This is a genomic window from Hymenobacter sp. BT730, assembly GCF_030542105.1.
Lineage (GTDB): Bacteria > Bacteroidota > Bacteroidia > Cytophagales > Hymenobacteraceae > Hymenobacter.
The window spans coordinates 170832-228502 of sequence record NZ_JAUOFB010000004.1 but is presented as its reverse complement, the minus strand read 5'-3'; the positions used below and the strand labels follow the sequence as shown (position 1 = coordinate 228502).

Annotated in this window: 44 protein-coding genes and 1 pseudogene (2 of these 45 cut by a window edge); 18 read left to right on the top strand and 27 right to left on the bottom strand. The window is 51.7% G+C overall.

Annotated features, from left to right (window positions below; all coding sequences use genetic code 11):
- Both porU2 and Q4G72_RS13630 read right to left on the bottom strand, forming a co-directional pair.
- Positions 1-1544, bottom strand: the beginning of a protein-coding gene (gene porU2 / locus Q4G72_RS13635) for a putative type IX secretion system sortase PorU2 (RefSeq protein WP_303311984.1). It extends 3535 nt beyond the left edge of the window; 1544 of the gene's 5079 nt are visible here — the first part of the coding sequence; it begins with the start codon at positions 1542-1544; its stop codon lies beyond the left edge, outside the window.
- Between the two features lie 54 nt (positions 1545-1598).
- Entirely contained in the window at positions 1599-2705 is a 1107-nt protein-coding gene (locus tag Q4G72_RS13630) for a putative type IX sorting system protein PorV2 (protein WP_303311983.1), read from the bottom strand.
- A 331-nt stretch (positions 2706-3036) separates the two neighbouring features.
- Between Q4G72_RS13630 and Q4G72_RS13625 the strand changes: the two genes are divergently transcribed.
- Positions 3037-3384 carry a PadR family transcriptional regulator gene (locus Q4G72_RS13625; protein WP_303311982.1) on the top strand — a complete coding sequence of 116 codons (348 nt, stop codon included), beginning with the start codon at positions 3037-3039 and terminating at the stop codon, positions 3382-3384.
- Between the two features lie 44 nt (positions 3385-3428).
- Positions 3429-6002 (top strand): GIN domain-containing protein, encoded by a 2574-nt coding sequence (locus Q4G72_RS13620; protein ID WP_303311981.1) that lies wholly within the window; start codon positions 3429-3431, stop codon positions 6000-6002.
- 162 nt (positions 6003-6164) lie between these two features.
- Here Q4G72_RS13620 and Q4G72_RS13615 read toward each other — a convergent pair whose 3' ends face one another.
- From Q4G72_RS13615 to mce, 3 genes are all read right to left on the bottom strand, one after another.
- On the bottom strand, positions 6165-7595 hold the full coding sequence (locus Q4G72_RS13615) for a CCA tRNA nucleotidyltransferase (protein WP_303311980.1): 1431 nt from the start codon (positions 7593-7595) through the stop codon (positions 6165-6167).
- A gap of 75 nt (positions 7596-7670) precedes the next feature.
- Positions 7671-8249 carry an L-threonylcarbamoyladenylate synthase gene (locus Q4G72_RS13610; RefSeq protein WP_303311979.1) on the bottom strand — a complete coding sequence of 193 codons (579 nt, stop codon included), beginning with the start codon at positions 8247-8249 and terminating at the stop codon, positions 7671-7673.
- A 78-nt stretch (positions 8250-8327) separates the two neighbouring features.
- Entirely contained in the window at positions 8328-8750 is a 423-nt protein-coding gene (gene mce / locus Q4G72_RS13605) for a methylmalonyl-CoA epimerase (protein ID WP_303311978.1), read from the bottom strand.
- 133 nt (positions 8751-8883) lie between these two features.
- On the opposite strand from mce, the gene Q4G72_RS13600 reads away from it, so the two are divergent.
- From Q4G72_RS13600 to Q4G72_RS13585, 4 genes are all read left to right on the top strand, one after another.
- Positions 8884-10098: an IscS subfamily cysteine desulfurase gene (locus tag Q4G72_RS13600; protein ID WP_303311977.1), complete on the top strand. Its 1215-nt coding sequence runs from the start codon at positions 8884-8886 to the stop codon at positions 10096-10098.
- 104 nt (positions 10099-10202) lie between these two features.
- On the top strand, positions 10203-10619 hold the full coding sequence (gene iscU, locus Q4G72_RS13595; protein WP_303311976.1) for a Fe-S cluster assembly scaffold IscU: 417 nt from the start codon (positions 10203-10205) through the stop codon (positions 10617-10619).
- A gap of 100 nt (positions 10620-10719) precedes the next feature.
- Positions 10720-11127, top strand: coding sequence for a hypothetical protein (locus tag Q4G72_RS13590; RefSeq protein WP_303311975.1), 408 nt, complete (start codon positions 10720-10722; stop codon positions 11125-11127).
- An 83-nt stretch (positions 11128-11210) separates the two neighbouring features.
- The gene (locus Q4G72_RS13585) at positions 11211-11537 is read left to right on the top strand and encodes a HesB/IscA family protein (RefSeq protein ID WP_054412179.1); all 327 of its coding nucleotides are present in this window, start codon (positions 11211-11213) and stop codon (positions 11535-11537) included.
- A 75-nt stretch (positions 11538-11612) separates the two neighbouring features.
- Here Q4G72_RS13585 and Q4G72_RS13580 read toward each other — a convergent pair whose 3' ends face one another.
- The 5 genes and pseudogenes from Q4G72_RS13580 to Q4G72_RS13565 all read right to left on the bottom strand — a co-directional run bounded on the left by Q4G72_RS13580 (position 11613) and on the right by Q4G72_RS13565 (position 26759).
- On the bottom strand, positions 11613-18155 hold the full coding sequence (locus Q4G72_RS13580; RefSeq protein ID WP_303312007.1) for a choice-of-anchor D domain-containing protein: 6543 nt from the start codon (positions 18153-18155) through the stop codon (positions 11613-11615).
- Between the two features lie 519 nt (positions 18156-18674).
- Positions 18675-20279, bottom strand: a complete 1605-nt coding sequence (locus tag Q4G72_RS13575) for a protein adenylyltransferase SelO (protein WP_303311974.1) — start codon at positions 20277-20279, stop codon at positions 18675-18677.
- 360 nt (positions 20280-20639) lie between these two features.
- On the bottom strand, positions 20640-23657 hold the full coding sequence (locus Q4G72_RS13570; RefSeq protein WP_303311973.1) for a T9SS type A sorting domain-containing protein: 3018 nt from the start codon (positions 23655-23657) through the stop codon (positions 20640-20642).
- Between the two features lie 477 nt (positions 23658-24134).
- Positions 24135-24608, bottom strand: a pseudogene (locus Q4G72_RS17905) (lamin tail domain-containing protein); the annotation flags it as partial.
- Between the two features lie 180 nt (positions 24609-24788).
- Positions 24789-26759: a T9SS type A sorting domain-containing protein gene (locus tag Q4G72_RS13565; protein ID WP_303311972.1), complete on the bottom strand. Its 1971-nt coding sequence runs from the start codon at positions 26757-26759 to the stop codon at positions 24789-24791.
- Between the two features lie 514 nt (positions 26760-27273).
- Here Q4G72_RS13565 and Q4G72_RS13560 point away from each other — a divergent pair.
- Positions 27274-27720: a hypothetical protein gene (locus tag Q4G72_RS13560; RefSeq protein WP_303311971.1), complete on the top strand. Its 447-nt coding sequence runs from the start codon at positions 27274-27276 to the stop codon at positions 27718-27720.
- A gap of 492 nt (positions 27721-28212) precedes the next feature.
- Here Q4G72_RS13560 and Q4G72_RS13555 read toward each other — a convergent pair whose 3' ends face one another.
- From Q4G72_RS13555 to Q4G72_RS13520, 8 genes are all read right to left on the bottom strand, one after another.
- Positions 28213-29718, bottom strand: a complete 1506-nt coding sequence (locus tag Q4G72_RS13555; RefSeq protein WP_303311970.1) for a carboxypeptidase-like regulatory domain-containing protein — start codon at positions 29716-29718, stop codon at positions 28213-28215.
- A gap of 51 nt (positions 29719-29769) precedes the next feature.
- A complete protein-coding gene (gene csgH / locus Q4G72_RS13550) occupies positions 29770-30180 on the bottom strand; it encodes a curli-like amyloid fiber formation chaperone CsgH (RefSeq protein ID WP_303311969.1) in 411 nt (136 codons plus the stop codon).
- 82 nt (positions 30181-30262) lie between these two features.
- Positions 30263-30838, bottom strand: coding sequence for a hypothetical protein (locus tag Q4G72_RS13545; protein ID WP_303311968.1), 576 nt, complete (start codon positions 30836-30838; stop codon positions 30263-30265).
- A gap of 365 nt (positions 30839-31203) precedes the next feature.
- A complete protein-coding gene (locus Q4G72_RS13540; protein WP_303311967.1) occupies positions 31204-32094 on the bottom strand; it encodes a hypothetical protein in 891 nt (296 codons plus the stop codon).
- A 146-nt stretch (positions 32095-32240) separates the two neighbouring features.
- A complete protein-coding gene (locus tag Q4G72_RS13535; protein WP_303311966.1) occupies positions 32241-33680 on the bottom strand; it encodes a CsgG/HfaB family protein in 1440 nt (479 codons plus the stop codon).
- A 21-nt stretch (positions 33681-33701) separates the two neighbouring features.
- Positions 33702-34133: a curli production assembly/transport component CsgF gene (locus tag Q4G72_RS13530; RefSeq protein ID WP_303311965.1), complete on the bottom strand. Its 432-nt coding sequence runs from the start codon at positions 34131-34133 to the stop codon at positions 33702-33704.
- Between the two features lie 33 nt (positions 34134-34166).
- Entirely contained in the window at positions 34167-34715 is a 549-nt protein-coding gene (locus Q4G72_RS13525; RefSeq protein ID WP_303311964.1) for a CsgE family curli-type amyloid fiber assembly protein, read from the bottom strand.
- 331 nt (positions 34716-35046) lie between these two features.
- A complete protein-coding gene (locus tag Q4G72_RS13520; RefSeq protein ID WP_303311963.1) occupies positions 35047-35892 on the bottom strand; it encodes a cyanophycinase in 846 nt (281 codons plus the stop codon).
- A gap of 468 nt (positions 35893-36360) precedes the next feature.
- Between Q4G72_RS13520 and Q4G72_RS13515 the strand changes: the two genes are divergently transcribed.
- From Q4G72_RS13515 to Q4G72_RS13500, 4 genes are all read left to right on the top strand, one after another.
- The gene (locus tag Q4G72_RS13515) at positions 36361-37623 is read left to right on the top strand and encodes a hypothetical protein (RefSeq protein ID WP_303311962.1); all 1263 of its coding nucleotides are present in this window, start codon (positions 36361-36363) and stop codon (positions 37621-37623) included.
- Positions 37624-38005: 382 nt separating this feature from the next.
- Positions 38006-39202, top strand: coding sequence for an acetyltransferase domain-containing protein (locus tag Q4G72_RS13510; protein ID WP_303311961.1), 1197 nt, complete (start codon positions 38006-38008; stop codon positions 39200-39202).
- Positions 39203-39262: 60 nt separating this feature from the next.
- Complete coding sequence (locus Q4G72_RS13505) at positions 39263-40108, top strand: alpha/beta hydrolase (RefSeq protein WP_303311960.1); 846 nt, start codon at positions 39263-39265, stop codon at positions 40106-40108.
- A 347-nt stretch (positions 40109-40455) separates the two neighbouring features.
- Complete coding sequence (locus tag Q4G72_RS13500; RefSeq protein WP_303311959.1) at positions 40456-41007, top strand: GAF domain-containing protein; 552 nt, start codon at positions 40456-40458, stop codon at positions 41005-41007.
- 131 nt (positions 41008-41138) lie between these two features.
- Here Q4G72_RS13500 and Q4G72_RS13495 read toward each other — a convergent pair whose 3' ends face one another.
- Together Q4G72_RS13495 and murI are read right to left on the bottom strand one after the other, a co-directional pair.
- Positions 41139-41555 carry a hypothetical protein gene (locus tag Q4G72_RS13495; RefSeq protein ID WP_303311958.1) on the bottom strand — a complete coding sequence of 139 codons (417 nt, stop codon included), beginning with the start codon at positions 41553-41555 and terminating at the stop codon, positions 41139-41141.
- A 604-nt stretch (positions 41556-42159) separates the two neighbouring features.
- Positions 42160-42990, bottom strand: a complete 831-nt coding sequence (gene murI, locus Q4G72_RS13490; protein WP_303311957.1) for a glutamate racemase — start codon at positions 42988-42990, stop codon at positions 42160-42162.
- Between the two features lie 114 nt (positions 42991-43104).
- On the opposite strand from murI, the gene Q4G72_RS13485 reads away from it, so the two are divergent.
- Positions 43105-43338 (top strand): hypothetical protein, encoded by a 234-nt coding sequence (locus tag Q4G72_RS13485; protein WP_303311956.1) that lies wholly within the window; start codon positions 43105-43107, stop codon positions 43336-43338.
- 76 nt (positions 43339-43414) lie between these two features.
- Positions 43415-45322 carry an ABC-F family ATP-binding cassette domain-containing protein gene (locus tag Q4G72_RS13480; RefSeq protein WP_303311955.1) on the top strand — a complete coding sequence of 636 codons (1908 nt, stop codon included), beginning with the start codon at positions 43415-43417 and terminating at the stop codon, positions 45320-45322.
- An 87-nt stretch (positions 45323-45409) separates the two neighbouring features.
- Here the strand turns inward: Q4G72_RS13480 and Q4G72_RS13475 are convergent, their stop codons facing one another.
- Both Q4G72_RS13475 and Q4G72_RS13470 read right to left on the bottom strand, forming a co-directional pair.
- A complete protein-coding gene (locus Q4G72_RS13475; RefSeq protein ID WP_303311954.1) occupies positions 45410-45763 on the bottom strand; it encodes a DUF952 domain-containing protein in 354 nt (117 codons plus the stop codon).
- A gap of 4 nt (positions 45764-45767) precedes the next feature.
- Complete coding sequence (locus Q4G72_RS13470; protein WP_303311953.1) at positions 45768-46178, bottom strand: hypothetical protein; 411 nt, start codon at positions 46176-46178, stop codon at positions 45768-45770.
- 177 nt (positions 46179-46355) lie between these two features.
- Between Q4G72_RS13470 and hppD the strand changes: the two genes are divergently transcribed.
- From hppD to Q4G72_RS13445, 5 genes are all read left to right on the top strand, one after another.
- Entirely contained in the window at positions 46356-47489 is a 1134-nt protein-coding gene (hppD, locus tag Q4G72_RS13465) for a 4-hydroxyphenylpyruvate dioxygenase (protein ID WP_303311952.1), read from the top strand.
- A 179-nt stretch (positions 47490-47668) separates the two neighbouring features.
- A complete protein-coding gene (locus tag Q4G72_RS13460) occupies positions 47669-49405 on the top strand; it encodes a phospho-sugar mutase (protein ID WP_303311951.1) in 1737 nt (578 codons plus the stop codon).
- Positions 49406-49512: 107 nt separating this feature from the next.
- A complete protein-coding gene (locus Q4G72_RS13455; RefSeq protein WP_303311950.1) occupies positions 49513-50640 on the top strand; it encodes a hypothetical protein in 1128 nt (375 codons plus the stop codon).
- Between the two features lie 111 nt (positions 50641-50751).
- Positions 50752-51258, top strand: coding sequence for a hypothetical protein (locus Q4G72_RS13450; RefSeq protein ID WP_303311949.1), 507 nt, complete (start codon positions 50752-50754; stop codon positions 51256-51258).
- Between the two features lie 259 nt (positions 51259-51517).
- Positions 51518-52006, top strand: coding sequence for a hypothetical protein (locus Q4G72_RS13445; protein WP_303311948.1), 489 nt, complete (start codon positions 51518-51520; stop codon positions 52004-52006).
- Between the two features lie 54 nt (positions 52007-52060).
- Here Q4G72_RS13445 and Q4G72_RS13440 read toward each other — a convergent pair whose 3' ends face one another.
- From Q4G72_RS13440 to Q4G72_RS13420, 5 genes are all read right to left on the bottom strand, one after another.
- Complete coding sequence (locus Q4G72_RS13440; RefSeq protein WP_303311947.1) at positions 52061-53743, bottom strand: ABC1 kinase family protein; 1683 nt, start codon at positions 53741-53743, stop codon at positions 52061-52063.
- Positions 53744-53868: 125 nt separating this feature from the next.
- Positions 53869-54372, bottom strand: a complete 504-nt coding sequence (locus tag Q4G72_RS13435) for a phasin family protein (RefSeq protein ID WP_303311946.1) — start codon at positions 54370-54372, stop codon at positions 53869-53871.
- 219 nt (positions 54373-54591) lie between these two features.
- On the bottom strand, positions 54592-55587 hold the full coding sequence (locus Q4G72_RS13430; RefSeq protein ID WP_303311945.1) for an alpha/beta hydrolase: 996 nt from the start codon (positions 55585-55587) through the stop codon (positions 54592-54594).
- A 138-nt stretch (positions 55588-55725) separates the two neighbouring features.
- The gene (locus Q4G72_RS13425) at positions 55726-56892 is read right to left on the bottom strand and encodes a lysophospholipid acyltransferase family protein (RefSeq protein ID WP_303311944.1); all 1167 of its coding nucleotides are present in this window, start codon (positions 56890-56892) and stop codon (positions 55726-55728) included.
- Positions 56893-56952: 60 nt separating this feature from the next.
- Positions 56953-57671, bottom strand: partial view of an aspartyl protease family protein gene (locus Q4G72_RS13420; protein WP_303311943.1) — the 3' portion only. 565 nt of this gene lie beyond the right edge of the window; only the last 719 of its 1284 coding nucleotides appear in the window; its start codon lies off the right edge, out of view; its stop codon occupies positions 56953-56955.

Here is a 57671-nt window from a genome sequence, read left to right as displayed (position 1 = left end):
GCTTCTCCCTGCCTGTACAGGCCTGTATTAGGCCCTTTTTCGCCCGGCAACAATCCTCTTCCCAATAAGAGCATATAGCGGGAAGTATTAGGAGCGCCCGCAATTAGCCACTGAGCGATGTGACGAATAGCCAAGGGTGAGGTTTCTCCGTAGTGGAATTGGTCGTAGAGTTGTTGGCTGGTCACTACCAGTGTATCATACTTACCACCGGCAGCTGACGCACGATACTCAGCATATGCCCGCACCGGGTTACTAACTCCGTCTACCGACTGCATCAACACCGAATTACTGATAATCAGGAAGCCTACTTTAGCAGGGTCAATGGAGCGAAAATCAATCTTACGAGCCGGGGCAGGCACCAGCGCTTTTGCGGCATCAGCCACCAACAGGCTCCGCGTTTGCCCATTAGCAGCAGGGAACACAAATCCACGTTTACTCCCACTTATATCCTGCCCCTCAATGCGTTCTACCGCATACGGGTTCGTAATGTCATAACCATGTGTAGTAGCCGGTATACTATCTAGCGTATAATATGCTGAGCCCGTTAAAGTGGAGTCGTTTTGAAAGGTAATGGAGCGGGTAGTTGCCCAACGTGGAAGCTGAGGGTACTTTACCTTGAAATAAGCTATTCGAAACCGGTCATTAGGGTCCGTTGCGGAAGAATGTATCGCAAACAGAATATTCAATTTACCCTTCGTATCAACATCCGAGGTTAGAATTGAAAAGGCGGCATTTTTAGTTGAAAACCCAGAATAGAGTAATGAGCCTAACAAACGAGTGGTACCGGGGAGAGGTGGCACCACCGAAATATCTGTAGTATGCGCGTAATTGGAAGCCCCTACTAATGCTACACTAACCAGTGGATTGGGGCCGCTTCTAACAATATTTCTAATACTATCCAGGGGGACAACTTCTTTTGTGTATTTGGAATTGAAGTCTCCTGAAATATAAGCTTCCCCTTCTTCTGCCCAGGAAGCGAAGGCCAGCAACTCATTATCTCCTGCCTGGTATTGATTGGTAATAAGCATGCGTCTGCTCTGCCACCAATAAGCATGCGGATTTGTGCCCGCCTGGTTCGACTCGGCCATGCGCTTACCTGCTGCGCCGGTTTTCCAGGTCAGGAAATAAGCAGCTGTATCGGTGAATAGGCTATATAGCTGGTGTGGCTGATCTTTGGCCTTGAGGTACATGCCCCGGTCAAGCTGGCCATCATTCCGCTGCCCGTAAAACTCCAGATAAGTAGTCTGATCCAGGGAGGAATTATTTCCGCCTACATAGAGGGCCACTTCCTTACCACGCCTGAAAAGTTGGAAATCCTGGGGGTTTACACCAGAAATGCCCGCTTTGGTCAGATATTGATAATCGAGATGATAGATACCATCTCGCACCACCTTTATTTTATAATACGGTTGGCCGGCAACAATCCACTCGTTGCCGTAGGGCCCCGACTGAGCCGCCAATGGCAAGCCAGACAATAACAAAACCAGCAGAGCACACCACTGCAGGCCGTTACGCCATTTCGTTAACATGTATCGGTGATTCATATAGCAAATGATGAAATCCTTGACAAAAGACACTGAGGTTACTACTGCTCCAGCTTATTGAAATCCGTAGCCCAGTGAAACAATAATGGAATTGGTTTGGGAGCGTTGGCCCACTTTTTCTACTGCCAGACGGGACAAAGCAACATCCAGCCGCAGACCGCTGGTAGTGAAGCCTACACCCAGGCTGGGCTGAGCGCGCCATTCTTCTTTTCCCGTGCCTACAGCTTCTATTTTCTGAAAGTTGCTGACGCCGCCCCGCAGGAAGGCCACATTATGGTAGCCGATTTCCAGACCCAGATGCGGATCAATGCTAACCAGGCTGGTGCTAATGGGGGTATTGCGTTTTCCATCTGTTGTCAACTCCAGGTCGGTGGCCACCAGCGCTGTAAACTGCCCTGGCAATTTGATAGACCGGGCAGCGCCAAATACAAAGCGCGGCAGCGTAACTTCTGCGCTGCTTTTGGGAATGGCCAAGGTATCCTGGGTGCTACTCTGAAACTTCTCGCTGTTAATAGACCACGCCGTAACTGTGGTGGTGATATCCCGGGCCATAAGGCCAAACTGCCAGTTACCCCGCCGCAGCTGGGCACCAGCATCAACCCCAAAACCCCAGGCTGTGGCAAAGCTGCCCACATTGCGGTAAATAATTTTCCCATTTGCTCCTACCTGCAGGCCCTCTATCTTATCCAGCTTGCGGGCATAAGAAAGCAGCAGCGCGTAATCGGCCACGGAGAAGTAATTAATCCGATTATAGTCAATCTGGCCATACTCATTCACCAGTGCGCGGGTATCGGCAATATCATCTACCCCCAGGCGAATGATGCTGGCCCCAATAGCACTGCGCTCATCTAGTGGCATAGAAAAGGCGGCATAGTCATTTTTAACAATGCCGGAAAAAAGCTCCGAGTGCATTAGCACAGCATCGTATTTGGTTTTCTGCGCCAGCAGACCAGCTGGGTTCCAATAACCCGCTGTGGCATCCTGTGCCAGACTGACCTGGGTATTGCCCATAGAAAGTGCGCGGCCGCCCACCCCGATGTTCAGAAATTCATTGGCATACTTAGGGGTACGGTCTTCACCCTGCGCCAAAGCCGTTGAAACCGAGGCCCATCCAAGGCCACTATAAATCAGAAACCGAGCAAAACGGGAGAAGTCGGGCATATAGGAAGAGGCAGGAAGGGGTAGAATTCGTTGCACAACGCAAATATCCGGCGAATAGTGCGAGTAAACTATCAGAATTAAAATGGGCTTAAACGGCCGCTATTTCCAGGTTTCGGCAAGAAGTTGAAAGGCCTCAAAAACAGGTATACCTTCCAAAAACACAAGCTTATGGAACCTGTGCATAGTACTAATATAGGAGAAACTGGACTTATTCCAATAAAAAATTAATAAAAGAGGTTTTTATCAAAAATATTTCAACAGGTACCTTGCGTTGCATAGTACCTTTTACTATCTTTGTCTCATTCTTCATCCACTACCACGCGTCAGCCCTATGAAAGTAGAGAACACCCAAGTGCAGATGCGGAAGGGAATTCTGGAGTTCTGCATCCTGGAAATCATTGCCCGGGGCGAGGTCTACGCCTCCGACATGCTCGAAGAGCTGACGGCGGCCCGCATGATTGTGGTAGAGGGCACCCTCTACCCACTGCTCACTCGCCTGAAAAATGCCGGTTTGCTGGACTATACCTGGAAAGAATCCACTTCCGGTCCGCCCCGCAAGTACTACACGCTCACGCCCACCGGGCAGGACTTCCTGCACCAGCTGCGCCTGACGTGGGAGGAAATCGAGGATTCTATCCAGATTATCCGCACCCACCCTTCCACCTCCGCCGCCGAGTAACGGCCGGCAGTTTCTGACCAGTATTTTCTGAACCGCAGCACCAGATGAAAAAGAACATCAGTATTAACCTGCAGGGCCTGATCTTCCATATTGAGGAAGATGGCTACGAAGTACTCGGCCGCTACCTGGCCGAAGTACGAGCGCACTTCTCGGGCTACCCCGGGCACGATGAAATCGTGTCGGACATTGAGGGACGTATTGCCGAGCTTTTCGCCGCCCGCCTATCCTCCACCAAGCAGGTAATTACGCTGGGGGATGTAGAAGAAATGACCGCCAAAATGGGCCGCGTCAGTGAGTTTCAGACGGCTGAAGAGCTGGACGAGGACGAGCTGCACGATGCCGTAGTGAATGGCCGCATGCCCGAGGCCGGTGCGGCCGCTTCAGCCACCGCCACCGAGACCCGCCGCTTGTACCGCGACATGGCAAACCGCAAAATTGCGGGGGTAGCCGCCGGTATTGCCCGCTATTTCAATATTGAGGCGCTGTGGGTACGCTTGGGTTTCCTAATCTGCCTGATTGCCTTGCCCCTCCTGTTCGACAACATCGGTCTGGACAGACTGCAGGAGCAACTGGCTAGCTGGACGTTGATTGCATACGTGATTCTCTGGATAGCGCTTCCCAAGCGCTACGACATCCCCACGGAGTCGCAGCAGGATCCAACGTTCAAAAAACTCTACCGCGACACTGACAATGGCAAAGTAGGTGGGGTTTCAGCCGGTCTGGCTGCCTATTTTAAGTACGATGTAGTGCTTTTTCGCCTGTTGTTCGTGCTGGGCATCTTTGCCGGGTTTGGTATTCCGCTCTACATCATTCTCTGGATATTGCTGCCGGAGGCCAAAACGGCCTCCGACAGACTCCGGATGCGTGGCGACGCAGTTACCTTGTCAGGTATCGATAGCAACCTGCGTAACCAGGCCGTAGAAGGTGGCACAACTGCCTCTAACCGCCCGGTAGGCACCTTTCTGGAAGAGCTCTTTCGCAACCTGAGTCCGCTGTTGAGCGTGCTCGGCTCCATTATCCGGATTTTCGTGGCCGTGATGCTTATTATTTTCGGCTTTTTCCTGCTGCTGGCAACGCTGATAGGATTGGGTGCCGGCGTAGGTATTCTCACCTCCGAGCAGTTTCAACTGGATGGAGTACCGGCCTACACGGTATTTGGCGAGCTGCCTTGGTGGTTTTTGCTGAGTGCTTTTCTCACCAGCTTTATACCTGCCCTGGCTATGCTGCTCACAGGTGTGGGGCTGCTATTGCGCCGTACCGTACTTCGCCGCTCGGCTGCCCTTACGCTGTTGGGTTTATGGATGCTGGGCGTAGTAGGCTGCGTAATTGGTGGTATTCAAATCAGCCGCAACTATCAGGAAGAAGGCCAGAATACCCAGGAGCAGGTCTTCCCTACGCTTACTAAAAATCCGGTTAAGCTGGACCTGCACTACCTCGACCGGGGTAGCTGGGCGGGCTCCGTGCTGGTAGCCGCCGATAGCGGCGCAGCTGTGAGTGTAATGCGTGAAGTAACGGCCAAAGGGCCCTCTGAAGAGGAGGCCGCCCGGGTCGCCGCCAGCAGCATCATATATCGGATGCGGGCCACTAACGATTCTACGCTCATCTTTGACAATCATTTCCGTTATGCTCCGGGTGCTCACCTGCGCGACCAGAGTCTAATGCTGACTCTGCGCCTGCCCCGCGACCGGCAGTACCGCATGACCCGGGCTTTTGCCGACTGGCTGGGTAGTGAGTTCTTCGTGAACTCCACTATTCCTCAGGATGTGGAGCGCTACACCTTCCGCATGCGCGGCAACCAGCTGGAATGCATCAACTGCCCGGCCAGCGCCCTGGAAAACAATGATGCGGACGATGACGACAATAACGATGAAGACGACTTCAATGTGAACATCGACTCTGATGGTGACGATGACATCAACATTGAACTCGGCAGGCTGGACTTCCCTACGGATCTTGATGCCTATGAAGGTGGCCGCCGCACGTTTAACAATCAAGGGTTCAGCTCCATAGAGGTAGGCGGTGCTTACCGCGTGTATGTACGCCGCGGCGATACGTACCAGGTAGAAGCCGCCGGCTCTGAGCGCGACCTGCGCAACCTGCGCGTAGAAACCACCGGCGACCGGCTCACTATTCATTCCCGCCGCGATGGTCTGTTTGGCCTTTCCAATATGAAAGAGCCGGTACTAATTCGCGTACAACTGCCCACGCTTCGTCACATCGAGTTAAGTGGAGCCTGCCGGGGTGATATAGCCGGCTTCTCAGGGCAGGCACTGCAGGTAGAGCAAAGCGGGGCCAGCACGGCCAAGTTAAATGTGAACGTACCCCGCCTGGAGCTAGAGCTGAATGGCGCCTGCAAAACCGCGGCACGTGGCGAAGCCCGGGAGCTGCGAGTAGAAGGCTCAGGCGTATGTCAGATTGAAGCCCTCAACCTCCGCTCCAATCAGGCTACGGTAGACGTATCCGGCGCCAGCAATGCCCGGGTGCGTGTAACTGAGCGGCTGAAGGCTGAAGCAACTGGTTCCAGCCACGTATACTATACCGGCAACCCCAGCAGTGTTGAAAAAGATGAATCGGGTGGCTCCCATGTACGGGCCATCAACCAGTCTCAGGATGAATAACTTCTTGAAACCTTAACACTGGTATTCTCGAACTACCATGTATTAGCCGGAGCTTTGCCGTGCTTTACAGAACTTTACTGACCTACTAAAAATTAATAGAGCGGCCGGGCAACCCTTGGGCCCCGGCCGCTCTCTATAGATAGGATGAGAGTGAGAAAGGGTCTATTTGGTGAGTGAATGATGACCCTGAGGAAGCCCCTTCGCCTTGCCGAGCTGCAACAGGAAGGCGAAGGCTTCCTCAAACTCATTCCTGATCTGGCCCTCCAGAATAGCTTCCAGTACCGCCTCCTTTAGTTCGCCCACGGCGCGGGAAGGCTTCAGATGAAACGTCTGCATAATGATTTCGCCCGTGATGACGGGCTTGAAATTGCGCAGATGGTCTTTCTCCTCTACTTCTTTCAGCTTTTCCTCCACCCGCTCGAAGTTGCGCAGATACCGCGCCACGCGCTGGTGGTCTTTGCTGGTTATATCCGCCTTGCACAGCTGCATCAGCCGGTCAATATCGTCGCCGGTTTCGAAGAGCAGGCGGCGCACTGCCGAGTCGGTTACGGTTTCCTTTACCAGCGCAATGGGCCGCAGGTGCAGGCGCACCAGCTTTTGCACCTGGCGCATCTCCTCGCCCAAGGGCAGCTTTAGCTCCGTGAAAATGTGGGGCACCCAGCGGGCACCTTTGTCTTCGTGGCCATGAAACGTCCAGCCCACTTTGGGGTCGTAGCGTTTGGTGGCGGGTTTGGCAATATCGTGCAGAATGGCGGCCCAGCGCAGCCATAGGTCGCCGCCGGTGGCTACCACGTTGTCCAGCACCTGCAGGGTGTGGTAGAAATTATCCTTGTGAGCGTGCTGGCCTACTTTCTCCACGCCGTGCAGCTGCGCCATGCGGGGGAAAATCAGCGGCAGCAGCCCGCTATGAAACAGCAGCTTAAACCCGTAGCTGGGCTTAGGCGTCATGATAATCTTGTTCAGCTCATCCGTAATCCGCTCCTGCGACACGATGCGGATGCGCTCCTTATTGCGCGCAATGGCATCGAAGGTTTCCGGCTCAATATCAAAATCGAGCTGGGTAGCAAAGCGCACGGCGCGCATCATGCGCAGCGGGTCATCAGAGAAAGTAATGTCGGGGTCTAGGGGTGTGCGAATGATTTTCCGCTTCAGGTCCCCCATGCCGTCGTAGCGGTCTATCAGGGTGCCAAAGTCCTGGGGGTTTAGGCTCAGGCCGAGGGCATTGATAGTAAAGTCGCGGCGGGCCAGATCTTCCTCCAGTGTGCCGGCTTCCACTTCCGGCTTGCGCGACTCCGCGCGGTAGCTTTCCCGGCGGGCCCCAACAAACTCGATTTCCACCTCCGGTGTGGGCAGCATGGCCGTGCCAAAGTTGCGGAACACCGTAACGCGGGGCTGAGAAGGCAGGCGGCGGCCTACTTCCTGTGCCAGCCGGATACCGTCTCCCACACAAACCACATCTACGTCCTTGCTGGGGCGCTCCAAGGCCAGGTCGCGCACAAAGCCCCCGATGACGTAGGCTGGGTAGCCCAGCTCGCCGGCGGCTTGCGCTATCGTCTGGAATAAAGGAAGATCAGGAAGCTGGGGAGTTTTCATGGGGCAGCAGCGGAACGCGGAGAAGCTACAAAGGTAACAACTCCCGGCCGGGCCATTTGTGCTTTCTACTGCCGGTTAGTCGCGCAGCACTTCCAAAGAGCCATCAGGCTGCACGCGCACCACGCGGGAGGGAGCGGCAGCAGTAGAATCGTCCTGCCGCCAGTTCACCACATAATCTACCCCTTTTATCACCTCCTGCTCTATTTCGGCGAAGGTAGCGGGCGTAGGCTTGCCGCTAATGTTGGCCGAGGTAGAAACCACCCCATGCCCCAGCCGGCGCACAATTTTATGGCTGAACTCATCATCTTTTACTACCCGCAGGCCAATAGTGCCGTCGGAGGCCACCAGGTTTTTGGCTACCGTTGGGCTGGCCGGCACTACGTAGGTGGTGGGTTTATCCTGCTGTTTGATAAGCTCTGAGAGGTTGGGTGGTACCACGGCAGCATACTTGGCAAACATCTGCTCGTCGGCTACCAGCACAATGCTGGGCTTATCCAAGGCCCGCTGCTTTAGCGAATACAATTTGTCGACCGCAGGGGGTACCTCGGCGTCGCAGCCCAGGCCCCACACAGTATCGGTGGGGTACAAAATAACCTGCTGCAGTAACAGCGCATCTACTGCTGATTCTACTTCCTGAAGAAAAAACTTGCTCATGGCGGGGAGATTAAGAGCGCACACCGAAGCGTACCAACACTATTATATATATATATATAAGGACAGATGAGATAGAAGTTACACGCGCGGCGCTTCACCTGCTATTTCCTGACACAGCTCTACCAATACGCCGGCGGCGCTTTTCGGGTGCACAAAACATACTAGCTTATTATCGGCACCCCGCTTGGGTTCTTCATTCAGCAGCGTAAAACCTTCGGCCCGCAGCCGCGCCATCTCGGCATAAATGTCTTGTACCTCAAACGCTACGTGGTGGATGCCCTCCCCTTTCTTGCTGAGGTATTTGGTGATGGCACTTTCCGGGGTGGTGCCAGCCAAGAGCTCAATTTTGGAGCCGCCCACCCGGAAGAAGACGGTGTCTACCCCTTCGCTGGCTACATGCTCCTGCTTATAGGGTGGCGTGCCCAGTAAGGCAGTATATAAGGTCGTAGCTGCGGTCAGGTCCTGCACGGCCAGGCCCAGGTGTTCCAGGTTAGTGAACATACTAGTAATTGTGTGGAAGAAGCGGGTACAGCTTGTTTGGAATATGTCTACTTTTGTGCAGCAAAGTAAAACCTGTTTGCCGGTTTCCGTGTTCTACCGGCGAATCATTCTCCGCTGACAACCTATTTAGGCCATGCTTAAATTACCCATTTACCTCGATAATAACGCCACTACTCCCATGGATCCGCGGGTGCTGGAGGCTATGTTGCCCTACATGACTGAAATGTTTGGCAACGCGGCTTCCCGTAACCACGCATTCGGCTGGCAGGCAGAGGAAGCGGTAGATTATTCTCGGGAGCAAATTGCCAAGCTCATCAACTGCGACCCAAAGGAAATCATCTTTACCTCGGGCGCTACCGAATCCGATAACCTGGGTATCAAAGGCGTTTATGAAATGTATGCCCAGCGTGGCAACCATATCATTACCGCTACCACTGAGCATAAAGCAGTTCTGGACACGTGCAAGCACCTGGAAAAGCAGGGTGCCCGTGTTACCTACCTGCCAGTTAACTCCGAAGGCCTTATCAGCCTGCAGGAACTGGAAGCGGCCATGACGCCCCAGACTATTCTGGTGTGCATTATGTACGCCAACAATGAAACCGGCACTATTCAGCCCGTACGTGAAATTGCCGCCATTGCCCACAAGCACGGTGCCCTGTTCATGACGGATGCTACGCAGGCCGTAGGTAAAATTCCGGTAGATGTTTTGGCCGATGGCATTGACCTGATGGCCTTTTCCGCTCACAAAATGTACGGCCCCAAGGGTGTAGGTGCACTGTACGTGCGTCGCAAAAACCCACGGGTAAAAGTTACCGCCCAGATGGACGGTGGCGGCCACGAGCGCGGCATGCGCTCTGGCACCCTGAACGTGCCCGGTATTGTAGGCCTCGGCAAAGCCGCTGAGCTGTGCCGCCTGGACATGGAGAGCGACAATGCGCGTATTTCCACCATGCGCGACCGGCTGGAAAAAGAGCTGCTTACGCTGGAAGAAAGCTACGTGAATGGCTCGCGCGAGCACCGCTTACCGCACACCACCAACATCAGCTTTAAATACGTAGAAGGCGAAGGCCTGATGATGGGCGTGAAAGACTTGGCGGTTTCGTCAGGCTCGGCCTGTACGTCGGCTTCCCTGGAGCCCAGCTACGTGCTGAAGGCCCAGGGCCTGAGCGACGACCTGGCGCACTCTTCCCTCCGCTTTGGACTGAGCCGCTTTACCACCGATGAGCAGGTTGATTATGCCATTGGCCACGTGAAAGAAGCCGTGACCAAGCTCCGCGAAATGTCTCCGCTGTGGGAGATGTTCAAGGAAGGCATCGACCTCGATAAAATTGAGTGGGCTGAACATTAAGAAACCTCAGTTGCCCTTTCCGAGTCGCCAGTATCCGGAATCATTTCAGCAACCATAATTTTACTGGCAACCCGCAACTGACAATCAGTAACTGAAAAAAAGCCATGGCTTACTCCGATAAAGTTATCGACCATTACAGCAACCCACGCAACGTAGGTACGCTGGACAAAAGCAAAAAGAACGTAGGTACCGGCCTGGTAGGCGCTCCTGAGTGCGGCGACGTTATGCGTCTGCAGATTGAGGTAGACGAAACCACCAACACCATTACCGACGCTAAATTCAAGACGTTCGGCTGTGGCTCGGCTATTGCTTCTTCCTCCCTGGCCACCGAGTGGCTAAAAGGCAAGACCGTTGACGAGGCCCTGGCTATCGACAACATGGAAATTGTGGAAGAGTTGGCCCTGCCACCCGTAAAAATCCACTGCTCGGTACTGGCTGAAGATGCCATCAAGTCGGCTATCAACGACTATCGGGTAAAGAATGGAATGCCTGAGCTGGAAGTAGCTAAGTCACACCATTAATTAATGGTTGATTGCTGAGTGTGTATGGCGAAGCATGGGTAGCTTTCGTTGCCCATACTTCGCCATACACACTCAGCAATCAGCTTTTAATACGCATTCAATGGAGGTTTCCAACGACGTACACGTAGAAAGTGCCCGCATTCAGCGCCAGATAGAAGATCATCTGGGCATGGGTCCCGGTAATCTATTGTTTGAGTTTCGGCAGTTGGATGGGCAGGTACGCCTGGATTTGATTACTGTCAATCCGCGCCACCAGCAAAGCTTCCTGTTTCGCTACGAGGAAGGCTATGATAAGCTGGATGCGCTGCGGAAAATGCTGACCTACGTACAGCGCTTCCGTGACACCGAAAGCTCCTACACCATTCAATGGCGCGCCCGCGGCGACAAAGAGCTGCAAACCTCGTACTTCCGGGCCCATAACGCCTACGAAGCGCTGGACAAGCTCTACTACGGCCGCGACCTAAACACTATTACTGTGTTCAGTGTTGTATTGAATCCTTCCTCCTAATTGATTGTTAATTGAAAGTTGCTGCCTGTTTTATTACTAACGGGGCTAAATCAGCAACCAACTGATAACACCTTCCATAAGCCATGATTACCGTTTCAGATAAAGCCAAGGAAAAAATTGAGCATCTGATTGCTGATGCTCACCTGGACCCTACCTTCCGCCTGCGCGCTTCGGTAGCGGGTGGCGGCTGCTCTGGCCTGTCTTATAAGCTGGACTTCGATAATGAAGTGAAGCCGATGGACCAGGAGTTTGAGGACAAAGGCGTACGCGTGGTGGTTGATATGAAAAGCTTCCTTTACCTGGCCGGTACCGAGCTTAACTTCTCGGACGGTTTGAACGGCAAAGGCTTTTATTTCGATAACCCTAACGCTTCCCGCACCTGTGGCTGCGGGGAGAGTTTCTCGGTCTAAACTTCCTCCCAGTATTAGAAACAGAAAGCCCTTTCCATAACTGGAAAGGGCTTTCTGTTTCTGGAGAGAATTTCCTCACTCTTTTACAAACCGGTGCATAGAGGTACCGTGTAAAGTGCGCAGTTCCAGGAAATAGACGCCTGGCGCCAGCTTGCTTACATCTATGGTAGAAGAGCCATTCTCCTTATGACCGTTTGATAAGGTCCGGCCTACCCCATCCGATATGCGCCACCGGGTAACCGCTTCATTTACTTTGTAGTTGAGCTTATCTGTTACGGGATTAGGATAGACGGCAGCGTTCAACTTACCCCCTCTCACAGATAGCACGGACGTGAAGGACTCAGCTCCGGTCTGGTCCAGTTGCCGGATGCGGTAGTAAGTTAAGCCCGTAAGCGTTGTTTCATCCAAGGCCTGGTAGCGCCGCAGGGCCGTGCTATTGCCAGCAGCTGGCACGGATTGCAGGGTCCGGAAAGTATAGCCATCCTGACTACGCTGCACTTCAAACCGGTCCGTGTTCAGTTCAGTGGCTGTTTGCCAATCCAACTGCACCCCTGCCTCAACTACGGTAGCCGTAAAGCCTGCCCAGGTTACGGGCAAGGGGTTGTCGCCGGAATTGGCACTGGCAGCGACACTAGCCAGGGCAAACAAGCTAAACGTAGAGAAACGAGTAGTAGAAGTAATAGTGCCAGTACCAACTCCGGAGCCAGTACCACCCAAGTCCAGCCATTTGGTTTCAGAATCAATGGTTTTGGCAACCCGCAGCTTGGCTGGGGCATCTACCTGGTCGTCGCGGTTGCTATCCGTTCCATAGCTCAGCGTTACAATACCATCAGTAAAGCTGGTACCACCCGCTACTTTACTGATTTTAAAGTGCCGCACTCCTGAAACCCGCTTGATTTCACCGATATAAGGCAGAATGGGGGCCCCGCTTTCAATCTGTTCTGCCTTATAAGAAGTTAAGGCTGCGCCGGCTTGCGTGAGCGTGAGCGTTAAAGGCCGATAAGCCGAAATCCGACCAATTGGGTAAGCCAATGAGGTAGAGACACCACTAATGTTCAGTGTGCGAATCATCGGGCCATCAACGAAGCTAATCCTGCTACCTCCCGTGGCGGGAGCAGTAGATGGCATGGTCAGAATATTGACGTCATCGGTATGTAGCAGACCTCTGGACAAGTCTATTCCCCGGGGAAGCGTTATGGGCTTCTGTAGTGTTACTCCATCCATGTTGTCAATGATCATGACGGCATTGCAGATAAAAGTGCCAGTGCCTCTTATTAATTGTCCTCCTGCCGTACCATTCATTTTCATGGTGATTTTAGGCGTAGGGTTGCAATCAATTTTGCCGGTCCCATTTACCGTGAGATGGCCGCCCACACTAAAGCTGCCTTGCTGGTTAGCATTACCATTGGGGGCATAGGTGCATTCTGCGCCATTATTGACGGTTAGGTCACCACTCACCGCTAAATTCGGGGAATCATTAGCACCATTGCCATTTGGTATTAAAACAAGCTTTCCACCGGCTACCAACAGATTACCCCCTATACTTACGCCTTTTGCGGCGTTCATATTTACCGTGCCGCTTTGGAGCGTTAAGTTGTTCAGGATCGTCATAGGCAGGGTAAAGAGGGCGGTACTGCTGCTGCCGGTTTCACAGATGAGGTGGCCGTACTTCCGCCCGGAGCACTCCAGACTGCTTCCCGCGCCCATGGCATACTCATAGGTACTACCGCTTTGGAAATCTACTGCGGATGCTGGCTCTGCCATCCCAAATGGCGCTGAACCGGCTTGCTGACGGTATGTAGCGCCACTCTGGAAGATAACGGAGTTAGCGACCGAAGCTCCAAAAGCACTACCGGAAGTAGAAAACCCTTTGGTAGCCAAGAATTTGGAGCCACTCAGGAAAGTAATAGCCCCGGCCTGACTGCCCTGCAAACGATGCGCTGATACCCGATTGTTATTATTATTCTTGAACTCAATAGAGCCACTAATGGAAGTGATTGCGCCCGGCCCTAACTGCATGATCATGCTGCCATCGGTAGCCGCATCGAAGATGATAGAGGAGGTTGCCGGTATCTGGAGCGCATTACTGGCCCCAAGTAGAGTAAGGGAGCTAGTAGTTGACCCCAGCACATTAAAAGTAACCTGCGACGGCGCCTGAATAATCAGTTGCTTTATCGTTTCGGTGCCTTGATAGTTTACTGTTACCATGTTGGCATTGCCCCTATTAATAACCAGGACATCATCCCCGGTAGGATCAATGCGGGCTGGCGTCCACATATTAGCACTGCCTGGGTCACCGCTACTGCTTGTCCAAGCAGCAGTGGTGAAGTTAGCGGTATAGACGGGCGCAGGGGTAGAGGCCACAACCGAGCCGGGGGCGGTGGTCAAGTAGTTGGTTGTATTCCCGCCTGCCTCATTGTAGCTATATACCTCCAGGGTATAGCTGGTGGAAGGCGTCAGATTGGATACAAAGGAAGTAGTAGCAGTGCCGGCTATCAGCACGGTGTTGCCGGTACCGGTGGAACTACCTTGGCCAAACCGTGTACCGGCAGTATAGATGCTGCCGTCGGTGGGTGGTGCGGCGGCTGTACTGGTAGCCCGGATAACGGCCAAACGTTTGGCCCCATTTCCTCCCGTTAGGCTGAACTGTACCCAAGTTGGCCCTATTCCGGTAGCACTCACAGAAGGCTGCTGAGTAGGCTCTGTGCTTTGGCCAACCCCACTCAGATTAACGGTATAGCTTCCCTCATCGGAGTCATTATTGGCGATGGTCAGCACAGCCGTTTTGGTGCCGGCACTGATCGGCGAAAAACGGACTGTAAAAGTGGTATTACTACCGGCACTGACCGGGGTACTGGGTTGTAGCACAATAGAATATTGACTGGCGTTGGTACCGCTTAAGGCCACCAGGGGGCTGCCCGTGAGGTTTAGATTGCCATTTCCTGTGTTCTCAATGGTAAACACTAAATCTGCGCTAGTGCCCGCGGCTGTGGGTGTAAAGGTAGCCGTAGAGCCAACAGCATAGGAAGTAGGTCCTTGTTTCACATTGATTTCCGGCGTAGTCCCTACCCCACTCAGGTTGATGGTATAAGTACCTTCATCGGAGTCATTATTGGCAATAGTCAGCACGGCGGTTTTGGTGCCGGCGCTGGTGGGCTTAAACTGCACAGTAAAAGCAGTGGTGCCTCCAGCCACTACCGGACTACTAGGCTGAGCGGTGACGGAAAACTGATTCGCATTAATTCCGCTCAAGGCCACCTTGGGAACCCCTGTCAGGTTTAGGGCTAAGCCTCCCAGATTTTCAATGGTAAAGGATACGTCCGTTGTAGTACCAACCAAAGTAGCAGCCGGAGTGAAAGTACTCCCCACCGCATAAGAGACAATTCCCTGCTTTACATTGATTTCCGGTGCCTGCGATTCCCCACTCAGGTTGATGATATAGGGATTTTCATCCAGGTCATTATTAGCAATAGTGAGCGTGGCTGTTTTAATGCCAACACTGGATGGGGTAAACCGAACGGTAAATGTGGTGTTACCGACACCATTGACCGAGCTACCAGGCTGCGTAGTCACCGAAAATTGCCCGGCATCTGCACCGCTCACGGCTACCCGTGGGCTACCCGTCAGGCTGAGAATTCCTGTACTCAGGTTCTCAATGGTGAAGGTGATAGAATTATTGGAGCCCGGAAGGAATGGACCTCCAGGATATACAAAGGTGCTATTGGTAGCATAAGACGTAGTGCCTTGTTTTACATTGATTTCAGGTGTTATACCCTGACCTGTTAGATTGATGGTATAAGCACCTTCATCCAGGTCATTGTTGGCAATGGTGAGCACGGCCGTCTTAATACCAACACTGGAAGGTGCAAACCGAACGGTAAACGTGGTACTGCCGCCAGCACTGACTGAGCTGTTGGGCTGCGTAGTCACTGAAAATTGCCCGGCATCTGCACCACTTAGTGCCACTACAGGACTACCAGTCAGGTTTAGGGTAGCGCTTCCCAGGTTTTCAATGGTGAGGGTAGCGTCTCTAGTAGTGCCCGTAGTAGTAGGGGTATAAGTAAACGCACTATTTACAGCATAGGAAGTCGGTCCTTGTTTCACATTAATTTCCGGGGCTTGCCCTACTCCACTCAGGTTGATGGTATAAGTACCTTCATCGGAGTCATTATTGGCAATAGTCAGCACGGCGGTTTTGGTGCCAGCACTAGTGGGCGCAAATCGAACCGTAAATGTGGTAGTACTCCCTACCCCTACTGGGCTACTGGGTTGGGCTGTCACGGAAAACTGATTCGCATTGGTTCCGCTTAAAGCTACCAAGGGCGAGCCCGTGAGGGACAGCACCCCATTTCCCAGGTTCTCAATGGTGAATGCCGCATCCGTGGTAGCTCCTACTGCGGTATTGGCATAAGAGTAGGTACTACTTACTGCATAAGAGGCAGTTCCTTGCTTCACATTGATTTCCGGAGCCGGGTCAGCGGCTTGCCCGCTCAGGTTGATGACGTACGAGCCCTCGTCACTGTCGTCATTCGCAATGGTGAGCGAGGCGGTTCGCAACCCGGGGGCTGTAGGCGTAAAACGTACCGTGAAGGAGGTGAGGGTTCCGGCCACCGGGCTCGTTGGGTCCTCCAGCACAACAAATTCCGAGGAGCTGCTCGTTACTTTAGGGCTGCCCGTCAGGTGGAGGTCGGCATCTCCCGTATTCGCAATAGTGAAAGTCGCATCTGCCGTACCGCCGCCGGTAAGTGTAGTTCCGCTATACGTATAGGTTTGACCGGACGCAAATGGTGCCCCACCCTGCTGCACATCAATTTCAGGTGCCAGGCCGTGGCCAGTCAGCGTAATCGTATACGGATCTTCGTTACTGTCATTATTGGTGATGGTCAACGTTGCCGTTTTATCCCCGCCGCTACTTGGGGTAAACTGTACGCTGAATTTTTCCGACGCGCCTTCAGCCACAGAGCCGCTGCTGGGCTGGGCACTAACCGTAAAGGACCCCGAGCCGGTAAGCGCAACTCTGGGGTTTCCGGACAGCGTTAGCGGGGCCGTACCGGAATTCTGAATTTCAAATTCTATAGCTCCCGAAGAGCTGCCTACTACCTGCGAGCCAAAAGCGAAGGATGCCCCCGAAGCAAGTGACGTACCATTCTGCGTGACATCTATTTCCGGGGCGGGCGGGTCAGCAGCTGTGCCTTGCAGAGAAATAGTGTAACTCCCCTCGTCACTGTCGTTGCTGGCAATAGTGAGCGTACTGGATTTTACCCCATTGCCCGTCGGCGTAAATCTTACCGTAACGGACGTGGAGCCATTGGGGCCCGACACAGTCATATTCGGGTTATCCACTACGGTGAAGTTACTTGAACCGCTCAGCGCTGGATTGCCGCTTAGCGTCAGGTCTGCATTGCCGGTATTCAGAATGGTGAACGTAATATCCTTTTGCCCTCCGCCAGTGTACACCGTGCCAAAGTCGTAGCTATGCACATTGGTATCTGGCTGTCCTTGCACCTGCACATCAATTTCCGGCACTGCCGGGTTGGCTACGGTACCACTAAAGGTTAGAACATAGGGGTTCTCATTGCTGTCGTTGTTGTTAATGATAAGCTTAGCAGTCTTCGCCCCTGTGCTGGTAGGGGTAAACCGTAAAGTCAGGGTAGCAGGCGTCCCGTCTACTGCACCGCTCGTCGAGCCTACCAACGCAAATTCCGGCGAGCTGTCAGTATCCAATGACCCAGAGAAATTGAGAGTTGCATCACCTGAATTCTCAATGGTAACAGTAATATCCTGAGGCGAATCGGAGGTATATAGCGTACCTAAATCGGGCACAGCCGTTCCTGCTGCATAGGTTGTGCCATCCACTTTCACCCTGATTTCCGGAGCGGGTGGATTAGTAGCTGTGCCCTCCAGGATAATTTCGTAGCTGCTCTCGTTACTGTCGTTGTTATCGATGGTAAGTTTGGCCGTTTTGGTCCCCACACTGGTTGGGGCAAATTGAACCGTGAAGGTGGAGCCGCTGGCCCCTACGGGGCTGTCTGGCTGCGCCGTCACGGTAAACTGACTGGCATCTACCCCGCTTACTGCCACCCGGGGCGTACCCGTCAGGTTCAGTTCGCCATTGCCCAGGTTCTCAATCGTAAACGTGGCGTTGGTTGTCGAACCTACCTCCGTGGTCGAAAACGAGAAGGTGCTGCCTGCCGCATACGACGTAGAGCCTTCTTTTACATTGATTTCCGGCACCACTGGTTCCGGCTCCTGAACTGAGGCACTAATGTTCAGCGTATAAGGATTCTGACCACTGTCATTCAGGAGGGTCAAGATTACATTTTTTGTCCCGCTTGATGTAGGAGTAAACCTCAGCGTGAAAGTAGAAGTACCACCAATATCGATTGGACTTGAAGGTTGTGTCTGGATTGAAAACTGATTCTCGTCGCTCCCACTACGAGTTACGTAAGCCGGGCTTCGATCAGAATTTGTGTTAACCGGATCTACTACCAGATTAAGAGCAGCTGTTCCCGGGTTTTCAATGGTAAAAACCACATCAACAGAGGTTCCAATCAAGCTAGTCAAATCAGAATAGGTACTGCCCGATGAATAGCTTTGCTCCCCTTGTTTAATAACCATCTCCTGAGCCAGCGCCTGTTTGCTCACTAGGAATATGGACAGAATAGCTAACCACCAGACTGTTAGGCAAAGCCTACCCCCCCTACGCGGAATTTTTGTGATTGCCAACATATAATTTGGATTAAGTTTATTATTTTTTTCCCTATTTCTATTAATATGCAATTAATTATTATTTATATACAACATTTGAATTATAGTTTTTTTCCTTAAGCATATAAAAAAAGAGCCCTCTACCGTAGTAGAAGGCTCTTTTGAAAATTATGCGGTATAGCTGCCGTGCTCTAAGTAAAGCCTATACCGCAAGCCCGGTGCCTTGCATAAGGCTAAGTATATAACCCTTCCGATAGGATGGCTAATCCGGTTTATTAGCGACAGACAGATACCACTCATACAAAGAAATGAACGACTTAACGCACACAGGAATGTCCTTCTGCCATGACAAAGGAGCTAGCAACCGTTAAAGCAATTGGAACCAAAAGTGTAGGTTAAACAGTCCTTGAATTTGTAATTGATTCTCTCCTAGGAGCTGCAGGAAAGAGTGGCGCTTCCGGGCTTAAAGCGCGCCCATTCCGGCCGCTTATCCGCCAGCTCATTATGCTCGGGCTGTTCATCATAGGGATTCGTCAGAACCTGCATCAGCCGGTTGAGTAACGATAAATCTCCCACCTCTGCGGCTTCAATTGCTTGCTGGGCCAGGTAATTACGAAGTACATACTTAGGGTTGGCGGCCAGCATGCCTACCCGGATAGCTTCTCCGGTAGCTGTTTCGTGTTGTAGCCGTTGTGCATACCGCCGTAACCAGGCCAAAAGGGTATCATGCACCGCCGATGGCTCCGGGGTATAAGAGGCATTTTCTATCAGCTGGCGAAAGAGCGGCTCTTCTTCCTGTGTGCTGTCCCGCAAGGCCGGCGCTACATGGGAAAGCTGACGGAAAAACAACGTCATATCCATTTCCGAGGTAGTCAGGCCCTGATGGATATCTTCTAGCAGTGCCGTGTCTTCGGGCAGCGTCACGGTAAGCAACCCCAACTTACGGCGCATCATGTCCTGTTGCGTGGCTGTAAAAGTGGTGCGGTACAGCTCCAGCGCCTCATTCAGCCCTTCTACCTCGGGCACAAGTGGTGTTAAGGCCCGCCCCAGCTGCACCAGGTTCCATAAGGCTACCTGAGGCTGTTGCGCAAATGCATAGCGGTGGTGGCTAAAGTCGGTCGTGTTGGGCGTCCAGGTAGGATCATACGGCTCCAGCCAGCCATAAGGGCCGTAATCGATGGTAAGGCCCAGAATAGACATATTGTCGGTATTCATCACCCCATGCACAAAGCCCACTGACATCCAGTGCGCTACCATAACAGCCGTACGGCGACATATTTCCGCAAACCACCGCTGGTATACTGCCTCCGACGGTTCGCCTAACTCAGGATAAAAGCGGCTTATTACGTAGTTAGCCAAGGCACGCAGATTACTTAGCTCCTTTGCGGCCGTCATGAGCTGAAAGTTGCCGAACCGCACAAACGTGGGGGCAACCCGCGCCACAATAGCGCCCGGTTCGGGCTGAGGGTTACCATTGTAAAACATGTCACGCACCACCAAGTCACCAGTGCCCACCAGGCTTAGGGCCCGGGTGGTAGGTACCCCCAGCGCGTGCATGGCCTCGCTGCATAGGAATTCCCGCACCGAGGAGCGCAGCACTGCCCGGCCATCTGCCCGGCGGGAGTAGGGCGTGGGGCCGGCTCCTTTCAGTTGAATTTCCCAGGAAGAACTATCCCGAGCGGTGAGTTCCCCCAGGGAAATGGCCCGGCCGTCGCCGAGCTGCCCGGCCCAGTTGCCGAACTGGTGCCCCCCATAGCGGGCCGCAAATGGTTTCATACTGTCCACGACCAGGTTGCCGGCCAGCGCGTCGACGGCGGGGCCTTGTTCCGGTGGTCGGCTTATACCCAGAAAGTCGGCCAGCTCTTCCGACCATGCGAAGAGCCGCGGTTCGCGCACTGGGGTGGGTTTCACCTGAGAATAGCACACGCCTGGCACCTGCCGGGGTTTGGTATCGGGCGCCACTTCGCCCGGAAGTTCATCTACAAAGGAGTTATGAAAAAGGAGCTGATCAAATGACAGATTGTTCTGAGACATATAATAATGCGGTAAGACTTTGAGAAGGCACTGACTTAGCTGAGTACTAAGGCCTGTTTACCTGACTGATTTCTGGCGGAAGTCGTGATGCTGTTACCCTACAAACCTTAAAGGATACGTGAAATCCGGCCCTGCTTCCTGCCTTTTTCATCTTTTTCTCAACAAAGCCGGACGGTCAGGCAAGTCTCCCTCCTACTTCTAATTGTAAGCACTGTACGACTCACGGGTATCAATCCTACAACAAGGGGCTGGAAAACAATGGATAAGGAAACTAACAGCCACCAAATCAGTCATATTATAAAAACCAAAGGCCCCCTTCTGTATATACAGAAGGGGGCCTTTTTGAACAGCTAGAAAAGCTTAGTTAGTCTTTACCAGCTTATGGGTGGAGCGTAGCTGCTGTCCTTCGAGCATCAGCATATAGCTACCCTGTGGTAACTGGTGCAAATCCAGCTCCTGAGAAGCGGGAACCAGTGCACGGTAAACTTCCCGCCCTACAAGGTCGGTAATAACAGCCTGCACGGGGCTGTCAGAAACTGGCAACTGCACGTGCAGTACCTGCTGTACCGGGTTAGGATAAATACCCGTAATCAGCTGCGTTCCTTGAACTGTACGGACAGTAGAAAGGTGTGCTGCACCATCCTGGTCTACCTGACGCAGGCGGTAGTAAGCCCGTCCACCCATTGCCTTGGCATCCTCAAATTGGTAAGTGGTTTGAGTAGAGGTACTACCCTGCCCTGCTACCCGCCCAATTGCCTGAAATGAGCTACCCTCATAAGCTCGCTCAACAAGGAAGTATGCACTGTTGCGCTCAGAAGCAGTAGTCCACTTCACCTGCACAGTTGAGCCCTTACGCTCGGCAGTGAAGGCCGTTAACTCCACAGGAAGGGGATTGAAGCCGCCTGTCTTATTTGCCAGCGCAAAAATGACAGGTGTGGCGAATGTTTCCGTGAATAGATCTGAGGTAATGGAACCGGCTGGTGTTCCGGTACCGCCTGTTACAGGTCCTAAGTTGGCATAAGCATCGGCCCCGTTGTTGGCCGATTTTCCTACCCGCAAAGTAGCGGGCTCTACCACGTCGTCATCCTGGCCATAGTTGAGCGTGACCTGGGCGGCGCTGGCATCGGGTCCGCTCAGGCGCGTCACCCGGAAATAACGCACCCGCGAGGTGCGGTTCAGATCAGAACCTGTAGCGAATGACGTACCGTTTGGGGTAGTTTCATTCACCATCTCGGTACTGAGCACCGTGGCGGCCGTGCTGTTGAGCAGCCCCAAGGTAAAGGGCCGGTAGATTCCATCCCGACCTACGCCGAAGGTTAAGGTAGAGCCGGATGCCGGGAAGACCCGGGCTAGCGGTCCTTCTACAAAGCTATTATTGTTGCCCTTGTTGTTTTGAGCTTCACTACCTACCGTTACCAAATTTGTGGCCGAAGTGAGCAGCCGGCCATTCAGCAGGTTCAGCTGGCTTTGCACGTATGACTTTCCTACGGCCTGGATGTTAGAAGTAGCACCGGTCAGCGTTACATCATAATAGTTGCCTGCTAGTAGGTTGTACGTATCATCTACAAACACTGGCCGCCCTACGGTAGCTCCCCAGCCTGTACCTACGCGCAAGCCATCAACCGTAATGCTTTGATTAGCATTATACTGGCGCAGGGTGATACCTGCCGGGTTTTGTTCCGTTGTAAAGGCAGTGCCACCATTGCCAGTAAAACCAGCTGTTACGGTAGCGGTATTAGCCGCATTTACAGGCTCAGAGGTGGGAACTCCCGCATCGAATACAAACAGCTTAACCTCATCATCAAGCGTGCCTGCTTTCTTGCTGTACTTTACTACGAACAGGTAGCTGTTGCCGGCGGTATAATCCGCCACCGTATTGCTGGCATTCGTTACATATACAATCTGGGCTGTATTCGTTACTGTGCCGTTAAAGCTGATTCCTACGTTAAAGGTATTAGGCAGAGAACCATTTTTCAGGTGAATACGGCCGGTATAGCTGGTGTAGAGGGAGGCCGGGCTAAGGGCAAAAAAGTATTCATTGTTCACCCCTACAGTATTCACCTGAACCAGCATGGAGGTATACATGTCGCCGGTGCTAAAGGTGCGCCCTATTGGTTTCAGGGCATCTTCCCCGGAGTTGGAAACATTGGCAGCATAGCTGCCCCCAGTCAGCGAACCATACTCTGCGTAGCTAAGGGAAGCCGCACTGGTTACAATTGAATTAGTTGATCCGGAGACCACCAGCCAGCCATTGTCTGTTAGTTTGGCACTAGGGCCATAGTTAAAGTTTTCCTCCAGCACCAACTCGCCGGGTCCTCCGGTGGGAAGCACCGTAGTAGTGCTGGTATTGCCTGTGAAACCTGGCGTCAGAAAATTGACATTATTTCCACTGCCATTATATTCATATAAGGCAAAATAGTAAACCGTACCAGCGGTAAGGTTCGTTACGGTTATGGAAGTGTTGTTTCCATTGTATACTACATAGTTGCCGGGCTGGGTCACGTCACCAGCACCATAACGGGCACTGGCTGCATACATTACTCCATCTTGTGGATCACCATTTACGGCGGCTGCTTCCCGCACCACCAGCAGCCTACGCGTGCCGCCGCCTCGCACCAGGTTTACCTGGATAGAACTACCAGTAATGGCACCGAACGTAAAGCTGCCCTGCACCTTAGGCTGAGTAGCCAAGGACGGGTTTGGAGTAACGGTTCCTTTCACTGTTACGGGAGCACCTAATGCACCAGAGAAATTCTCAATCGTTCCGTTAACAGTGCCTGCCCCTTGGTTGCCCTTCAACCGCACATAAACATAGCGGTCCAGGTCGCCGCCAGGGCCGGCCGTCAGACTCAGCTTAGTGGTATAGGGTCCACCACTGGTAGCGGAGATTTCATAGCCAATGGCCGTTGTTGTGGTTACACTCTGGGTCAGGTTAGCCCCTACCAAATGATAGGATTGCTCCAAAGAAGCTGCGGGAGCTGTAGTAGAGAAAGAGAGGGTAGCCGGAGTGGCAGTGAGCGTGGGAGAAGCAACCCGTTTACCTGTGAGAGTTATTACTTGGCTGGCCAAGCCAGGATAACTGTTGGTAATGGTGCCATTCACCGGATTGGCCACTGCGCCAGCCTTCAGGCGTACGAATATCCGTTTCGACGTATTCAGGTTTCCTCCTGGTTCTGAAATAGTGCTTTGTGGCGCTGTGCCTATAGTATCTAGGGTTACTTCATAACCGGCTGAGGCCGTAATAGTAACGTTATCTATGGATTGTAGATTGGTACCATTAAAGGAATACCAGTGGTAAGCAGAGGCACGCGAGTCAGTGGCGGTGAATATTTTACCAGATTCCGGCAGTGCAGTTGGCGTAACGGTGAAAGATGGCACGCCAGAGGTTGTGAACTGACGTGATGTAGTATAGGAAGTACCCGTGCTATTCGTGGCATAAGCTGCGAAATAGTAGGTAGTGTTGGCCGTCAGTCCAGTGACGTTTGACGTAAATGCACCCGTACCTGAGCCCGAAGTAACTTTTAGGGCTCCACCAACCCCAATACGAGGGTTAGTAGAAGTATTATAGACAAAGCCGCGCTCCGTAACTGCACTTCCTCCATCCGCAGTAACAGATCCACTTAAGGTAGCGCTTGTATAGCGCACAAAAGAAGCCGAGCTTGAAGTAACGGAAGGCGCAATCCCCGATGAAGTAGAGTTGCGGGGCGTAGGCGTTCCTGCAAGGAAGTCAGCAGCGTTATCATCCGTATCGGTACCGCCATTATTGATCCGGAAATCTGCTTTCGTTGCGCTTATTGCTGGCGCTGGTCCTGTTCCTTCATAGGCGTTATTAGTAGCTGTACCACCGTATCCTATAAAATCAATAACACTTCCGTCAGTTGGGCCTTTAATTCCTGTAATGCCATTTACAAGAGCTATTCTACCGTCAGTTGCACTCATATTAAAACTGCCAATTGCATCAGCAGTAAAGGAATTGCCGTTGGCACCTCCCGCAAGTTGAATGAGGTAATATTTACCCGGCTCTATAGAGGCGTTCGGTAGCTGAAAAATATTCGAAAAACTAGCTGTAGTCGTTAAACCAGAAGCTGCATATTGAATACTATAGCCGTTCAGATTTACAGATGTTGTTCCCAGATTATATAGTTCAACAAAGTCATTCTTATACGTTGCGCCGCTATTACCGCCGCCGCCATATACCTGACTGATTACAAGAGTAGAGCTGCCTGCACCCCACCCCAGCAACGGTAGCAGAAGCAGTACCAATGACAAAAAGAAACCCCTGACACGAAGTGAAGGGGCTCGTAAACAATTAAGTAAAGGTGTAAGCATGAGGGGCAGTGTATGAAAAAGAGAAGAAGAGGCGCAAATCGGGCCACAAAGATATTATAACTTCCCGCAGTTTGAACACTAAAATCCTGTTATTGAATCATTAACAAATAGATTAAAACAAAGAAAGGCCTCCTGGAAATCCAGGAGGCCTTTCTCAATCAAATACAATAACTAGTGCGTCTATTGCTTCACTACTTTTTGGGTGAAGCGCTGACCACCGCTTACTACGGTCACCACATAGATACCGGGTTTCAGGCTGGTCATGTCCAGACGGCCTTCTGCCGAAAGCGTCTTGCTCATGTGCACGCGGCCAGTGAGGTCAGATACCGTAACCAAACCACCTTTAGCATTGCCGGGCAGCTGAATATTCAACTGGTCACGAACCGGGTTAGGATACATGGCTACAGTACCGCTGCCAGCGTTGACAACAGTAGCTACGCCTGAGTATGCAAACTTACCATCGATGTCAATCTGCTTTAGACGGTAGTAAGAAGTACCAGCCAATGGCTGAGCATCTACTGTAGCATATTCGTGGCGGGTAGTGGTATTACCCTGCCCTGCTACCGACTTTAGCGTCTGGAAGTTAATACCATCTGCCGAGCGTTCAACTTCAAACGACTTGCTATTCTTCTCCGAAGCCGTAGCCCAGTTCAGATCCACACGCTTGTTGTTCAACTTAGCCGTGAAGCTGGTGAGCTGTACTGGCAACAGAACCGGGTCACCGGGAATAATATAACCCGTTATCGGAGTGAAAGTGGTAGGAGTCTTGAAGTTGTAAGCAACACCGTTAATGGCATTCTGACCAGGGTTGTTAGCGTTGTAATCAAAAACATATACATAGTATGTTCTGGCTCTATCAAGGCCTGTGAACGTTGCAACACTACCCGAGCCGCTGGCCACTACATAATAGCCGGGGCTGATTTGGTCACCAGTGCTATAACCATTAGAACCCGGATTGTAGGCAATACCATCTTTAGGGTTATCATTCGGAGGAAGCAGAGTTGGTCTCTCACTAACTACCACCAGACGGAAACGACCGAAACCATTCGTTTCATAAGTATCACCATCGTAAGCAGGAATGTAAGTTACAGTACCAGTGGTATAGTCACTGCTGCGCACAGCACTGAAAGTAGTTTGCTTAGTGGGCTCAATTGCCAGGGCCCAGCCTTTCAGACGGTCATCCAGTACTTTATAAATTTGGTTACCATTGCTATCCGTAGTATACAGTTCCTTGCTCTGGTAACGTACTTCAGCTACTGGCAAACCTACACGGGTTGGTACGAAGCGAACATAGACTTTCGTATTTACGGAGTAAGTAGAAGCAGATGGTTGTACTTCGATAAAGGTGTGGAAGTCTCCCTCATTGCCAGTAAGCGAAATTTCAAACTGCTGCTTGTTGGTGGTGTTATAATTAGCAGGGTCTTCATCGGGAGAAACTGAAATGCGAATCAGCTCCCGTGCCCGCAAAGCAGTCAGGTTCAGCTCCCGGATTTCCGACTTCTGATTAATAACAATTGGGGTTTTGAAATCCAGGAACGAAGCTGGATCCAGGCTCAGGAAGGGACGGCTATTACCAACAACTGTTACGTTTACGGTGGTAGCAGGCTCGCTTACATGGCTGATATCACGGCTTTCCAGATCAGCAACCGTAGGCAGGTAACGCACATATACCCGGGTAGGAGCTACACTACCATTTATAGGCGTTAGTGAGTAGGACGTGAAGTTGTTATTGCCGGCATCAGTAGTAAAAAGTGAGTCAGGCGAAATCTGGAAGTTACGCGGCGCAGTGAGGAGAATAGGGCGCACCAGGAATTCGCCGGTTACTTTATACGAACGAGAGTCTGAAGGCTGGCCGGGTACCGTTGAGAAAACCGGCAGTTTGCTAGCGCCCAAAGCAGTAATTGACGATTGAGCCGAAGTACCGTTAGCAAAAGGGTTATTAGCGAGAATGCGAACCCACTGCAGCAAAGCAGTATTATTCACAGTAACCGTAATATTATGGTCATAGGCACCGGAAGGTACGGCCCGTAGGCGAACTTCAATGATGGTTTCCGGAACCTGACCATTAACTGGAGCAATCGTCAGTTTACCAGTGAAAGCAGTATTGCTGTCCTTGATACGGAACTGGATGCTGCTATTGTCCCGAACCAATTTAATAGAGTCCGTAGCAGTTAGATTACCACCACCTACTGTGAAATACAGAGACTGTGCCGAACCTGTGCCCGAAACAGTGCCAAAATTCAGCGTAGTAGGATCAACCGTCAGGTAAGGCTGATTATTGGGAAGCGACTTACCATTTAGCGTAGAGCTCTGGCTCTGGGCACCACTCGAAGAAACAGTAACTATACCAGTCCGATCATTTGGATTGGAAACAGTGGGTTTAAAGCGAACCGAGATGGTTGTTGTTAAAGTAGCGCTGTTGGAACTATTCAGCGTAAGTGTATTTCCATAAACACCCGTCGAAGGGTTCAGGATTTGGAATTCAGTGGAGTTGGAGGTAACCGTAACCGAACCAGTCAGGTTCTGACCTGAGACATTAAAGGTTTGATCAGAAGAGGCTTGCCCTACTCGCGTATCTGCGAAAGTAAATGAGCTTGGGCTAATGCTTAGCAGAGGAGCGGGCGCAATGCCTGTACCTGTTAAAGTATAAGTAGCCGGTGTTGCATTGGGAGACGAAACAGTTAAAGTCTCACTATATGATCGAGCAACGGTTGGAGCAAAGCGAACAAAAACAGAAGTTGTGCTTAGACCACCACCATTATTTTCTCGGGGCAATGTGATGCTAGTGGATGTTGAGGTGAAGCTGGACGACAAGCTCAACTCAAAACCAGCACCAACCGATACAGTTACATCACCGTCAAGACTTGTACCTTTTATCTCCACTTCACCAGTAGCAGTTGACTTCTGGTTTACTTGTGTAGCTGGAAAGGCTTGGGTACCAAAGTATCCTACACGCAAGTTTGGAGCAGCCTGTATAAAAGAAGGCAAGGCAAACAATGCCAAGAAGAAAATCCATAAGGCAGCCAGAGGGACTGGCTTATGGGCACGCATGTATGTGTGTTTCATATTAAAAAAGAAAAAGTGCAGAGTGAAAAGGTTTTGTTATCAATAGATTATTGACTTCTACCGCTCGAGCCAACAGGTGATTGTACGAGCAAAGAAGCTAGCCGTTGTTTGATTATTTCTACATATTTTATAATTATTTTGACCCAACCCAGTTCCTTCCTTTTAAACAATAATTGGACGCAATTTCGCATATTTCATGCCAATAACCTTAGGTAAAGGAGAAAAAATGAAGATGTTAGGAATTTTTTCAGCTCAAAACTTGCTTAAAGCTGATTTTGGCTGACATACAATCCTTGACTGATTTAGGTTCCTATTACATCGAATATCTTGGATTTTGTATTTTATTAATATTAAACTTTATTATTACATATCTATATTATAGTACTCCATTATATTTTGTTTATGAAAACTCAATACCCTTAGTTCTAACTTTCTGACTCTATTTATACGACAACAGACGAGGTTCCTTACAAGCACGTTCTGTTGCGTGCGTGTAAGGAGCCTCGTCTGTTGTGTATTAACTTATAAAACTGCGCGCCTACTTCCAGTCCGGCAGGTCCGCATTATCGAATAGTTTAGAGCGGTCCAGGTCACCGTCGTCCATGCCTACTACCCATACCTCTGGCGGTGTCTGGCTATCATTGGCCTGATTTACGAAGATAACCGAGGCTCCATCTGGTGAGAAGCGAGGCTCCTTGTCATTAGTACCGGCTTGCTTGCCTTCTGATAAATCAACCAAATTGGTACCATCCAGCTTCATCTTGTAAATGTGGCTATTTAGCTGTCGGCCGGCATTGGATTCAAACCCTGCGACATCGTGCGTATACAGCATTTCAGTGCCATCAATGCTGAAGGATGGGGAGTCAACGCGGCCCGGCAGGTTTTTCACAACGAGGCGTGGGTTACTACCATCGGCATTGTAGAGGTATATCTCGGAGTCGTAGGGTTTGGCACCAATGGTTTGCACCAGCAGCAGGTTCCCCTGCACGGTCCAGTCGCACTGGCGGAAGTGGCGACCTGTGGGTGCCGTAGCCAGGAGTGCAAGGCCGGTACCATCTCGATTAATGCGGTAGAGCTGGTCGTAGTGACTATAAACCAGCTGCGCACCATCCGGCGACCAGCAATACCCTATGCCTGCATTCTGGTAACCCTCTACCGAGAGCATGGTGATGCGCCGCTGCCCGGATCCATCCCGGTTCATGGTATAGAGCTGGTATTGTCCGGTGTCGTTGGAGGTGTAAGCAATTTTGTCCCGGGTGGGGCTGATCTGTGGGGCTGTTTCTGTGAAGGCGGCGGTTGTCAGGCGCTGCAGCGTACTGCCATCAGCATTGGCAGAGTAGATATCAGTGTTCCCGTCTACGGTGCGGGAAAAGACATAGCGGTTTAAAGGGAAAGAGGCCGTACGAAACGTCCATACTTCACTGCGGGCAGTTAGGCCGTCCTGGTCCCGCGTCGTAATCTGCCAGAAGTAGGCCGTGTTATACTTAAGGTTAGAAACTGTGTAAAATGTGTCCCGAATAGCAGTTGCCAGGGTATTGCGGTCAGTAGAATTGCTTTCATAAAGCTGCACATCATAACGCAGACTGTCCCCTTTGTCTGGGTCTTTACCTTGCCAGCGCAAGGTGAGCGTGACGGGCTGATCCACAGAGCCGGTAGCCGGCACCGGATTAAAGGGTGCATTCGGTGCCTGGTTATCAACAGATTGCTCCAACGCCAGCGTAACCTCGGTTAATTGCCTCTCTCCTACCGTAATGCTGCTGGTTTCACCCTTGAAACCTACTTTATGGGCCGATATAGAATATTTCCCGGCAGCAATATTTTGCAGCGAAAAGTGGCCCTCCTCATCGGTAGCAAAGGAAGAAGTAGCGGGATTAGTGGTGATAATAACATTGGCCAGCGGCTGGTTATTATGGGCATCTACCACCACACCCTGCACGGAGCCATATAAAGTAGGGGTAATAGTTTCTTCCTTGCAGCCCGTTACCAGCAATACCACAAGCAGGAGCCATAGCCAGGTTCTCTGGCTATGGGTAAAACGAAGCATGAACATAGGGCGAACGGTGGGTGTAGAAAGCAGCAGCGCGTTGAGTAGGCATCAACAGCCCAAGGCTGGAGAATACCGGAGGGAATCATCGGATATAGGGGAGCCATGGTCGTCGAGCAGACGCAGCCACACCTGATAGGCATCTTGCGGGCCGGCCATAAGTGTAGTTCTGGAAATAATAATGTCCTGCTCGGCAGGAATAAGCATGCGCCCGGCCTGGGCATTGTGCGAGGCCCCGGCAGCACCACGCCGGTCCGTACGCAACTCATAGCGTACCCATACCGGAACCGGGCTGGCATTGTGGCAATGGCCCAGAATAACCAGGAACTTCCCTTCCTTTCGCATTTCAACTTTTGCTTCGCAGGAGGAAGGGCTGGAACCGTTGCGGCGAGGTACGGCCGTACCTAAAATGGGCTGAAACAGTACGCCAAATGCGGCCAATGGTAGAACAGAAAGTCTCATAGTAATCAGAAATAATAACTACAGAATCCAGAAAATCATACAATTACCCAAAGTGCGGGGCTGGCTATGATACTAGCCGCCATTAGGGCGTGGCCTGCCCCTGCACTATGGTCATGCGGATGCCATTGCCCCGCTGGTACACCTCATAGCCCCGGGTAGTGGCCGAAGTTTCTATCTGGCGCAATTCATTGCCGACACCTTCCTGCTGAATAACATAGCGCTGGTCCTGGCCCTGCACCTGCTGCAGCACCAGATTATCGTCGCCAGTCTGCTGAATCAGGCTTTCCAGGTTGTCTCCGCGCAAGTCTGAGGCAGCCATATTACCAGTACCCCGCTGCTGCACAGTAGTGCGAAGTCCACTCCCCTGCTGACTTATTTGCGACATATTAGCAACGCCTGCCTGTTCAATCATTACCAGATTAGACAAGCTAGCGGTGCTGCCACGCTGCATGGCACTAGCCTCATTATAAGCCCCCTGCTGCATAATTATTGCCTGATCCTGTGTAGAAGTCGGTAATGATAGTGCTGATGAAGCCTTACTTATTTCCTGTGCCATTTGCTGCTCCACCGGAGCAACGCCCTGGGCCCTCACTTCTGTTAAGCAAATCGAAAGCCCAAAGCCTACGAGTAGGGAAAGGAAGCGAGAAGAAGTTTGCATAGCGTAGAGAACCAAAGGAAGTTTTTAGAGAATGACAACAATTGTAATAAATCAATATTATTTTTATTTTATTGAATTTTCAGTAGCTCCGTTACAAGGATGAGTTTACCATTATCCCTGTATAAAACCAAATAATTAATAAATTAATTATAAAATACCCTTCAAAAACATGATGTAAGCTTGCCAAAAGCCTTATTAGCTTTTATAGAGCGTTAACTAAAACCTGATAGAGCAGTTAGATAGAGCAGTTAGTACTTGAAACCCTTCCCCGGATCTATAGTTGGGGTTAAATAGTAAATATCCTACCCCGCATACACGAGGTACACGAGGTAGGATACTGTTACTCCTATAATATAATGGGTAGCCTAGGGGTGGTCCTGATGTACTACTGCTGAGTTTCCATCACCCACTTGCAGTACGGTGCTATGCTGGCCATACAAGCCCTGCTTCGTAATGGCGCTGTTGCCATCACCTACCTGGATCTGGGTGGCATAGTGGTAGCCAGCATCGTCTTGATCAATGCTGGCGTAGTTATCATTACCTACCTGAATCTGACCGGCAAAGTTTTCATCACCTTCCTGGTCAATTTCAGCCCAGTTGCGGTTGCCGCTCTGCAACTGTCCTGCCCAGTTTAAATCACCGCTCTGGGCAATGGTAGCACCGTTGCGGTTTCCCTCCTGATACTGGCCAGCATAGTTGCCACCACCTGACTGATCTACCGTAGCCAGGTTGCGGTTGCCATACTGATACTGCTCCGAAGCGTTCAGCAGCCCTACTTGTGACGAAGATGCCAGGTTACGGTTGCCGGACTGCTCCTGATAAGCGCTGTTCAGCAAACCTACCTGGTCTACATAAGCAGCGTTGCGGCGGCCATCCTGATTTTGATCAGAATAGTTGCCAGCACCAACCTGTGTTGCTTCAGCTAAGTTGCGACGACCAACCTGGTCCTGAGATGCATAGTTAGCTAGCCCTACCTGCAGAATGCTGGCTTCATTGCGCCGGCCTTCCTGTACCTGAGAAGCTTCGTTTTCATCACCCAGCTGAACAATATAAGCGGCATTATGGCGCCCATACTGTGCCTGCGAAGCTTTATTCTCATCTCCTCCCTGCCCTATAAATGCTTCATTTCTATAGCCTGACTGATCAACTGTGGCCTCATTCAAATCACCTATTTGCTCCACATCACTGCTGTTCTGCTGAGCAAAGGCTCCTCCGGCCATAAATACTAGACCTACAATTAGATTTAGCTTTTTCATCGTTTGTTTTGTTTTGGTAGACTGAGATAGTAAGAAAAGGACAATTCCCTCCGGAGGAATAATCCAAATATATATTGTTAAAGTTATTAAACAAGCGGATATTATTATTTTATTTTAAATATTTATCTCTTTTGTTATATATCAGTTTACTTTTTTTGGTTTGTTAGGCTTTTAACCCGATTCAGGGTGCCCCCAAAATAGAGTGTTACCCCACCCAAGGCTCCCCAGTAGTAATCATTGTACTTACCCTGATTGGTATCATCCAGGTTATCAGAAAGAATGTAATGCGAATTGAGCACTGCGCTTAGCCCAATCCGGTTGTTGAGCATATATTCCATTCCTACGCCTGCTACCAGGTGCGGCAAAAAATCAGACTTACTGCTGATAGGCCTTGTCTCTAGGCCGTCTTTCACCAGAAAACCCCCACCTGCCAGCAAGTAAGGCGTGTATTTATCGCGCGGAAGCAGGCGGTATAAGCCGCACAGCTCGGCATAGTAGTGGGTCTGCTGATAATAGTCGGCCGCAGCCAGTTGGCTTTGCCCAATGTTCAGTGCTACGGAGAACTTATTGTCCAGGGGGCCTTGGTAGCGTAGGGTCACCTCGGCGCCGGGGCGGGTCAGGGCCCCTTTCAGGTCACCGGCATAATGCTGGCCGCCCGCCAGCAGGCCCATGCCCAGGTGGCCGCGCCGGTCAGATAAAGCGCGGTCCAGAAAATCGATGTTTAGATTTTCCTTTTTCTCGTTCAAATAAGCCTGCAGAGCCAGTCCATTTTGGTCTTCGGGGTTGCGGGTGGCCCATAAGCCCTCATGAATGCCCTCCATAATCAGAGCCTGCACTGATTTCTCAATGGCATCTTTTACAGCCATTTCCGTCGGCTCATTGTAAGTGAAGCCCGTTTCGGTCTCCAACAGGCGCTTAAACTTCACAAATCGGAAGAGGCTGGCATCTACCTGCTGCGAGAGAATGGTCTTGGTGGTGTACACCGTTTTCAGAATTTTACCATTGCTGGTAGAAATAGCCCGCAGGTACACCGTTACCCGGTCTTGCCGGTACTGCCCCGAGGCGCCGGCCCCAAAGTAGCGTAGGCCAGCCCCACCGGTAATAACGTTGGCATCATAGGAAATAATCCCGCCTTCCAGGAGTACTCCTGCAAACAAAAGAGGCGGCAGCAGGGGTTGCTGTTGCTTGCCGCCACCCTGGTCAGAGTACTCGGCCCGACTGGAGCGAATGATCTTCCGCTCATTAAGCAGGTTACCCAGGTTTTCCCGCTCAATGGGGTCAAACCACTGCGACTCTTCCAGGGCCCGGAGCAAAATGGACGTGGCGCCCTGAGTTAAAGCCGTGGAAAAGCTGGAGCCATTAGCCGAGGGCTTATACTGCCCGGTTTGGTCCCGAAACTTATATACGGCCACTACCACGCGCTGCTGCGCGGGTGGCAGGGCTTTAAAATCATTGTTGGCGCGCAGCTCAGCCCCCAGCCGGGCCGGCATAGAGGCAAATGGCTGGTGAAAATAAGGCGCACAGCTAGCCAGCAGGCCTACCCCAGCCATCAGGCCGGCGTGAAGCCACCGCATTAAAGAAGCCATAAGATGGGATTAGGCCAAGGGTTAATAAAAAGGAATGACCACGGTGGTCTGGTCGCCGGTGCCGGTATCCGTCACCTGAACGGAGACGCCGTCGGAGCTGGGAGCTACCACTATTTCATATACACCAATAATGTAGGTTCCTTCCTGCAGCTCAGACTCCCCAAACTGTGAAGCCACCAGCTTGCGCGCCAGATTACTGAGAATCTGCTGATTTAGATTTTCCTCAAAGTCTTTCAGCGGGTCTCGCTCAAAGCCCTTTTTCAGATCCTGGTCTTCCAGCTTGTTCTGTGATTGAGCTGAGCTGAGCAGCCAGGAGTAGTTGAAGCTATTTCCGCCCCCAAAAGCGGGGTTTTTAGGCTCATAAACCAAATCCTGGGCCAGTGCCTGATGCTGGCAGCCCAGAAATAGTAGCCAGCCCAAAACCAGTAAACGCTTGGTAAAGAAGGTTCTCATAGGATATCCGGTATAGCGTTTGAATTCATGCACTTAATAAATGCCATTGCCCACCTGGTCGGCGTGCTCTTCCAGCTGGCTTTGGGTTAGCTGCAGATTGACGAGGTACTCCTGCGCCACGGCCACAGCACTGAAAGCACTGGCTTCTATCTGGTCGTATTTGGGCTGTATGGGCATTTCCATGATATCGGCATCATTTATCTGAACCGAAACCATGGCTCCCAGGCCCCGTGACGGCTTTTCCCGGATGACAATCATAAAATCGTTGGCACCGGCGGGTGCTTCCCATTGCGCATAGAACACGTCATAGAAGTCATGACCTATTTTGCTGATAGTCTGATCAACTACCATGGTGCCCACTTCCAGGCCAGCCATTCTTTTTGCATGGGTACTATCGGCGGGCGGGGGCAGTTCCAGCTTGGCAGCGGGCGCTTCTTTTGGTGTTGCAGGAAGCTTTTCCTGAGCCTGAGCCGGGCTTAGCCGTAACAGTATCCCGGCTATGCACCCCATGGCTATGGTCCAGGGACGCCACCAGAGGGGAGGCAGAACTGGTTTAGGCGCTTTCGTTGTGGTTCTGGCCATAGAGGATAGAAATAGGGGAAGAAGGCAACTGCTTTAAAGGCAGATGCCATAAATTCAATTACTTCAACCAGAACTGTTGGCTTGTTCAAGCAAACTTTCCAGCCCCTAAACCTAATTATTTAATGTAATAATCCAAAATATTTTTAATATTATACTATTAATGCAATAACATACCGCTTCTACAATCTTACATTCAATATTATATGATATTAATACAATTATTAATACTATAAATGCTTTCCAAACGATTATGCTACCTTTTTAATAGCGCTATATCCCTCTAAAAGTGGCATCCGTTCCTATCCATATCGGCCAGGAAATGCTAATGGTTTTAGGCAGGAAGGACATAACGCTGGCCGCTGGCCAGCAAATGAATCTTCAGGTCGCGGATGGAAAAGACCTCACCCGGCTTAATTTCATGAATAGTATTGCCGGTGCAATGGCGGCCATCCAGCAACACGGCTATACCACTGCCGAGCACTTCCATTTCTTTGCCTTTGCTGATGAGCACGGCCGTATCCTCTTCCAGGCCCAGGCCAATACAGCCGGGGTTGGTGGCAATGATCTGAGCCATGCGCACGATGCGCCCGCGGGCAACAAAGTGCGTATCAATAGCTACATCCCGCAGCAACTGCAGACCGGAAGTAATATGAATCTCGTCTTTGAGGTAGCCGGCATCGTTACGGCCCTGATAAATCATGGGGGTTGATAAGGCTGAGGCTCCGGCACTGGTGCCTGCTATTATTATGGGCTCCAGCATGTATCGTTCCTGCAAATTCTGTAGTAGTTGGGTACCGCCTAATACAGCCGTTAGCCGAAGCTGGTCGCCGCCGGTAAACAGGACACCATTTGCACGCTCAATAAGCTCAAGTGCGCGTCTGGATTCTGCCTGTTCACGACTCCGGATATTGAGCACCCGCACATGCTCTACGCCTAGCGCGGTAAATACTTTAATATATTCTTTCACCGCCTTTTCCGGCTCGCCGGATGCGGTAGGCACCACCACCACCAGGTGCTTAGCCGGCAACTCGTCTACAAACCGCTTCAGGATAAATTCAGATGAGGCATCTTCCCGGTCTTCCTCGTTCTGGGTTTGGCGCCGCTCGTGGCCCCCAATAGCTAGCAAGCAGCCTTTGGGGGGAATAAAAGCAATGGGAGTGTGCGAGGTAGTAGGCATAGCAGCTATAGAGTAGATGTTACCTGGGCGGTAATATAGTCAGGCGGCTACCGCTGCACGGCTGGTTTTAGCCTTGCATTGGTTTATAAAACCAATGCAAGGAAAATGCTAAATCCTTCGCTGAACCCCAAGAGAAATATTAGTGCTTTCACTTTCCGCCAGCTGCTTGGGCAACGCTTGTTTCCCTTAGAAGAAACCAAGCGGGCTAACGAGTCGGGTTTGGTTGTCCTTTGAACAGTTTACTGGACAAAACCTCTCTTTAGAAATCAATAAGCTGGAACTTCGGGGGCAGGCTTGTTGTCCAATACCGAGTAGATATAATTCTAACTGCTATTGATGAGCAACATAATTATGGCAATTATCTATTATTTATTTTACTTTTTATAACAATGCTAATGTTTTATCTTAGTTTTAGCCAGCGTCATTCTATTCATCCAATCCATAAATTTCCTACCCCACTCTAATTACATGAAGCTAAAATCATTTACCCTTGCGCTGATCTGCGGCGGACTCGGTTTTGCAACCGTTTCCTGCGACAAAGAAGAAGTGGCGGCTACGGCCAACCCCAAAACCGGCCTTAAGGCTGGTGCTACCAGTCAGATGGTGATTGGAGAGGGAAATCTAAAACTAGATAAAACTACGCTGGCTGCTTCCAAATTTGATTGCTCTTTCGGAGCTTTTGGTAACGCCGTGCTGGACCCATCCTTGGCTAATGCAGTAGTAAAAAGCCCTTGCGGCCCTACTCCTTTCAACTACGCCTTAAGCCCATATGTTGCGCAGTTTGGCGACCTGGAATGGGAATGGTATGATCTGATGGCTACCATTGCACAGTATTATACTTATTTCGATACATCTGCTCAATACTTTGGAGCGGATGGTAGCCTGACCAATTTTGCCGATAAGCACAAACGCAATCTGGAGTCTTTCTGGAATATGCCTGGTGAAATCACTCTAAAGGGTCAGCATACCAAGACGCTGCAGAATCGCGACGCCATTGCGGCCGTGTACATTAACGCTACTACTGCTACCACAGCGGAGGCCTACGAAAACGCGGATTACCTCATCGAAAACGTAATCAAGCCCAGCACTGCTTTCCAGAACTCGCCTTTATTATCTCTGGATGGCTTTGCTACCACGGGTAAGATGATTGTGATTGGTGACGGCATTGTGCAGATTATGACGGATGCCGGCGTGGATAGAAATGTCACCTTTGCGGGTATTCTCGGCCATGAGTGGGCGCACCAGGTGCAGTTTAAAAACTATACCCAGTGGTATGGCCCCCGGGTAAACACCGCTGAGCAGACCCGCAAAACGGAACTGGAAGCTGACGTATTTTCCAGCTATTACCTGACTCACAAGCGTGGTGCCACCTATAACTGGAAAAGCGCCGCCGAATTCTTTGAGCTGTTTTATAACATCGGTGACTGCAGTTTCACTTCCACCGGGCATCATGGCACGCCTAACCAGCGTCTGGCTGCTTCCCGCCTGGGCTGGATTATTGCGCAGGAAGTAAAGCCTATGGGCCACATTCTGTCGGCTAATGATATGCATAGCCTCTTTATGGCGGCGCTTAACAACATCATTGAAAATAAAATTGATAGCTCTGCCGCATTTGCAAGCCTGAAAGATGCGCAGCTAAAAGCTGTTTATGGCAACGTGCTCCAGCATGAGAAAGAGCTGAAAAGCATCATGAATGGCGAGTTAAGCCAGGAGGCTATTGAGAATTTATAATCTGTTAGTCTAGCACTTTTTCAAACAAAACGACCCGCCCCGGCGGGTCGTTTTGTTTACCTGATTTTCGAGAAGCTTTCATCATTCCTCACTGCCCACCTATACTTGCTGAATACTCTAACTACAAGCAGCAGCCTACAATAGCTTACCAACATTAGAGGGTAAATAGCCGAGAATAATTTGTATTGGATAAACCGCCCGAAGCCCTCTTTCACTTGCTCGGTTTCTGGGTATATTATCCCCGGCAAGGGAGTTTGCCTGGCGGCAGTAGCCTAACATGTATCCACAGCCATAATGATTTTTAAGGTCGATTCTATGCCGGACCCGCTTGCATAGCCTACCAAGTTTTAAACGCCTGAACCTATTTTTAAAACTACCTCCCATGACTATTGCCCTTAACCCCAATAAGGTGGTAATGCCGGCTGCCCGTAGTGCTATTCAGCGGGTGCAGGCTGTTGATGTGGTGCGTGGATTGGTAATGGTCATTATGGCCTTAGACCACGCCCGCGAATTCTGGAGCCCTACTGCAGTGCGGGCCGAGGATGTAGCTCATGCTTCCGTGCTGCTGTTTCTCACACGCTGGGTCACATACTTCTGCGCCCCCACGTTTGTATTTCTATCGGGCGCCAGTATCTACCTCTACCAGCAAAAACAAACCAGACTACAGGCCGTCAGCTGGTTTCTGCTTACCCGGGGCTTGTGGTTGGTAGCCTTAGAGCTCTTCGTGATTAATACCCTGGTGCACTGGGATTTTAGCTTAGTTCTGCTACAAGTAATCTGGGTCATGGGCTGGAGTATGGTGGCGCTTGCTGGCTTGATCTGGTTGCCCCGCTGGGTGCTGGCGGGGCTGGCCCTGGCTATCATTGGCTTGCATAACCTGCTCCCAGCCATTCAGCCAGTTACGGCTACCAACTTAGTTTGGGCGCTGCTGCACAACGGTCCGTTTGTGTATGCGCCTGCTGCCCTGCCGCCCTTTCTGGTTGCTTATTCCATCGGTCCATGGCTTGGGGTTATGCTGGCGGGGTATGTTATCGGGCCATGGTTGCAGTTACCACTACCACAACGAATCAACCGCCTGCGCCTCGTTGGTGCGGGGTTACTATTGCTGTTTGTCATCTTACGGGCAACCAACTGGTACGGCGACCCCAGCCCCTGGAGTGTGCAGGAGCGGGGCTGGCAGTATAGTCTCTTATCCTTTATCAACGTCACGAAGTATCCCCCTTCGCTGCTGTTCGATTGCCTCACATTGGGCGTGGCCCTGCTGCTTCTCAGCGTGGCCGAAAATGCCAGTAACCGCCTGGCCCAATGGCTGCGAACCTATGGGCAGGTACCGTTTTTTTACTACCTGCTGCACCTGGGGCTCATCTGCGGAGGCGCCTGGATTTGGACACACATAACATTTGGCAAACCCGTAAACTTCTCGTTTATCTCCGTAGAGGAATGGCCGGCGGCTTATCAATCCAGCCTGCTACGGGCCTACTCCGTTTGGGTGATAGTGGTACTTCTTCTCTATTTTCCCTGCCGCTGGTACCAACGCTACAAGCAACGGCATACGTACTGGTGGCTGTCCTACATCTAAAAAACCATTCGCCGCAGGCTCAGCGGCAGCCGCTCCCTCCCATTCTATTATCAACTGCTTGTGAAAGTTTTTTCCCTATTGTGGCTTGTTCTCCTGCTGTTTGGCGCAGTACACTTCCAACCGGTGCAAGCCCAGGGCCAACCCGCCCCGCTGGCCATCGGCCAAACCTTTACGCTCACTTCTGCGGCCCTTGGCGAAACCCGCCGCATTAACGTGTACCTGCCCCCGGTCTACTCTGATTCGGCGGCTATCCGCCTACCCGTATTATATATGCCCGACGGGGGTCTGGCTGAAGATTTCCTGCATGTGGCGGGCTTGGTTCAGGTTTCTACCGGCAATCAAACCATGCGCCCTTTTATTCTGGTCGGCATCGAAAACACCGAGCGCCGGCGCGACCTTACCGGACCCACCACCCAGCCGGAAGACCGTAAAATAGCGCCGCGCGTGGGTGGTTCGGCCGCATTCCGGAAGTTTCTTCGCTCGGAACTGATGCCCCTGATTCGGCAACGCTACCGCACTACCGCTGAAACAGCCATTGTTGGAGAGTCACTTGCCGGCTTGTTTGTGATGGAAACCTTCCTGCTGGAGCCTGACTTATTTGACACCTATATAGCTTTTGACCCCAGTTTATGGTGGAACAAGGGCAACCTGGTAGACCAGGCTGATAAGCGCCTGCGTGCTTACCACGGCCCGGCTAAAACCTTATATGTGGCGTCCAGCAGTCAAAATGAGGAAATTCCTGAATCACGCCGTTTGCAGCCAGCCTTAAAAGCCGCCGCCCCGCCTAATATTACCTGGTACTACCAGCCGATGCCCGAAGAGACACATGCCACCATTTATCACCCGGCCGCTCTTCAGGCATTCCGAATTGTATTCAAGCCACATAAATCTGCTGGAGCTAAATAATATTCATTCAGTGGTAATGCTCCCCGAGCAAGACTGCCTGATACCATATAGTCCTTGTTAGCGCCCGCATATTGGAAGCGGGCAAACATGTGTTACTGATAAGTGACGGCTAGAATTCACTAGGCAGTCTAGCTTTCCTATGAGAAACAAGAAAGCACTGGAGCTTACCAGTTTTAGGACCACCCTATGCTGCTGACTGGCACTACCGCTCGTCGTAATGCCTGCTTATTAGAACAGAAGCACCTGTACTTCAAAACAGTTTTACTTGATTTAATTGGGTACCTTTATACCAGCCTGCCTCGCATCCCAATTCAGGATTCGAGGATAGTTCTTGCTCTACTCTAGCTATGTTACAAACCAATACGGAAGCAGCTCGTCTGGTCGCCTTAAAGCGCTATGACATTCTGGACACCCCGCCCGATGGCAGCATGAACCGTATGGCGGCGCTGGCTGCTAAGGTATTCAATATGCCTATTGCCATTATTAGCCTCGTGGATGAGGACCGTATCTGGTTTAGGTCGCACCACGGGCTGGACGTAGAGCAAATTGGTCGGGACCCGGGCCTGTGCGCCTCTGCTATCCTATCCGACGAAGTGTATCTGGTAGAAGATGCTCGCCGCGACCCACGCACTTTGACTAACCCGTTAGTGGCCGGTGAGTTTGGCCTGCAGTTCTATGCCGCGGCGCCACTTATCACGCAGGAAGGATATAAGCTGGGTACTTTTTGCATCATTGATAGAAAGCCCCGCTATTTAACTGAGCCGCAGAAACAGGTGTTGCAGGATATGGCCGGTATTATAATGGATGAGATAGAACTACGCTTGGCCGCCCGCACTATCCAGGCCGAAGCACTCCGCCGGGTTGCCGAGTTGGAAAAGCAACTCGCTACCAAAGCTTAAGGGCACTTGTTAACTCTCGATTTCTAATAGTATATCCGCGAGCTAGAATGGTCGTGGGTAGTTATCTACGTTAAATTGGTAGAAGGATACCCCTGCAAATTGAAAGCAGGCGGAAGCCAAAGTCCCTTTTTCTAGGCGGCAGGAATTTGTCGTAACCATACCAACGCATCAGCCTCATTCTTAAAGAGGCGGTAGGTAAGGGCCGCAGCTTTGGCTTCCTGCTCTACTAAGTCCACAGAAAGGCGGGCAAATTCGTCCTCTGGCAGGATAACAGCGCCATATACCTCACGTCCCTGGTTCTGGTGGGAAAGCCAATAGTCCACAATCCATTGCCCTTCTTCCTCTGTATAGGGAGACATCTGACGCTGGTCCCCTAGCAGTCGGTTCCAGCCACGCAACTGCAACAGTTGCCCGGTATGCCGTAAAAATGCCTGCAGATAGTCTAATTCCCGTTTGCCAGCATGGTATTGCACTACCGCGTACCCATCCGGGTGCTCCAGTATACGACCAACCGGATTCTCAAAATACAGGCGTAAAGACAAGGACATAAGTAGGTGTGCCAGATAAGCAGGAAGCTGAGGCGCAAAGCTACTACGCTGAATCTGGATGATTCGTTAATAATCCTTTTCACGGCTGGTTTTACTCCAGGCCATTTTAAAGCAACTAAAGTGGCGCAATACTAGCCCTATGAAGCCGCAGAGTGATAACCCCTTGCAAGGCGAGGGTCTGCTCAAACGGCTCCGTGTAAATAATTAATAGAATATTATAGCTAAACTGGCGCCGGTTCTCCTACAAATGCACTGTTCAACATGGATATTTCCGGCCTTCTAGCCCAAATAGAGTTCTACGGTACTGCCTTGGATGAAGCGTCCAATTCTGGCGAAGGAAACAGGCACAGTCCGCTTGAGCAGGCCCGCTCCTTTCTTTTCTCCCATTTGGCCCAGGAGCCAAACCTGCCCCATCGCGCAGATGATATCCTGGAGTTACTGGCCCCTTCCCCACACAACCACCAAAGCTGGGAAGCACAACGGGCACTGGTATTGGAGGGGCTTTCAATCCTCCGGCAGCTTTGGACAACCAGTGCCCCTGCTTCTTAATACTTTACCCGGAAACTCACACAAAGGCATTCAACGCCCCGGTTCTCTAATTTCCTTACTCCCACAAGGGGTAATGCTCCAGCTGTACTTCCTGATCAAAGAAAATACGGGTACTTTGCTCAAAGGAGCTGGTGAAGTCCGATACGTAAAAGTGGTGAACCGGGGAAGTACTCCCAGCCTTGGCGGCCAGATGGTTTTCCTTTAAATAGTGCCGCACATGTTCCGCCACTACATCGGAAGCATCCAATACATCTACTTTACCCTGGTAAAAATCAGCTATCTGCTTTTTAATCAAGGGGTAATGCGTGCAGGCCAGCACCAACGCCTCAATATTTTCCAACAAGGGGTTGGTGAGGTATGTCCGGATGATGTTGTCCGAAATAGTATTGTTAAAGAAGCCTTCTTCAATCATGGGCGCCAGCAGCGGGGTGGCCAGCGAATGTAGCTCAACGCCCACGTCCAGGTCGTCTATTTTCTTGCGGTATACGTTGCTGTTTACAGTTTGCTTGGTGCCAATGAGCCCAACCGTCCGGTTAGCATAGGTGGCGCCTACATGCGCTACAATAGGGTCAATTACATTCAGTACCCGAGCCTTACTACCTACATACTCCCGCACCAGCTCATAGGCCGCAGCCGAGGCAGAGTTACAGGCAATGAGAATGACCTTGCAATGTTGCTTGAGCAGCAAATCACAGATTTTGACTGAGTAGGCCTGAATGGCAGCAGTACTTTTGTCGCCGTAAGGCAGGTGGGCGGTGTCGCCGAAGTATACGAGCCGCTCATGCGGAAGCACGCGGCTAACAGCGCGCGCCACAGTCAGGCCGCCGATGCCGCTATCAAAAACCCCGATGGGACGGGTGCTGAGGTCGGGAGCAGATAATGCCATAGGGCCGCAAGGTATAGCTTTTTGCTGGCCGGCATCGGAGGAAACACTCTGCCGGATGCTGATATTTTTAGCAAAATACTATCTTAGCCCACCATTCCATCCGAAATTCTGTACATGAGTACCATCCTGGAAGAAATTGACCGCGCACTGGCCGCCTTCGATTCCAATTTTGGGCGCCCGATTGCCATTGAGCTGGGTGAGCGGAAATACACACAACTAGTACTCGATGTAGCCTACCTCCACCAGGACGGTGGTGAGCTGACCACCAATACGGGGCGGCCGCTGGCTTACAAGGGCCTCGAGATATTGCGGGATGAGCTGAACACAGACCGGGTACAGGTTATTTAACCGCAAACCCAGTTGATAGAGGAGGTTTGGCAGCTTATTCCCTGCGTTCTACCGCGCAGCCCGCTACCTTTGCAGTATGAATCTGCTTTCTGCTGAGAACCTCTCTAAAAATTACGCCGACCGGTGGCTGTTTAAAGACTTAAACTTTGGTCTGCAACAGGGCCAGCGCGTGGCCTTCGTGGGCATCAATGGCACCGGCAAAACCACGCTGATGCGCATCCTGGCGGGCCTGGAAACGCCCGATACCGGCCTGGTCAGCACCCGCAAGGGCATTCGGGTAACCTATCTGGGCCAACAACCTGTTTTTGATGAATCCCTGACGGTGGAGGAAACCATCTTCGCCAGTCAGAACGACACGCTCAAGGCCATTCAGGAGTACGAGCACGTCGTAAACGACCCCAACCACAAGTCCGACGACCTGCAGCGCGTGCTGGAGCGTATGGATTCTCTCAATGCCTGGGATTACGAAGCGCAGGTGCAGCAAATCCTGGCCCGCCTGGGCATTCTGGGCGAGCTGCTGACGCGCAACGTCAGCCAGCTCTCGGGCGGGCAGCGCAAACGCGTGGCCCTGGCCCGCGTGCTCATTGAGGAGCCCGATGTACTGCTGCTGGACGAACCCACCAACCATCTGGACCTGGCTACCATTGAGTGGCTGGAAAACCGCCTGTCCTCCCCCACCCTCACCCTGCTGATGGTGACCCACGACCGGTACTTCCTCGACCAGGTAGCCAATGAAATTGTGGAGCTGGATAAAGGCAATATGTACCGCTATCAGGGCAACTACGCCTATTTCGTGGAGAAAAAGGCCGACCGCGAAATGCGCGAAACCGTGGAAGTAGAAAAGGCCCGCCAGCTCTTCAAAAAGGAGCTGGACTGGATGCGCCGCATGCCCCAGGCCCGCGGCACCAAGCAAAAAGCCCGCATCGACGCCTTCTACGTAACCAAGGAAAAGGCCAGCACCAACCTAAGCAAGCAGCAGATTGAGCTGAGTGTGAAAACCACCCGCCAGGGAGGAAAAATTATCGAAGCCCACCATCTGAACAAGAAATTCGGCGACAACGTAGTGCTCGACGATTTCAGCTACGTGTTTAAAAAGAAGGACCGGATTGGCCTGGTAGGACCGAATGGCGCGGGCAAATCCACGCTGCTTAACATGCTTACAGGCAAGCTGCAGCCCGATTCCGGCACCATCGACGTAGGCACGAACACCGTGTTCGGCTACTACACCCAGACCGAGCTGGAATTCGACCCCTCGCAGCGTGTCATCGACATTGTGAAGGAAGTGGCCGAAGTGGTGGAGCTGGCGAACGGCGACGTACTCACGGCCAGTCAATTCCTGAACCTGTTCCTATTCCCACCGGCCCAGCAATATACGTTGGTCAGCAAGTTGAGTGGGGGTGAAAAGCGCCGCCTGCAGCTGCTGCGGGTGCTCATTAAAAATCCCAACTTCCTGATTCTTGACGAGCCCACCAACGACCTGGACCTGGCTACGCTCAACATTCTGGAAGACTTCCTGCTGCACTTCACCGGCTGCCTGCTCATCGTAAGTCACGACCGGTACTTCCTCGACCACCTGGCCGAGCACCTCTTCGTGCTGGAGCCTGGCGGCGCCGTCCTGAACTTCCCCGGTAACTATACCGACTACCGCGAGTGGCTGGAGGAAAAGGAAGCAGATACGGCCGCCCGCGACGCTCAAAAGGCGCAGAAAGCTGTGGCTGCTCCAGCTCCCAAGCCTGCTCCCGTGGTTCCCGTTGAAGCGGCTCCCGCCAAGCGCAAAGCCACTTTCACCGAGAAAAAAGAGTACGATAACTTGGAAAAAGAACTCGGGCAGCTGGAGGTACAGAAGCAACAGCTCATTGAAAAGCTGAACTCCGGCGCTGGCTCGCACCAGGAGCTAGCCGACTGGGCCGCCCAGCTCAAGCGCACCGATGCTGATCTGGACGCCAAAGGCGAACGGTGGCTGGAACTGGCTGATCTGCTGTAATTTCCTCTGCTGTTATGTATACAAATGTTATGTATACAAAAAGGCCGCTGCATCTGCAGCGGCCTTTTTGTATTCTAAGGATTAGGATCAAATAAGCTTTAGCGCTTCGGGAAGGCAAAAGTCCCCATCGTCAGAAGCCTTAAAAGGCCATGTACGACGGATGGCTGCTAACGGTACCGGTGCGAAAACGTGTGGAAAATATTCCTGTCGGCTTTCGGCCCATTCCCGCTCTACCCGTACGCCCGCGGCTGCAAGGGCAGCCTCCTCTATTTCCAGCAGCACCAGGCCTTCGCGCCCCATATAGTAGCGGCGCGCAGTTTCCAGAATCTGCTGGCGCTCTGAGGCATGAATAAAGCCTTCGGCCGCCAGATCAGCACTGGCAAAAACGCCGGATTCCCGGGCCTGCTCCCAGTCAGACGATTCCGCTATGCGGTAGAGCATGTGCTTAGGCCTTCCAGACCTCTTTGCGCACTTTTGCCCCTACCGACAGAATTATGCGCGTAGGGTTGGGCACCAATACCAGGCGCGCTTCTTTATTGGGGAATTCATCAGAATCTACCCATACGCCTTCCTTGTGAGAGGGCAGGTAGTCGGTGTCGCCGCCAATATCGTTGGGCAGATACGCGGTGGGCAGTAGCACGTCGGTATCAGGGCACAGCTTCTCGTGCACTTTCTCCAGTACTTCCTCCAGGTAAGCCCCGTATTCATCGTTGAAGTCGTCTTCGAGGTCGTGCAGCTCCTCCTCAATATCATCGTAGCGCGGGTTGTCGTAGGAAAGCTTGTGCAGTTCCTGCTTCTTCTCGATCAGCGTGATAAGGGCGCGGTTGAGTTCCTCTTTATTCATGGCCTCAGACATAGTTGGGTTCAATGCAAAGGTGCGTAGGTTTCGGCAATTCTGCCGCACAACTCGGGCCAAAACATCCGATGACCGGAAGGGGTCTGTACTTTTCGCGGAACGATTTAGGGTAAACCTGTATTTTTACCCCACACAACCGGAATATCTCCACCCGAACCCACCCAAGCTGTTTCTGCCATGCAAACGATGACCTCGCCGGAAGTAAAGGCCCAACCCGCCCAGGATTTCCTTCCCCTCAATGGTACTGACTACGTTGAATTTTACGTGGGCAATGCCAAGCAATCGGCCTACTATTATCAGGCGGCTTTCGGCTATGAGCTGGTAGCCTATGCCGGCCCCGAAACCGGCGTGCGCGACCGGGCCAGCTATGTATTGCAGCAAGGCAAAATCCGGATTGTCCTCACTACTTCCCTCCTCCCCGACTCTGACATTACCAACCATGTGCGCCAGCACGGCGACGGGGTGAAGGTAATGGCCCTGTGGGTGGATGATGCCCGCAAATCCTTCGAAGAAACCACCAAGCGCGGCGCCAAGCCCGCTTTTGAGCCCCACACCATTTCCGACGAGTACGGCGAAGTAACGCTCTCCGGCATTTACACCTACGGCGAAACCATCCACACTTTCGTGGAGCGCAGCAAATACAGCGGCCCATTCCTACCCGGCTTTGTGGCCAAGAAAAGCCTGGTACCGCAGGGCGCGCCCGTTGGTCTGCTGCACATCGACCACTGCGTAGGCAACGTGGGCTGGGGCGAGATGAACCAGTGGGTGAAGTTCTACGAAGATGTTATGGGCTTTAAGCTGCTCATCACTTTTGATGATGACGACATCAGCACGGAATATTCGGCATTGATGTCGAAGGTGGTCAGCAATGGCAATGGCTACGTGAAGTTCCCCATCAACGAGCCCGCCGAAGGCAAGAAAAAGTCACAGATTGAGGAATACCTCGACTACTACCACTCGCCCGGCGTACAACACATTGCTATTGCTACCAACGACATTCGCCATACCGTGAGCGAGCTGCGCCGCCGCGGCGTAGAGTTCCTGTCGGTGCCCGCCACGTACTACGACGACCTGCTGGACCGCATCGGCCACATCGACGAAGACATGCAATCGGTGAAGGATTTGAACCTGCTGGTAGACCGCGACGAAGAAGGTTACCTGCTGCAGATTTTCACCAAGCCTGTGGAAGACCGCCCCACCGTATTCTATGAAATCATTCAGCGCAAAGGTGCCAAGAGCTTCGGCAAGGGCAACTTCAAGGCGCTGTTTGAAGCCATTGAGCGCGAGCAGGCACTACGCGGCAATCTGTAACACCCGCCTTAAAATACACGTCTGTCATCCTGAGCTCCGCGAAGGACCTTATCGCGTCGAAACGAGTTGTCACAACCAGTATCGTTCTGACGTAATAAGGTCCTTTGCGGAGCTCAGGATGACAGATTTTTTCTGATGTTTACCCACTCCCCTGAATCCCTCCTATTCTCTCCCTATCTATGGCCTTAACACCCGACATTCAGCAGAAAATAAACACGTGGCTAAATGGCAGCTACGATGCCGAGACCAAAGCCAATATACAGGCGCTGATTAATACCGATCAGGAAGAAGCCCTGAGTGATGCTTTCTACCGCGACCTGGAATTTGGCACTGGTGGTTTGCGCGGCATTATGGGCACAGGCTCCAACCGCATGAACCGCTACACGCTGGGTATGGCCACGCAGGGTTTGTGCAATTACCTGCTGAGGTCGTTTCCGCATCAGGAAATTAAGGTGGCCCTGGCCCACGACTCGCGCAACAACAGCCGCGAGTTTGCCCGCATTGCCGCCGGCATTTTCTCAGCCAATGGCATTACGGTTTACCTGTTTGAAGATCTGCGGCCCACACCGGAGCTTTCCTTCGCCATCCGCTATTTACGCTGCCAGAGCGGCTGCGTTATCACGGCTTCGCACAACCCCAAAGAATACAACGGCTACAAAGTTTACTGGAATGATGGTGCCCAGGTAGTAGCCCCGCACGATGCCAATATCATTACTGAGGTAAACGCTATTCAGAGCGTAGACGAGGTAAAGTTTCAGGCAGATGAGTCGCGCATTCACCTGATTGGGGCGGAGCTGGATGCCGCCTATCTGGCCAAGGTAAAGGAACTAAGCATCAACCCGGAAGCTATTCAGCGCCAGCATGATCTGAAGATTGTGTACACCCCACTGCACGGCACCGGCATTACCATGGTACCCAAAGCCCTGGCACAGCTAGGCTTTACCAATGTGCACATTGTAGATGCTCAGGCCACGCCGGACGGTAATTTTCCTACCGTTTTGTCGCCGAATCCGGAAGAGAAAGTAGCCATGCAAATGGCCCTCGACCTGGCCAAAACCCTGGATGCCGACCTGGTGCTGGCCACCGACCCCGACGCAGACCGTGTGGGCATTGGCGTGAAAAACACCGATGGCGAATGGGTGCTGGTGAATGGCAACCAGACGGCAGCGCTGCTCACACATTATCTGCTTTCTGCCCGCCACAAGGCCGGCAAAATGACCGATAAGGACTTCATCGTCTACACCATTGTGACCAGCGACGTGCTGGGAGACGTGGCCCGCGCCTACGATGTAACCGCTTACCAGACCCTGACCGGCTTCAAGTACATTGCCGGCATCATCCGCGACCTGGAAGGGGAAGCCAACTACATTGGCGGCGGCGAGGAAAGCTACGGCTACATGATTGGCGACTTTGTGCGTGATAAAGACGCTGTATCGGCCTGCGCGCTGCTGGCAGAAATGGCGGCCGTGGCCAAAGACAACGGCCACACGCTGTATCAGGAAATGATGCAGATGTATGCTACCTATGGCTACTACAAAGAGCATCTGATTTCCCTCACCAAAAAAGGCCAGCGCGGCGCCGAGGAGATTCAGGACATGATGCGCGACCTGCGCGCCAACCCGCCCCGCACCATTGCCGGCCTGCCCGTAGTGGAACTGCGCGACTACAAAACCGGCGTCATCCGCAACCTGCAATCTGGCCAGGAAACCACCACTGGTTTAGAGAGCTCCAATGTGCTGCAGTTCCTCCTGGCAGACGGCAGCAAAATCTCTGCCCGCCCCTCCGGCACCGAGCCCAAAATCAAGTTCTATTTTAGCGTGAAAGAGCCGCTGAAATCGGTGGTAGACTATAAGCTGGTAGAGAAAAAAGCCGAGGCGAAAATTGCGGCCATTATTGAGGATATGCAGCTGAAATAGGATTTCTTTGCACCATGACGAAAGACCGGGTCATTTGGCCCGGTCTTTTTTTGTGCTTATATAGCTCATTTTCTGTATTCATTTTATCCACTGGCGTTTCACACTATATGCTTCGATTTTACAGCTTGCTACTTCTGATTTTTTGCAGTTTATCAACTTATGCGCAGGGGTTGCCTGGTTATGTTATTACCCTAAAAGGGGACACGCTAAGAGGCGACTTAGCTGAGAAGGGCAACCTTCGTATCTATTTGTATTCGCCTTCGGGCAATCAACCGCAAATATTCCAAGCAGATCAGGTGCTGGGCTATGGACTACAAGGGAGGCATCCTATTCCTAGTAGAAAGGTAAAAATGGCGTCTGGTAATGTGGCCACTCGCTTTGTGCTGCTTCAGCAAGCCGGCCCCGCCAGCCTGTATTCATTTGCAAACGACTTTGGTATGCTGCTACTCCCCGCAGCTACTGATACACTTTATGAACTGAATGCTACGAACTGGCATGTCGTAATCAACAAACATTTACGTGCCTGCCCCACCCTTGAGCATACAAGCTCCAAAATGCTGGAGCTTCCTTTTACTGAAGCTAACGTGCAAAAAGTATTGACCCAGTATAACCAATGCATAGAGCCAAATTGGAAGCCCCGGCAGCTATCAAACAAATCGGCCTGGAAACAAGCAGTAGGAGTCAGCACTACTGCCTTTCCACTTGAGGAAGAAGGTTTTTATGGTCAAAAATCTTCTGGATGGGGTGGACAATTCGGTGTGGAGTGGATGGCTTTTCGGGCCAGTGGCCTTCAAACCAAAGTTAAATTAGATTACACCGCCCTTTTCGAGTCTACGACTCCTTACCAGGTTAGAAGCAATGGAGGAACCAGTTTAGATATAGAGGAAAGGGTACGTGCACGATTACAATTTCTTTCAGCAACTCTTCTCATTGGAAAGCAAATGGGGCCTTCCCGCCGTCCTAATTTCATTGTGGGCGGTGGTACAGGTATTGATTTCATTTCATTGGGAAAGGTAGAAACGGAACAAAGGGCGCTTGGGAGCACAGCTTCGTTTAAAATTGTTTCTACCTCCAATAACCCAGGAGAATTAAGATTTCACTTGGACGCATATGCTGGTGTAAGCATACCTCTGTCACCCCGACAGGAGGTACGATTAAATGCCGTGTATCGGTACTATATGCCCGATTTTGGTCTTCCAGGTATTCAGCTGGGCTATTACTGGATTCTACAATAGTTGTGCTTTATTCTCTCCTTTTTCCCGCTTCGTTCCTAAAATCAGCAGCACCATGACGAAGGACTGGGTCAGTTGGCCCGGTCTTTTTTATGCATCTTACTATTGTATCTAATGCCGCCCAAATCATTTGAAACGTCACTCAATCCAATAAAATCAGTTAAAGGCTACGGAGCGTATTTTTTGATGACTACAGGTGCGCTAATATTCTGTTTAGGGCTCGTAGGGTTTCATTTTGGCTTGCTCTTCTTCAGTGCAGTACTAATAATCACCGGGTTGATTCTTCGGACTGAACCTTCAGAGTTTGAACTAGACCTTCCAGGCCGCCGCTACCGGCGCTTTACTAACGTATTTGGGGTAAAATCGGGGGAATGGCAACCACTTCCACCTATTACTGGTGTAGTAGTAAAGTACTTCTCAGAATATGAAATAGCGGGGCGTAGAGGTTGGCAGGTAGAGACTGCACAGATCTATTATATTCTCATGCTATCTGTACAGAATTCTCCTCAAGGAATTATTATTGAAAAATTCTCTTTCTGGCAAAAGGAGAAAGCGCTGCACCTGGCAGATAGTATTGCTCAGTACCTGGACGTAAAATTTGTGTTTTACGCCCAAAAATAGGGACGTCTGTGATTGACAGTAAAAAATTCGCCAGGGTATAGATATTTCAAAAGGCATACAATTTATTAAAGTTTCTGCTCCCGTTTAGTTACTAAAATCGGAAGCACCAAAAACAGAAGTCCGGTAATTCCTAGGCTCTCTACTTTTGTTCCTATGAGTATTTAAGACGACATCCTTCGCAAGCCGTTTTTATTTTATATAAACATTAGCATAAGGCATTACTGCAGTATTATCTATTTGCCTTCCCTATTTTCGCGCTTTGAACTCTCAGTTGCAAATAGCAATGAATAGTTTTTTACTTTTGTTTCTGAATAAGATTGAACCAATTGTCAATAACTTATTAATCGACAAACATTTATTTAAAATAATGAAAAAAATACATTTACTGACATTGGCGTTATTTTGCCTTTCTTGTACTGGCAGTTTGAAAACAAATACCAAAATAAGCTGCATAGATAAATATTGTTATTTAACAATAGCAAGTGAAAAATGGCTAATGACGCACGATTTATTTTCTGCATTTAAAGGCAAAAAATATACATACAATTTTGTAATTAAAATATTAAAAAAAGACATAAACTATATCAATGCTAATAAAATAGTGAGCAAAAACGGGTATAAATACAAAGGTTTTATTAAAATAGACACAGTAAATAAAAAAACTATTGTCAATATTTATTACTTTGATAAAGACCAAGGAAAATATATGCCAGTTGAGGATTTTGGTGTATTCGATTTGCAAATTTAAATTCAAATAAAAATGATTACAGCAAAATACTTGGGGTAAAATTTTTAACAGAAGCTATTTACGTTCCCGCTTCGTTCCTAAAATCAGCAATACCAAAAACAGAAAACCAGTAATACCCAGGCTCCACCACGTCAGCACCGGAATACCATGCGAGTAACGCATTTCCGGCGAATAATGCCCCAGCAGGCTCAGCCCCGAAAACAGCAAAAACGCCACCGCAATCAGGGCAATAATAGTGCGCGATACCAGTTGGTCAGCTTTGCGCAGGAGCAGCTGGTATCCGCCCAGTTCTACCCGCACGCGCAGGTCGCCGCGGGAAATTTTGCGCACAATCTGGCGCAAATCGGTAGGTAGAGTTTGGAGCAGCGCCAGCAACTGCGTGCCGGTGTATTGGGCTTCGCTGAGAATATTTTCCGGTGAGTACTGCTCGGCCATAATGCGCGCACCGTAAGGTCGTACAAACTCAAAAGTGTTAAAGGACGGGTGCAGTACTTTGCCGATGCCTTCCAAAATAACGAGGGCCCGCAGAATGAGAAACACCGCGCCGGGCACCTGCAGCTTGTATTTATAGATAATGCCCTGCAGCGAGTCGGCCAGGTCGCTCATATTCATTTCCTTCACATCCAGCGTTGAGAAGTCCTCAATTATTTCGTTGAGGTCGGCCTCAAAGGCGCGCATGTCAGGAATGTCGCTGGTGATGGACAGGCGGCGGAAGCTCAGGGCCATGGCGCGCGGGTCCTGCTGCGCCATGCTGATGAACACGCCGGCAAAGGCGTATTTCTGCTGCTTGGTGAGCTTGCCCACCATGCCAAAATCGATGAGCACCAGCGTGCCGTCGGGGCGTACCAGCACGTTGCCGGGGTGCGGGTCGGCGTGGAAGCGCCCGAACTCAAATATTTGCGTGAGGTAAATATCCATGCCGGTTTCCGCCACCTTCTCGGGGCTGAGATTCCAGGCATTTAGCTGCACTTTATCCGTAATTTTGCAGCCGTTCACATACTCAATTACTAGTACTCGGGCGGTGCTCAGCTCCCGGAAAGGCTTGGGAATGTAGAACGTCTCGTAGTCGGCGTAAAGCTTGCGGAACTGGTCCATGCTCCGCGCCTCGGAGGTATAGTCCATTTCCTTGAGCATGCTCCGCTCAAAAGCGTCCACAATATCCTGGGGGTTGGAGAGACCATGTTTGCGCAGGAAGCCGCTGGTGAGACGCACCAATTCGTGGAGCAGGCTCAGATCGGTGCGCACTTTTTCCTGCACGTCGGGGCGCTGCACTTTCACTACCACTTCCTCGCCGGTATACAGGCGGGCGCGGTGCACCTGCCCAATGCTGGCTGAGCCCAGTGTTACTTCTTCAAACTCACTGAACAGCTCTTCTACCGGCTTTCCCAGCTCCTGCTCAATAATCTGCCGGGCAATGCGTACATCAAATGGCGGCACATTGCTCTGCAGCTTTTCAAACTCGTCAATTAGTCCTTGCGGGAGCAGGTCGGCGCGGTTGCTCAGGGCCTGGGCCAGCTTTATGAAGGTGGGACCCAGCTCCTCGATAATCATGCGCACCCGTTCCCAACGCGTGGTTTCAAACACCGCCTGCTGGGAATTGCGCCAGGAAAGGCGCTGCTTCTGCGGCACCAAGCGGCGCAGCGCCGTCGTGGTTACCACATCCGCAAACCCATAACGCACCAGCACTTCTGCTACCTGCCGAATGCGGCCCAGATTTGATATGGTATTCTTAAACATGCGCTAGAGGCCGGCGTGAGCAAAAGGAAAGTGCAAAATAGCGACTGAATGCCACTAACAAGGAAAAAGCCAGTGCCCCGCAGTGCGTGGAACTGGCTTTTTCTCAGATAAGCTGTAGGAGACGACTAGGAAGCCGAAGCACCGGTAGAGTCAGAAGCTTTTGGGGCGCTCTTGGAGCCTGATTTTGTACCGGTTGACTTGCTTGCGGCTGGTTTGGAAGCTTTGCTGGCCGATGCGCTACCGGCTTTGGCAGTAGCGCTTTTAGCAGCACCGCTGGTTTTGCTGGCGCCGGCAGACTTCGCGGCTGGCTTTGCCGCCGCGCCTGATTTGCTGCCGGAAGTTGAAGACTTGGAGCCCCCTTTCACGGTGCGCTTCAGCTCTTCTACTTCGCTGCTGGTAGCCAGGCCCACGGTCTTCATCATGCGCGAAGTGATGCTGTTGAACTGCTTTTCCAACTCCTTGCGCTTGGTGTCAGTGTTTTTGCGCAGCTCTTCCATAATCTTCTCGCCCTCTTTCTCCGACAGTTTGCTTTCTTTCACCAGCATGTCGATGGTGTTCTGCACCCGGTCACTGGTGAGCGACACGAAGCCGACACCGGCGTTGATGAATTTTTTAAACAGATCTTCCATAAAAGGTAGAGGTAGAAAAAAGTGAAAGAATAACGGCGCCGCAACCCGCCCGCCGGGAAAAGTAGTATGCAAGCCGACTACTTAGCGCAAACCTACGAAAAGCGCACTATATAGTTGAATGTGAGGATAAAGATTTTTTCACTGACTTTTTTCGACTAGCGTTTTCTGCTGAAGCAGGCTACTCAATGACTCCTCGACTCTGCTTATACCAGTTAATGGTTAAACCCATTTTCTAAGCTGAACAAGGCTGTTGCGAACAGGCACTTTTACCTTTTTGCGGGCCACCTCTACCAGACGCGCCGCTTCTACCTGAGCAGACCAGATACCGTGCACAAACACCGCAACCTGATCCAGGGCTTGCCGGCCTTCTGGCAGAAACCGCCAGAACAAGTGCCACCAATGCACCAGGCCTTCAAACTGCTGCAACGTAACAGGTACGCCCGCAGCCCGGGCCTTTTCTACAAATCCCAACCCATCTTCACAAAGCACTTCGGCATCGGAAAGCTGAATCAGGAGCGGTGGCAGGTTGTGTAAAGCTGCTTTGGAGGGCGAAAGCAACGGGTTTCCCGGGGCCGTATCGGCGGCGTACATAGCGCCCCAATTTCGGATTTCCAGCGCTTCCAGCACCTGAGTTTCTTCCTGTGCCAACCGATGGAGTGTGCCCGCCGGTAGGGCCAGATCCGTCCACGGGGAAAGGCCAATAGCGGCGGCGGGCAGGGCCTCGCCCCCATCGCGCAGGGCCAGCAACAAGGCCAGCGTCAGCCCTCCCCCGGCGGAGTCGCCGGCTATGATAATGTTATGGGGTTGAAATCCTTCCTGCAGCAGCCAGCGGTAGGCCAAAAGCGCGTCCTGCAAAGCGGCCGGAAAGGGATACTCGGGGGCTTTGCGGTAATTAATGCTCAGAGCTTGCATCTGGCAGCGTTGGGCCAAGGCGCCAATCATGCTGCGGTGGGTATTGGGCGAGCCCAGCACGTAGCCGCCACCATGCAGGTACAGCAACACCCGATGCGCAGGGACGCCCCGGGGCCGGAGCCATTCCGCTTCCATACCTTCAATGCAGGTTTCTTCGAGAAACACATTCCAGGGCAGAAACTGAAATAAAGCGCCCAGTTCGCACGCCAGCCGTAGCTTACTTAAGGACGGCCGCTGCCGGGCCAGTGGCCCTGTGGCAGCCGTGAGAAACTGCTTCAGCAGCAAATGTTGGGAAGAAGGCATGGGTGGGAACGGTGGGCAACTCTAGAACGGGTATACGCAGAATAAGCGCAGGGGTGTTAGCTAAGAGTTTGATTTACAAGAAGAATTTCTTCTGAAATCAGTAAAGAAAATGCCGAGGCGGCCATAAGACTTTTGACCTCAATACTGCTCTAACTTTTTAATCGTATTTCCCCGGTAGCCACGAATGGCAATAGGAATCCAGCCCAGAATGGGAATAAAGAAGCTGATGGTAAACGGATTGCGCCAGATCATACGTAGCCAGGCACCCGGGCTGGTCAGATTAAGGTTGATATTGCGGCGGCCTTCTTTCACGTACTGCCGCTCAAACTCAGTGAATAAGGCCGGCCAGGCAAAAGGCAGAAAGAAGGGGAAATAGCGGCTGTTTTCTTTCATGCGCTGCCATAGTTCCTGCCAGCAGTACGGGTGCCGGCCGTGTTGCTGCACGGCGGCATCCAGTTCCTGCTGCATATGCTGGCGTACCTGCTCGCTGAGTTCTAAGTACTCCTCCCGGCTTAGCTCATCGTGGGCTTTAGAGGTTAGCTCATAGGGGCTGATGCGCTTACCGAGCACAAAGGTGAGTTTGGCCGGAAAGGCCATATAGAAACACCAGGGCTGCAGCAGCACCAGCAAAATAATGGGTCCCAGCGGCAAAAAGGGAATCCCAATTTTCTTGCTCAGGCGGTTTATCCAGTCCCAGCTATACGCATAGGGGTTCAGGTATTCGCCGTTGATGGTGTAAAACGGCACAATATCGGTGCGGTGCTGAATGCCAAGGCGCAGCATGCTGGTGGCCATGCGCTGCAGCTGGTACTTGCGGTTAAACCCCTTCCCGATGCCCGGCACGCCCTCCGGATACAGCATCAGGTTGTGCTCCTGGTAGTACATCATCGTCTCGAAATTGAGCGTGGTGGCATCAACACAGCCACACTTTTTCCAGAAGTCCCGCACCAGAAACGGGTTCATGAGCGTGGACTTGGACAGCAGCGGCGCCGACAGCGGGCGGGGCAGATCGTCCGGCTTGGGCAGGCAGCGCATCAGGTGCGCCAGGGCCACCATAGCATCCCAGGGAAAGGCCATGCCGGAGTGGTTGGAGGCAAAAATCAGGGGGCGGTCGGGGTTGTTGCGCTGCGGAAAGTCCTCGAAGCCCACTAGCTTGGAGCGAAACCAGACCCGGTCGAGCAATTGCAGGATGTTTTCATCCAGCTCGCGGGCAAATTCTTCGTCGAAATAATCAGAATAGATGTGCTGATTTTCCCGAATGCCGGGTGGTGGCTGGGGCAGCGCGGACGAAGTGGCCGTGGGCATTGGGTGGAAATCGGGCAGAAATGACGGGCTTGTAAGGTAGGATTTTTCGCCTAACCCCAATTATATCTGCCGCCTCAGCTTCACCATAGCGGTGTGCAGTTCCCCATCGGAGCGGCGCACCACCAGCAGAATGCTACGCCCATCGGCAGAATGTAATAACCGACTGAGTTGGGTAAGCGTGTAGGTGTTGGCCGGCAGCATGTTAATAGCCACCAGCTGGTCGCCGGGTTGCAGTTTTGCTTCCGCGGCCGGAGATGCCGGCTGAATTTTCACCACGATAAAGGAGCGAAAATCAGGGCCGGTTGCTACCAGATCCAGGCCGCACATATCGTGCTCAAAAGGGTCGTGGTACAGGGAGTTGGGCTTTAGCAGCAGCCGGTTGTGCGGGTAGTCAATAACAAGGGAGAAGCGCTTAAGCAACTCCAGGCCAATGTTGCCATTGCGGAAGGTTTCGGTGCGCTGGCGCACATCGGCATCATCGGGGAAAGAGGTCAGGAGGTTGTCGAGGTGATATTTTCCCAGCTGCATGGAGGTTACCCGGCCCATATATCCGTTGATATAGCCGCTGAGGCCGCGCCCCAGCTGGGTGCGCAGTACTTTGGGCGGTAGGGTCAGGCGCTTATCGGAGCCGGTTTCCAAAGAAAGGGCATGTCCGGCGCCCGTGTCCAGAATCAGCTTTAGTGGGAGCGTTAGCGAATCGTGCAGGGTGACATTAGTGGTGATGTAAGCCTTGTCACCCTCCATTTCCAGGGGCAAACTGGACCAGCGCCGGCCCCGGG

Excerpts from the sequence above, each read along its gene's own strand:
- Q4G72_RS13630 (WP_303311983.1), bottom strand. The coding sequence starts at position 2,705 with ATGCCCGACTTCTCCCGTTTTGCTCGGTTTCTGATTTATAGTGGCCTT.
- Q4G72_RS13625 (WP_303311982.1), top strand. The coding sequence starts at position 3,037 with ATGAAAGTAGAGAACACCCAAGTGCAGATGCGGAAGGGAATTCTGGAG.
- Q4G72_RS13620 (WP_303311981.1), top strand. The coding sequence starts at position 3,429 with ATGAAAAAGAACATCAGTATTAACCTGCAGGGCCTGATCTTCCATATT.
- Q4G72_RS13615 (WP_303311980.1), bottom strand. The coding sequence starts at position 7,595 with ATGAAAACTCCCCAGCTTCCTGATCTTCCTTTATTCCAGACGATAGCG.
- Q4G72_RS13610 (WP_303311979.1), bottom strand. The coding sequence starts at position 8,249 with ATGAGCAAGTTTTTTCTTCAGGAAGTAGAATCAGCAGTAGATGCGCTG.
- mce (WP_303311978.1), bottom strand. The coding sequence starts at position 8,750 with ATGTTCACTAACCTGGAACACCTGGGCCTGGCCGTGCAGGACCTGACC.
- Q4G72_RS13600 (WP_303311977.1), top strand. The coding sequence starts at position 8,884 with ATGCTTAAATTACCCATTTACCTCGATAATAACGCCACTACTCCCATG.
- iscU (WP_303311976.1), top strand. The coding sequence starts at position 10,203 with ATGGCTTACTCCGATAAAGTTATCGACCATTACAGCAACCCACGCAAC.
- Q4G72_RS13590 (WP_303311975.1), top strand. The coding sequence starts at position 10,720 with ATGGAGGTTTCCAACGACGTACACGTAGAAAGTGCCCGCATTCAGCGC.
- Q4G72_RS13585 (WP_054412179.1), top strand. The coding sequence starts at position 11,211 with ATGATTACCGTTTCAGATAAAGCCAAGGAAAAAATTGAGCATCTGATT.
- Q4G72_RS13580 (WP_303312007.1), bottom strand. The coding sequence starts at position 18,155 with ATGGTTATTAAACAAGGGGAGCAAAGCTATTCATCGGGCAGTACCTAT.
- Q4G72_RS13575 (WP_303311974.1), bottom strand. The coding sequence starts at position 20,279 with ATGTCTCAGAACAATCTGTCATTTGATCAGCTCCTTTTTCATAACTCC.
- Q4G72_RS13555 (WP_303311970.1), bottom strand. The coding sequence starts at position 29,718 with ATGCTTCGTTTTACCCATAGCCAGAGAACCTGGCTATGGCTCCTGCTT.
- csgH (WP_303311969.1), bottom strand. The coding sequence starts at position 30,180 with ATGAGACTTTCTGTTCTACCATTGGCCGCATTTGGCGTACTGTTTCAG.
- Q4G72_RS13545 (WP_303311968.1), bottom strand. The coding sequence starts at position 30,838 with ATGCAAACTTCTTCTCGCTTCCTTTCCCTACTCGTAGGCTTTGGGCTT.
- Q4G72_RS13540 (WP_303311967.1), bottom strand. The coding sequence starts at position 32,094 with ATGAAAAAGCTAAATCTAATTGTAGGTCTAGTATTTATGGCCGGAGGA.
- Q4G72_RS13535 (WP_303311966.1), bottom strand. The coding sequence starts at position 33,680 with ATGGCTTCTTTAATGCGGTGGCTTCACGCCGGCCTGATGGCTGGGGTA.
- Q4G72_RS13530 (WP_303311965.1), bottom strand. The coding sequence starts at position 34,133 with ATGAGAACCTTCTTTACCAAGCGTTTACTGGTTTTGGGCTGGCTACTA.
- Q4G72_RS13525 (WP_303311964.1), bottom strand. The coding sequence starts at position 34,715 with ATGGCCAGAACCACAACGAAAGCGCCTAAACCAGTTCTGCCTCCCCTC.
- Q4G72_RS13520 (WP_303311963.1), bottom strand. The coding sequence starts at position 35,892 with ATGCCTACTACCTCGCACACTCCCATTGCTTTTATTCCCCCCAAAGGC.
- Q4G72_RS13515 (WP_303311962.1), top strand. The coding sequence starts at position 36,361 with ATGAAGCTAAAATCATTTACCCTTGCGCTGATCTGCGGCGGACTCGGT.
- Q4G72_RS13510 (WP_303311961.1), top strand. The coding sequence starts at position 38,006 with ATGACTATTGCCCTTAACCCCAATAAGGTGGTAATGCCGGCTGCCCGT.
- Q4G72_RS13500 (WP_303311959.1), top strand. The coding sequence starts at position 40,456 with ATGTTACAAACCAATACGGAAGCAGCTCGTCTGGTCGCCTTAAAGCGC.
- Q4G72_RS13495 (WP_303311958.1), bottom strand. The coding sequence starts at position 41,555 with ATGTCCTTGTCTTTACGCCTGTATTTTGAGAATCCGGTTGGTCGTATA.
- murI (WP_303311957.1), bottom strand. The coding sequence starts at position 42,990 with ATGGCATTATCTGCTCCCGACCTCAGCACCCGTCCCATCGGGGTTTTT.
- Q4G72_RS13485 (WP_303311956.1), top strand. The coding sequence starts at position 43,105 with ATGAGTACCATCCTGGAAGAAATTGACCGCGCACTGGCCGCCTTCGAT.
- Q4G72_RS13480 (WP_303311955.1), top strand. The coding sequence starts at position 43,415 with ATGAATCTGCTTTCTGCTGAGAACCTCTCTAAAAATTACGCCGACCGG.
- Q4G72_RS13475 (WP_303311954.1), bottom strand. The coding sequence starts at position 45,763 with ATGCTCTACCGCATAGCGGAATCGTCTGACTGGGAGCAGGCCCGGGAA.
- Q4G72_RS13470 (WP_303311953.1), bottom strand. The coding sequence starts at position 46,178 with ATGTCTGAGGCCATGAATAAAGAGGAACTCAACCGCGCCCTTATCACG.
- hppD (WP_303311952.1), top strand. The coding sequence starts at position 46,356 with ATGCAAACGATGACCTCGCCGGAAGTAAAGGCCCAACCCGCCCAGGAT.
- Q4G72_RS13460 (WP_303311951.1), top strand. The coding sequence starts at position 47,669 with ATGGCCTTAACACCCGACATTCAGCAGAAAATAAACACGTGGCTAAAT.
- Q4G72_RS13455 (WP_303311950.1), top strand. The coding sequence starts at position 49,513 with ATGCTTCGATTTTACAGCTTGCTACTTCTGATTTTTTGCAGTTTATCA.
- Q4G72_RS13450 (WP_303311949.1), top strand. The coding sequence starts at position 50,752 with ATGCCGCCCAAATCATTTGAAACGTCACTCAATCCAATAAAATCAGTT.
- Q4G72_RS13440 (WP_303311947.1), bottom strand. The coding sequence starts at position 53,743 with ATGTTTAAGAATACCATATCAAATCTGGGCCGCATTCGGCAGGTAGCA.
- Q4G72_RS13435 (WP_303311946.1), bottom strand. The coding sequence starts at position 54,372 with ATGGAAGATCTGTTTAAAAAATTCATCAACGCCGGTGTCGGCTTCGTG.
- Q4G72_RS13430 (WP_303311945.1), bottom strand. The coding sequence starts at position 55,587 with ATGCCTTCTTCCCAACATTTGCTGCTGAAGCAGTTTCTCACGGCTGCC.
- Q4G72_RS13425 (WP_303311944.1), bottom strand. The coding sequence starts at position 56,892 with ATGCCCACGGCCACTTCGTCCGCGCTGCCCCAGCCACCACCCGGCATT.